Consider the following 57,671-nt stretch of genomic DNA (forward strand, 5'->3'; position numbering starts at 1 on the left):
GGCTCCATCCCATTTCTTGATGGTTTCATATTCAACGAGTTGGCTCGATAAGGATTGTTGAAGCTCTTTATTGGCTTTAGCTTGACCCTCTGCTTCGATCAATAGTTTGTCTGCATTACCTTGCGCTTCCACACGCTTGCGTTCAGCCTCTTTTTTGGCGATCTCAAGTTCAGTCGTTTTACGTTCCAATTCTTGAGAAGCTTCGACACGTTTATCGATGGCTTCCTGAGTCTTAGCGTCAGGTTGAGGAACACCTACGGTAACGTTGGATACGATAAAACCTAACTCTTTAACGTCATCAGAGAAACGTTGTTGCACGTCCACGCCTGCATCAGATGACTTTTCACCATACACATCAATGACTGTAAACTTGGAAATACCTTTACGAGCTGCGTCACGGAAACGTGTTTTGAGATATGTATCCTCAATTTCTTGAATGCTAATAGGCCCAAATGTGTTGAAAATAGAAGATACTTTACTTGGTTCTACTTGGTAGTTGTAAGCAAAATCGATTGTGATGTTTTTTCCGTCAGATGTAGCAATTTGAATATCTCTGTATTCCACCGTTTGAATTCGGATCGGATATTTGGTTACTTTATCGAACGCTCCAACCAGTTTCCACCCTTGACTCAGTGTACTATCTTTTACCCCTCCATTGGGTGAATATACGACCCCAACATAACCATTAGGAATTCGTGTGACGAAGAAGGTCACCAGTAATACTCCTACAATAATAACGAGTGCAACTGTAATTGCCCCTACTCTAAACGTCTTTGAATTTTTCATCACCATTCTCCTCTTGTTTGAATTTATTATATTTCTTCAGAATTCTACTACCTATTTTATTGAATAGCGGGATCATTAATGCCCATAGAATAAATGCTAGGATCAAGATTAAAATGATTCCCCCAATAAATGGCATATTCGTCCTCCCCTCTTTGGATGTAACCGAGTACACATTTATAAATACCAACTAATTATATCCTTCTTTATATATACTTTGTAAATTCATATTAGGTTTCAATGATATTCAGCGTCGCTTCCTGTAGACCTCTGTAGATACCAACATATTCGGAATAAGCCTGCCTTAGTCTTGCAAAAAAAAGAGCCATCAAATTATTTGATGGCATTTACCAATGTGTAACTCTATACGAACCAAAATTTATAAACCATTTTACAACAGGCTACTGTCCCTCTGAATATATAAATACATAAGTACTCTCTTCCGACTTCTCTTCTGAAAAAACAAAACCTAACCGATCAAAGCTTTTGATATCCTCCACATCTGTAATTTTCCCCTCAGCCATATATCGTACCATCTCACCTCTGGCCATCTTGGCCCGGGTTGCCTTTTCAACAAGTTTTCCATCGACCATTTGTCCGAACACACAAGTGATCATCCGGGTTTCCTCCTTCAGGAAAGGCGTGATGTTCTTGCTATACTCTTTGGAAGCCAAATTCAGAATACAATTGCTTTCAGATTGAAGCTGATCCGCCAACTTGCTGCCCCAGAATTGATAGAGCGATTTGAAACCTGGACCTTGCAGCTTACCCTGCATCTCCAACCGATACGGGGTAACGCCATCCAGAGGCCGTAAAATGCCATAAAAACCGGATAATATGCGTAAATGCTGCTGAAGATACGCTAGTTCCTCATTTTGAAAAACGCCCGGTGCCATATATTGATACTGAATGCCCTCGTAGGCATAGATGGCTGGCGTAAGATTTGCTTTTATATTCATATTTCGAATTCGCTCCACGTTCTGTTCAGCGATTGCATCGTTACACTTCCACATCGCTTTGAGTTCGTCATAGGATAACTTTTGAAGCAGACTCAATAGCTGTTCTGACTCGTGTATAAATTGTGGCATCTGCGCGATAGCCATCAAATCGGTGTCGATCTTCATCTTTTTAGCTGGTGATATTATAATTCTCATCGTGCGAATCCATCCTTAATCTACCTTTGTTTTTGTCGTTATCCATTGTACAGGATTGGATGGGTAAATCCAATGTCATGGCTTAACTAAATCCCTCATAGTACCTTTAAAAAGACTCAAAATGAACAAGTCAGCCCACAATTGGACCGGCTTGTTCATTCAAATTCAACACATTCAATTGGTGAGGAAGCAAGGCGTGCATTTCAAAACCGCTCTTAGGGAGATACACTCCCCGCGCCGCTATTTTGCTCTACTTTAGTACCCGGTAATTGAATCATTGGCGTATTTGATCCACTCACATATGGAAGGGCTCCATCCCATTTCTTGATGGTTTCATATTCAACGAGTTGACTCGATAAGGATTGTTGAAGCTCTTTATTGGCTTTAGCTTGACCCTCTGCTTCGATCAATAGTTTGTCTGCATTACCTTGTGCTTCCACGCGCTTGAGTTCTGCTTCTTTCTTGGCGATCTCCAGTTCAGTCGTTTTACGTTCCAGTTCTTGAGAAGCTTCGACACGTTTATCGATGGCTTCCTGAGTCTTAGCGTCAGGTTGAGGAACACCTACGGTAACGTTGGATACGATAAAACCTAACTCTTTAACATCATCCGAAAACCGTTGTTGCACGTCCATGCCTGCTTCAGATGACTTTTCACCATACACATCAATAACTGTAAACTTGGAAATACCTTTACGAGCTGCGTCACGGAAACGTGTTTTGAGATATGTATCCTTAATTTCTTGAATGCTAATTGGCCCAAATGTGTTGAAAATAGAAGATACTTTACTTGGTTCTACTTGGTAGTTGTAGGCAAAATCGATGGTGATGTTTTTTCCGTCAGATGTAGCAATCTGAATATCTCTGTATTCCACCGTCTGAATTCGGATTGGATATTTGGTTACTTTATCGAACGCTCCAACCAGTTTCCACCCTTGACTCAATGTGCTGTCTTTTACGCCTTCATTGGGTGAATAGACGACCCCAACATAACCATTAGGAATTCGTGTGACGAAGGTAATACGCCCACAATAATAACTAAAGCAACCGCAATTGCTCCTGCTCTAAACGTCTTTGAATTTTTCATCAACATTCTCCTCTTGTTTGAATTTATTGTATTTCTTCAGAATTCTACTACCTATTTTATTGAATAGCGGGATCATTAATGCCCATAGAATAAATGCTAGGATTAAGATTAAAATGATTCCCCCAATAAATGGCATATTCATCCTCCCCTCTTTGGATGTAACCGAGTACAAATTTATAAAAAGCAACTAATTATATCCTTCTTTATATATTCTTTGTAAATTCATATTAGGTTTCAATGATATCCACCCACTCTGTGAAGGATCAAAATTCTACACTGGAGAGATACAAATAGTGAACCTCCTCAAACATCGTAGTTATTGCTGCTGAAGGAGGAATTATTGTTACTTCTGTATTAATTTTATACTCTGCATATAACGCACTATTTGTTCGGACACATAATGCTTTGGAGTTCTTCATAGGATAAATTTTTATGCAGACACATTAGCCTGCTGAACTCTTTATGGATTAAGGGATATATACAATATCCATACGATCATAAAACTCAAAGAGAACAGGCCAGCTCGTATTGAGCTGGCCTAGATAAAATAACAGTTCGAACTAAATCATAAAACAATCAATTTATAAAAGCTGAATCAGACAATTACTGCACCAATTCCCCTAAAATATAAAAAAATACACTTTAACAATTTATCATGTAAAACTATGAGTCTCTCATTCAGTCCTTCTTAGACAAATTAAAAATAATTTCTGTAATAATGATAAAATTTTAAAATCATTTCTTAGTAACAATCACTTTTTCTGTATTCCCATCCCAATCAATCTGAACTATAAATTCCTCCTCATTCAAAAATGGAGATAATCCTTCAGCTTTCCCTCTAATTACTGTATTAAAAGGAAGCTCTCCTTTAGCATGGATATTTTCACTCATAAATTTATAATTAACTTTTTCAATTGAGGCAGCATTATCTCCTAAGTATTTAATTTCGTAATCATAACTTGCTGTAGAATCATTACTTTGTACTGTCGATGAAACACTCCAATTTTCACTCTCCCCTGTGTAAGAAAACACATTATTTGAGCAAGCCGATAAAGTTAACAGTACTAGAAGAAACAAGATACACATTATTTTTCTCACAATAAATTCCCCTTTATAGTTGAAATTTGGTAAATACTAGTTTATCATATAATATATCCGAAAAAAATACATCTTAGGAAAATGGAGGAATATTATGAATTTCAAAAAAATCATCACCCCACTTATCGCAGTCGCTCTCATCTTTTCAAGTGGAAATTCTGTTATGGCAGCACAGGAGAACCCAGACTATGACACAAGCAAATATACTATTGTAAAAAAATATGATGACACTAATTTAGACACTTTCGGCATCCAATCAGTTAACGAAACTCTTCCTAAAGTCGATTTAGAAGTTTCCGATGATTCAGAAAATTTCAACTATAAACTTTTAGAGAACACCACTCGTCCTTTGTACGACCTTCAAAACAAAGAAACAGGCGAAATTGTCACTCAATATGCTACAGATGTATCACTTCAAGCAACAAATGGTCAACTTTCTAGCAACAATACATTCAAAGAATTTAATATGAAAGTATATGGAACTGTGTATTATATCTTCACAGGGAAGAATGGTAATTACGTAACTATAGATAAAGTATCTTTTAGATGGGAAAACAATGGTCGTACACCAGGTACTAAGGATCATAGTATTTCAGTGCAACAATTTGGAGCTTCAGAAAATATTGCAAAAGTTAATCAGAATAAATCAGTAGACTTTAAATTGGTGAGCCATGGCACAGTACTTGTAAGAGAATGGAACTGGACACCAGTGTTTGCAAGCTACGACGGATCATCAGTAGCCGTAGATTTTAAGGCTGTTGCAGTTGATGCCATTGGTGGAACAACTCCAATTAACTGGGTTTTAAGAGTATACTAAACTGCTAAATAAGTATAGACCTCTTTTGAAAAGAGGTCTTTTTTACTACTTATAAAGAATGAAGAAATTCTCATTATTATTTTCAACTATTTTCTTTTAATCAAACCGTAATAATTCTTTAACAACATTCAACAACCAGCATGCTCTATATTTTTTCCAATCTTATGATGCGATTCAACTTAAAATACACTCATGTTATCATTTTCTACTTAATTAACCATCAAAATCATAAATATAGATTTGAAATCGCTTATTATGATTTTACTTTAATACATCATCTCGTAAAATCATGCTGCCCAATGGTCAGCAGCGTCGGCCTGCTCTTGCTCCACAGCGAAGTGGCAATCTTCGGATTGTAATAATACAGTGCTCCATTCGTAGGATCCACGCCATTTAATGCTTTGCGTGCTGCCTTATAAGAGGTCGCCGTCGGTTTAGTATTAAACTGTCCATCGTCCACCGCCGTGAACTGACCTTTCTGGAAAATGACCTTCGAGATCGATGACGGGAATGCATCCGAATGAACACGATTCATGACAACCGCTCCTACAGCGACCTGCCCTTCAAAAGATTCTCCGCGCGCTTCACCATGGATCAGCTTCGCCAACTGGCGCAGTGTCTCGCCTTCGGCTTTGGCCTTTTTGTTCAGTCTGTTCAGTGTCGCCGGACCTGCAACTCCGTCCGCACTTAGTCCTTGCGCTTGCTGGAACTTGCGGACAGCGCTTTTGGTGATCGAACCGTAATAACCGGTCATACCGGCGTCAAAATACCCCAGGTCGCTCAATTGCTCCTGCAATTGCAACACATGTTCACTGCGAACGCCCTGTTCCAGCTTCTGTGCTCCCGCAGAAGGCGCTGCTACGGTCAAACCGACAGCCATCGCACAAGTACCGAGAAGCATACCCACTCGTCCTGTTCTTTTGCCTGCCTTTCTCCCTCTCCGATGAGTTACTTTTCGGCTAACGGTGATAGGCTCTATGAAGTCAGCACTCAACTGCACATCAGACCCCTCAATTGTACTACCGGCTCTAATCCGTACATCCTCACTGCCCGTGTACTCCAAATTTTTCGTAAACGTCATGTTATTCATAATATTAGTGACCTCCATCTCTTTCGTAGGTTTACTTTCATCCACAACATACACACCATACATTCCGTTTATCTCACTACGTCCATTACTGTTATTATCGCGGTACGCTACATGTATGTCGTTATTTCCATGTACTCGCACCATGTCAATCACGTTGTTGTGGCTTCCATTTATGCTATTCGCACGAGTCGCTTCACCCATCTTATTATTTTCATTGAATTCATTCATCTGATCCATTTCACGCTTGGTCTGCATCTTTTCGTTACCCTCCATTTTCTGAATCCAGATCCCATTTCTCTCCCCTGAATCCTCACGGCTCTACATCCCGAGTGTCATTATAGGATATAGAAAAAATGAAGTCTATCGGACCGATGGAGCATGTAAAAATGAGTCTTGGACACAACAAAAAAAGGCATGAGCCCATGGTCGTATCAGGGTCACACCTCTTCTTGTATCAACCTTGTACCGCTTGTCTAGCCCCCGTTTCCGTAGGCAGGCAGACCCGTACAAAAGTTGCGCTTGAATATAATGACAATTACTCGGCGAGTTCTTGTCCCTTCGTTTCCCGGCCCCAGAACAGCACAGCCGCTGCGCCAATGAGGATGGTCACGAAGAAAATGGTGAAAATCAGGCTGATTGCCACTTCACGCTGAACCAGCATACCGACCATCAGTGGAGCAAGTACCCCACCGATCCGGCCTACCGATGTGGCAAGACCCACACCTGTCGAACGAACAGAAGTTGGATACAATTCCGGGCTGTAGGCGTACAGACCACCCCAGGCTCCCAGGTTAAAGAACGAGAGGCAGATCCCTGCGGCCAGGATCGTCGCTTCCGTTGTTGCCAGTCCGAACGCAATCGCACTGCATGCAGTCAACGTAAGATAGACAACAAGTACGAACTTGCGACCGTAACGTTCAATGAAGTACGCTGCGGTGAAGTAACCTGGCAACTGTGCGATCGTCATGATCAGCACGTATTGGAAGCTTTTAACCAACGTAAATCCTTTCGCCATCACAACCGATGGCAGCCATAGGAACATGCCATAATAAGAGAAAATGACGGTAAACCACAAAATCCAGAGCATCAACGTTGTACGACGATGTGGTGCTGACCAGACGGTAGTCACTTTCTCGCGGAACGTGATTTTACGAAGCTTGGCATGATTCTTATACCGCGGCGGGTCCTGAATGGCACGACGCAGATATAATGCGTAGAACGCCGGAAGTGCACCAATGGCAAAGGCAATTCTCCATCCGTACTCCGGGATGACAAAGTTGGCAATGAGCGCGGATACAATCCAGCCCCCTGCCCAGAAACTTTCCAATAATACAACGGCACGTCCACGTTCCGCTGTAGGCATCGACTCCGATACCAGTGTGGATGCCACGGGCAACTCTCCGCCAAGTCCAATACCTGCAACCAGACGCAGTGCACACAATACGGCAAATCCAGTCGCCAGTGCAGATAGACCGCTTGCAATCGTGAAGATTAACAAGGTCCACATTAGAATGGCCTTCCGTCCAAAACGGTCCGCAAGTGCCCCTGCAAGCAAAGCACCGAGTGCCATACCGATCGAGTTAATACTCGTAAGCACCCCGACTTGTCCGGGACTGAGACTCCATTCCTTGGCGAGTGCAGCCACGATAAAGGAGATCATACCCACTTCCATCGCATCAAACAGCCAGCTCATACCGGCACTGAACAGCAGCTTACGCTGCTTGGGATTCCGCAATACTTCCAGTTTGCTCATCACTTATAGCTCCCTTGATCTCTATGTAGTCACTCTGACACTAAATCATTATTATGCAGAATGCTCGAGAAATCAATGCAAAATAAGCTTTTCCTTCCGATTTCTACGATACCTCACCCCTTGAGTGAACCCGCTGTCAGACCTGCAACGAAGTAACGCTGGAGTAACAGGAACAGCACAATCATCGGAATAGCAGTGACAAGTACACCCGTGAGCATCATCGGATAGTTGGTTACATACTCCCCACGGAATTGCATCAGTGCGAGTGGTAAAGTCAGTTTGGACTTACTGCTGAGCATGAGCATCGGAATAAGCAAGTCATTCCATACCATGACGAGCAGGAACGTCGCTGTTGCCGCCAGCGAAGGTGCAGCAAGTGGCAGTGCAATCCGGGTATAGAGCCTCCATTCGTTTGCTCCATCCATACTGCCCGCTTCCAGAATCTCCGAATTGAGCATACGCATGAAGCCTGTCAGCATGAACACAGAAACAGGCATCAGCATTGCGGCGGATACGACAATCAGGCCCGTCAGACTGTCCGACCATCCAAGCGTCCGCGTGAGGGAATAGATTGGCAGCATGCTCACCTGGGAAGGAACAATTAGGCCTGCCACGAACAGCGCAAATACGATTTTGCCTACGCTGCCGCCCCAGCGGACAATGGCGTAAGCAATCATGCTGCTCAGTACTAACTCAATCGCAACCGTACCGAGCGTTACGACCAGACTGTTCCCGAAGTATTGCCACATCGGCTGATTGCGGAACATGCCAATGACGTTATCCCACGTGAACGGGTCCGGCCAGCTGAATGGACTGGTGAAGAAGTTGCTGCTTGTTTTGAACGAAGATACAAATACAAAATACAGCGGAACAAGAATCAGCAGCGCGTACACCAACAGGATCAGTCGATTGAACCATTTTAAAACCATATAAACTCCCTCCCTTCTTTTTTAAGTCTATTAGGTCAACTTCGGTGCCGTTCAGGTTCGCCGTTCGGATGGAACGGTTACGACAAATACTTCTACATCTCATTCAGTCACGGCTCACATACTCACGAACACACGTCCAATCTTCAATAGCTTACCCGGTCGGCACGAAGTGCCTTGAACTGCAACAGCGTCAAGAGCGCGAGTAACACCAGGAAGATCATCGAACCGGCAGAAGCCAGACCAAATGAATAGCTGCCAAAGGCGGTATGATAGATATATGTGGTCAAAATTTCAGTTGCGTAGTTCGGGCCTCCGTCCGTCATGGTGAAAATGAGGTCAAATGCCTTGAACGACTGAATGGTCGTATAGGCCACAACAATCGTTGCCGAAGGTGCCAGCAGTGGCCAAGTCACGGTACGGAATACCTGCCATTTGCTGCCGCCGTCCATACGAGCCGCCTCATATAATTCTGCCGGGATGCCTTGCAGACCCGCGATGAATACGATCATCATCTGTCCGGCATGTGCCCAGACTTGGACCGCAGCGATGGAATAGATGGCGATCTTGGGATCTCCAATCCAGTTACGGGCGATGCTGCTCATGCCCGCTTCATTCAGTCCATAGTTGATCAATCCAATGGATGGATCATACATGAACGCCCAGATCAATCCGACCGATACGGAGGACAGAATCGCAGGCAGGAAATATAATGCCCGAAGCACAATGCGTGTCTTGGTATTGCGTACCAGGAGCAGGGCCAGGACAAGTGAGATAAAGGTTTGTGCTATAACTACCGTTAACATGAACTCTACGTTATTACCAAAGGCTTTGCGGAATACGATGCTGCTGAGACTGTCCTTGTAATTATCCAGCCCTACAAATGCATACGACGGGGATACCCCGTCCCAATCCGTAAAGGAGTAGAACAGCCCCGTCAATGTAGGAAATACGAACAGTGCCACGTACAGCAGCAACCCGGGGATCAAAAACAGGGATAGCTGAATACGATTCTTCATCGTTTATTTCCCGATATGCTGATCAATGATCGCTTGTGCCTGCTGTGCTGCTTCTTCTGGAGAAGTGCCGCTCAGCACAGCCTGAATGGAGTTGGTTACAGCTTTTTGATTATCTCCGTTCAGGATGGTGAACCGTGGCTGGAACACGGTCTTTTTGCTTGCCCATTCTCCGGCTACCTGAAGCTCAGGCGTATCGTACTTCACATCATTCACCGTTACATTCTGTCCCGTCTGGTTGGCGTAGTCACTTGCTACATCGGGATTGCTCAAAAATTCAAGGAACTTCTTCGCTTCTTCCGGATGTTTTGATTTGCTATTCACCGCGAGCATGAAAGTAGTGGTATGCACCCCTTCATATTTCGCCTGATCGGCACTTACTGTAATTGGTGCAAGCAGTTTTTGCTCCAGATTCGGGTTTTGCTGTTTGTTCTGAGCGAGTTGATATGATCCACTTGCCAGCATGGCTGCTTTTTCTTGAATAAACAGTGCGCCTGCCGCAGGGTCTTTGGTACCCAGTGCATCCTGCTGGAAGTAACCCTTATCGTTCAGTTCCTTGATTTGAGTCAACGTTTTCACCCAGAACTCATCTGTGAGTTTAGCTTCGCCCGCTTCTACTTTGGTAAAAATGTCGTCACTTGGTGCGTTGTTCATCACCATCGTATTCATGAATTGCCCTGGGCCAATGTCCGCTCCAGCAAAGGCAATCGGAATGATGCCATTGTCTTTCAGCTTCTGGCAAAGGGCCAGGAAGCCTTCCCAATTGGTTGGTGGCGTCAAGCCGTATTTTTCAAACAGTTTCACATTATAGATGGGATCGTTATATACGAGTTGATACGGGATGGCATATTGCTTGCCATCGTGCTGTCCTGCTTCAATCAGCTTCGGATTGTAAGCCGACAGGAACGATGACCCACTCAGGTCTGTGAACAATCCCGCCTTGGTGAAGGCTTCGAATTGTGCACCCGGGAAGGAAGCAAATACATCCCCTACCGAACCGTCACTGATTTTGGATTGTACAGTGGACTGATATTGATCGGAGGGAAGCGTCTGCATCTCCACGTTGATGTTCGGATTTTCTTTTTCAAATGCGTCAATGGTCTTGTTGAGTGCTTCGGAATCCTCTCCGCGCCAGTGCATAAAGCTGATCGTTACCTTGCCTGAACCTGAGGAGCCGTTCTCTCCAGATGCCGCGTTATCCCCGCCACCGCAAGCTGACAACAGGATGGACATCACCAGCATACTGACGAGCGGCAGGATCATTTTTTTATTTTTTTTCATGAAAGACGACCTCCTGAGGGTGATTAATGTAAGTTGCACGAAAGTTTCTACACGGCGCACTCCGAGTGCAGTACCATCTTCCGATCGCTGTTATCCCCGGATTTTTTGAATCACTCTTTCAACGGTTAAAATTCGGGGATAAAGGCGAGATTATGCTTACGAAGTAGCTTTCTTTCAGAAAGCTCTTAGCTCCGCTTCTTCAGATCGGTTCTGCTCTCTTCGTTAAAGTGTAAAAAAAGGGGCAATTACTTAGATTGGTAATAACTTAGTTAGTAGTAACTTGATGCTGCTTCTGTCTTGTTTTCCATTTTTCGCGAATGATCGGCATCACGGTCCGGCCGAAAATTTCGGCCTCTTCCAGATGCGGATAACCGGACAGAATGAACGTCGTAACGCCCAGATCTCCATATTCCATCAGACGTTCTGCGACTTGTTCCGCTGTACCTACAATGAGGATTGCACCGCCAGAACGCACAACGGACAAGCCTGTCCACAGGTTGGGACCTACGACAAACTGCTGCTTCTCGGACAGTTCCCGTAACTCGTTCTGTCTGCGTTGGTTGGTTGCATCCGTCTCGGCAAAAGCGGCTTTGGCTTTCTCGATCGCTTCTGGTGGTACTTTGCTAATAATCTCCCACGCTGCTGCCCAGGCTTCTTCTTCGGTATCCCGAATGAGGACCTGAGCACGCATGCCGTAACGGAGCTGACGATCTTGCCCAGTCTCCTCTTTCACCTGCTGACGAATGACCTCAATCTCTTCAATCTGCTCCTGGATCCAGTCATGAGGCTCGCCCCACATGAGGAACGTATCCGCATGTTCCACTGCGACCTTCTTGGCAATCGGTGAACTTCCTCCCAGATAGAATGGTGGATACGGATTTTGTACCGTCTCCGGCATGCCTACCGGCCCTTTGAAATTATAATACTGGCCATTGAATTCAGGATTGGGATCACTGGATGCATCAGCTCCTGATTGTGTGCCACTTCCGGCAAACTCCGTCAGATTCAGTCCCGTCGATTGCGTCCATGAACGCTTCATCACTTCCATATACTCACTCGCGCGAACATACCGTTCATCATGCGCATGTGCGAGTGGATCTCCCAGTTCCTCCAGATCCCGAACCGAACTGCCTGTCACTACATTGATCATGGCGCGACCACTAGATAGCTGATCCAATGCCGCTCCCATGCGTGCAGTGAGTACGGGTGTAACCAAACCCGGGCGAATGGCGACAAGGGGACGCAATGTCTTCGTGTGACTCATTACTGCCGATCCAACCACCCATGCGTCCAGACAGGCTCCCCCTGTCGGAATCAGTACAAATTCGAATCCTGCTTTCTCCGCCGTCTGTGCCACATCGATCAGATAATCCAGACTCGGCTCCCGCTCTGGGGCAACCCCCACATACTTCCCATCTCCTGCTGTAGGCAAAAACCATCCAAACTTCATATCTTCCTGTTCGCTCACAAAAGTCAATCCCTTCTATGATAAATTGCTCTAAAAATGTTTCACTCAAGCACTTCGGGTACAGAAAACCTTTCGAGCACTCTTGTCCCCAGATTTCTTCTTATTCCCCTTTCATGGGGAAATCCGGTGACAAAGGCGCCCGCTTCGCTTCTTCAGGTCCTTTCTGTCCCCTCCGTTGTCGTGTCATTCTTTAAATTGATTTATTAGGCATATTCAAAATCAAATGCCGATTAATTAACTTGGTTTAATAGGTATGGACATCATATCAATTGATTTGTCTGTGATCAATGTCATTTCGCGGCAATTTTATTTTGTCATTTTGTGGTCTTTTCTCAGATTTAGGTCTTGCTGATCTTGAATATGTACAAAACCCACCTGTATAATAGGTTATAAGCGAAACTTTTAGAAAGTACAAACGATACTTATATACTAAAGAGGTGTTCCTGATGACCGAGATTGAACGCATGAAGGAGGACCACCACGAATTTTTGGATATTATATTCTTCACTCCATCTGAATTTGAGAAAGCCGGGGGCGCCTGGCCGATTCGCATCGGCCGTAATATAGCCAAGACCAACTATCATATTGGGCCTCGCACCACACCTTATCATTATTTGTTATTTGTGCTGGAGGGAGAAGGTACATTTATACAGAACGGACAGCGTCATTCCCTTCGTGCCAGGGATGCCTTCTGTCTGTTTCCCCATGTTACGCATGAGTACTGGACAGACCCGGAGCATACGTTACAGAAAATATTTATTGCATTTGACGGTGCATACGCAACCGAACTGTTGTCTCGTATTGGACTTACTCCGGACTCACCGTATCGTTCAGGTGTACTGACGCCGGAGACTGCAAGCGCCATGCGCTCGTTCATGGAGGATGTTCGTAAACCACAGGATGGAGCGAGCGATTTGGGGCGACTCACCCGGTTTCTAAGCCTCTTTGACCGGATAGCCCGTTCACCGGCCACCAAAGGGTTGCAACCGGATTCAGCCACACCTTGGCTCCAGAAAGGCAAGGAATACATGGATATTCATTTTGCAGGTGGCATCTCCGTGGAAGGTGTGTCCGCTCATGCGGGTGTGGATCGAACCCATTTTGCCAAACAGTTCCGCAAAGCCTATGGTCTGTCTCCCGTACAATACATCCAGCAATTAAAAATGAATCAAGCCAAACGTCTACTCGTGCAGACGCCGCTAAGTTTAACTGAAGTGGCTCATTCCGTGGGTTACCCGGACTTGTTCTCCTTCTCCAAAGCGTTCAAAAAGCAGGTGGGACTGCCACCCAATCGCTATCGGACCACAGAAAACACGAAACAGTAAGGGAGCGACCTTCCGCTCCCCAACCTATAAAATTAAGCCACGTGTACCACGCCTTGTATGCGCTTGTGTACAATGTCCCCTTTACCGAACAACTTGCACAAAAGGACTTCGAAGAAGCTTTCCATAAAATCGAAACAGCCTTGTTAGATGAGAATTACAGTGGATTTTGCAGCACTCTTGTACATCATAGTGCTGCAAAACCCATTGCTTAATCCATCACCAAAAAAGGCAAGCCCCATCTACCTGGGACTTGCCTTCTTTCTATACTATAGTTTGATTCAAGTATCATGCAGGAATCAGGGACTTTTCACTGACGTAACGCTATTCCTTTTTCTCATCCTTACGCGCAAGTGGAATACCATTCTCCTTCGCATACCATGCTTCATAATGATGCACAGCCACACCTGCAAAAGAGGAATGGGAAGAACCGAGATCGAACACCTTGGCCATTTCTTCATTCATGTTGCTAACGGGTTTACGGAAAAAGGTCAGGTGATCCCCTTCGTGTGTATCCGCAAGTTCTGCGCCAATCCAGACTTTTTTGCCGAGATCATCCGCTTCGTCCAGTTCTTCCTTGGACAGATCATACATCTGCTGCCCGCTATCCCGATAAGCCATAATCGCCACTGCATCGAAGTGGGAGATAACCCAGCGACTGAATGTACCCTCACCTTCCGCCGACTGACGGGCATCAAGCCAGAACGGAATGGCAGCGCTCATGTACAATCCCGCGGCCTCTCCCGCTTTCGTCCAAGCCTTCATGTTGTCGCTCCACTCCGCAATGACGCTGCTCTCTTCGTCCTCCCAGCGTTTCAGCTGATACGGCTCCACATCGAGTTGAATACCTTGGAAACGTTCATTTTTGGCAGAAGCTGCATTGTAGGCTCTCACTCGCTCGATAAAAGCAAGTCCTTCATCCCGCTTCTGCTCATAGGCCCAGTCTGCATGACCGTTCAGTCCATGCACTTCAATCTCAGCCTGCCCTGCAGCCGCAATGAACTTGCGGTATGTTGCATCAGGCACCTCATCCTGGATTTGCAGGAAGATGGTATCCACGCCCTGTTCTTTCGAGAAAGCAATAATCTCAGGTGTCTGTTCTGCAATAATAGACGCGTCCCACAGCCAGGTCGCTTTGTGTTCCTCGGTGGAGAACCATTTAAACATCCAAGACAGAAGCAGCAGGCACAACACCACAGCCAGAATGGCCCATTTCGCCATCCCCACCAGCTTGCCCCGTTGCCTCATATATTCCCTCAGACGAGCAACGCTTCACTTGGTTCAAACACAGGATGCTGAACCGAGTGACCAATTTTGTAGATGTGCGGATGTGTGTACGAACGGAATGCATTACGTGTATCCAGAATCGGCACACCCATCTCGGCAATATCGAAGTAAGGCAAATCGCTGTGGTTGGTGATCAACACGATGCAATCGTATTTCTTGAACTGTTCCAGATTGAACGCTTCGCTGTGTACCGTCTCCCCATGCTTGTCCTTAAAGGAATCCGCGTGTGGATCATAGTAGCTTACGTTGGCTCCACTTTCCTTGAACAGTTCATATACTTCCAGTCCTGGTGATTCACGCAGGTCGGCAATATTCGGTTTGTATGACATACCGAGCAGCAGGATATTGGATTTACGTACAGATTTCGCGTATTCGTTCAGAATCATTGACGTTTTGTTCAACACATAATATGGCATGTTGTCATTGGTCGATTGCGCCAGTTCTATAAATTTGCTATAGAAACGGAAACCTTTGGCTTTCCACGACAGGTACATCGGATCAAGCGGGATGCAGTGTCCACCGATCCCTGGCCCTGGATAAAATGGCATGAAACCAAATGGTTTCGTTGCTGCTGCATCAATTACTTCCCAGATATCGATGCCCATGCGGTCGCACATCATCGCCATTTCATTCACAAAGGCAATGTTTACACTGCGGAATGTGTTCTCCAGCAGTTTGGACATTTCAGCCACTTTTGGCGAAGATACCGGTACTACGGTCTCTACATACTTGCCATACAGTGCGGTTCCAAGTTTCAGGCAAGCTTCGGTTGTGCCCCCGATCACTTTCGGTGTATTGAATGTTGTAAAACGTCCGTTGGACGGGTCTACACGCTCAGGCGAGAAGCACAGGAAGTAGTCTTTGCCTGCTTCATGTCCAATTTTATCCAACTCATCCTGGATCAGTTCCTCGGTGGTACCTGGATACGTGGTGCTCTCCAACGTAATCAGCATGCCTGGTTTCATATGCAGTTTGATCTGATCTACAACCGTCTCGATGTAAGATGTGTCCGGGTCCTGATTCTCACTGAGCGGTGTCGGTACACAGATGCTGAGTGCGTCAATGACGCGCAGCATGCTGTAATCTGTCGTTGGCTGGAAGCGACCGCTTTGCATTACTTTTTTCAACTCATCGGACGAAATATCGTGAATATAGGAATCCCCTTGATAGATACTCTCTACTTTGGACGCATCCAGATCAATTCCGATTACCGTGAAACCTTGATTGACCATTTCCACGGCAAGTGGAAGTCCTACGTAACCGAGCCCGACAACGCCGAGTACAGCTTCTTTATTTTCAATCGCATTCAGTAATGTGTGGAATTGTTGATTCTCCATGATATTCCCTCCGGGTAGTGTATTTGATGGTGCTTCAAATCCATGTAAATAGATGGTTGTCTGTCTGTTGCTCTTTTTTATCTTCTAATGCAGGCAGCGTCTGATTCGGGCATCCAGCTCTACGGGCGAGAACGGTTTGGTCATGTAATCATCGACCCCGCTGCGGAAGCATTGACTGATCGTTTGCTCAACACGTTGCTCGGTCAACACGACAATTTTGGGCGGTTGCTCCATCTCCAGCTTCTGAATATGATGAATGAACGGCAGACCGTCGATGCCATACAGATTCAGTTCGGTGAGCACCAAGTCCGGTGTGACTTTCTCGATCAAGTCCAGTGCAGCCAGTCCATCTACAGCCTCATAGGTTTCGTATCCCTGCATTTTCAAACGCAACTGCAGGAATTCCCGTACCGTAGGATCGTTGTCCACAATCAAAATGCGTTCCGGCTCGTCCGCTGTATTGTCCAGCGTGTAGATATGAATCTCCGACGAATCTACGAGCTTCGAGGATTCAGCCATATGCTGAATGGTTGCTTTCGAAGGACGCTCACCCTCTGCAAAACTGGCCAGTGTGATCTGTGGATCGGCACCAGGTACGGTCTCTTGAAGCTCATGCTTGATCCGAAGTCCTTTATAGTGAACCTCATCCAGTGACAACCCCGGCAGCAGGACGGCAATCGCCTGTGTCGCCCCATCCTTCCACACCTGGAAGGCAGACTCGCTCGTCTGTTCCAGATGTGTCCTGACCTGCTGCTCAGGTTGAGCGTGTCCTGCACAATGGATGAACATTAAGCCGCATGTTTCGGCACCCGTTTCCTTTAATCCCTGTTCTACACTTCGGTACACATTAACGGCAGCCTCACGCTGCAATGTCGCCGTATTTGGCATGTTCTTTTCCACCCTTCTCCTCGATTATCTATACATGTTCAAAATGTTATTTACACTGACACTCCAATGACAGAACAACCTTTTGATCGCTGTTATCCCCAGATTTTTTGATTCCTTTTAACAAGGGGAAATCCGGGGATAGCGTATGCTTTCGATGCAGCTTTCTTTCAGAAAGCTTTTAGGCGCACGCTTCGCTTCATCAGGTTATTTCTGTCCTCTCCGTTATCGTGTAAAAATATAGTTGAACATCTATATTGCTGTTACTGTATTACCATGATCTCTGTAATTAAGCGGCTTCGCTTGTTTTCTTCTCATCCTCGGACCAGCTTTGACGTGTCATGGTCCCCCATGAGTTGTTGTTTTGCAGAAACTGCACATGTCCCTGCAATCTCCACAGTACGCCCAGCTGATGATAACCCACGAATTTCAGCGCAGAGTAGACCAGCATTTTGACCAGATCGGAGAGTTTGTTGTACCGCTTGAAAGCAATCTCCTCCAGGACAAGTGCGCCTACACTCAGCAGATAACCACTCACGAAGTTCAATAGTCCGAACAGAAGCAGGATTGGCCACTGGGTCATATCCAGAAGGACGTATCCAGCGAGAGCTAGCAGTCCGGTAATTCGGAAATACGGGTTCAGTGCTTCAAAAATGACGTTATACGGCATCGTTACCATACCCATCACTTTGTATTTGGGATTGAACAGCATGCCTCGATTCTCCAGCATGTTCTTCAGATTCCCGCGGCCCCAGCGCTTGCGCTGACTGGACAGAATCCGGTAGGAATCGGGAGCCTGTGTCCAGCACACCGCCTCAGGGCAAAAGGCAACGCGGTACTTCAATTTATTTTCCAGCATATAACGGTGAAGCTTGATAATGATGTTCATGTCTTCCCCGGGATAACCATCCCGGTATCCGCCAACGGCAATTACAGCATCCTTACGGAACATGCCGAAAGCACCAGAGACAATAATCAGACCGTTCATATGACTCCAGCCAATCCGTCCGCCCAGGAAGGCTTTGAGATATTCAATCGACTGGAACATGGGCCAGATTTTGCGCGGCAGCGATACATCTTGCACTGCCCCGTTTTCGATTTTGCAGCCATTGGCGATTCGTACATCTCCCCCAATGGCCACTGTCTCTTCCGGATTCTCCATATACATGCGTGCCATGCGGATCAGGGCATCCTTCTCCAGCAACGAATCGGCATCGATGGAAGAGATCAGCGGATAATGAGACAAGTTGATTCCTGCATTGAGGGAATCTGCCTTCCCGCCATTTTCCTTGTCAATGACATACAGATCAGGGAACTCCGGATTATGGTAAATCCCGCGAATTTTCTGACAGGCGATCTTGCCCCGAATCTTCGTATTGGGTACCGGCTTCAGGCGGTATTCATCCAGCAAAATCTTCAGTGTGGCATCACTGGAACCGTCATTAACGACGATTACTTCATACGTTGGATAATTCAGCGTCATCAGACAGTTCACATTTTCAATAATCGTCAGTTCCTCGTTGTATGCCGGTACCAGCAGAGAAACCGAAGGTACCAGTTCCGATCCTGACAACGTATTATATTTGGAATAATGCGACCGGCGGAAGATCGTCCAGATGTTACGGAACGATAAGGCCAGGATGGAAAAATAGAGCGTATTGACGAAAACAACATAGTAGATTGCGACCATGCCGTAGATTAATAATAGATCCCTAAGCAGTGTAATCCCCTCCTACCGTAGCGACACCTGTGCGTTTCTTGCTGGTTCTGTTCTCTCGTACAGGCCCAAAATAACGATCGTACAGCAGTCTTTTTTTGTTATGAGCAATCATCTGCTCTACAGCTCTGTCATCGGTTCTCGTGTGCTGCATTGTACTCTCGATCTGCTGCATCGCAATCTCGCGTTCAGCACCTGTTCCTTGTAACGCAGCCTGACACAGCGCTTCAAATCCCGGTTCGCCAAGCTTACTCAGACTCTCCGCACTGTTATAACGAACTCTCCAGTCTTCATCCCGCAGCGCTTTGCGCAGCAGTGGAATGCTACCCGATGCATGCTTCGAACCGAGTGCTTGCACCACTTCGGCACGAACTTCCGGGTCAGTGTCCTGAATCAGCTTCAGAATCGTCTCATCCCGCAGTGCCGGACTTGCGCTAAGATACAGCTTCACCGCCTCGGCACGTACATCCTGATGTTCGGCTCCTACAAGTCTGTCCAGTGCAGGCATGACTTCAGGCACAGCCTGTCCCCACATCGCAACGAGTCCGACTTTGACAAAATCCGGATTCCGATCTTCCAGCAATTCGATTAGAATTCTGCTGGTATCCAGACTGGTTTCAAGCAGAATATCTGCTGCAAGATGGTGAATGGACTTGCCTTTGTTCAACAGCAACGCCAGCATGTCTTTTAGTTCCCCTTGCCGGGTTGTACATCTTGCGATGGAGCGACCAATCATAATGGCCATCGGCCCCGGCTTCTCATCCTTCAGCAATTCCATCAAGCCGGGAACAGCTTCTGGACAACGCATGCCACCCAAGCGATAAGCCGCATCAATCTGGCGACCGTAACGCAGACGGCCTAATTCCTTCAGATCATGCTCTACAAATCCTGCTTCACGGCATAGTGCAATTAACTTGTCCCGATATTCACCCTTGAACTGGTCGATCCATTCAATCAGCCTGTCCTGAATAACTCTGCGTTCTAGCGGAGCCAGCTTGCCTGGTGGCAATCTCAGCGGGCTATTCTCGGTTAAGGCCGTTTGCAGATAAGTGAAGTAGTCGCGCTGTTTTAATTCATAGAACGCCGTCTTGCGTCGTTTGCCGTTGTGGGACATTTTCATGGCAAACAATACGATGACGCCTACAACAACAAGTGCGATACAGATGTACAAAAACAGATAGGCCAAAGCCAAACTTGGAAACATGTGAAAAGGTCCTCCTTTATACTCATTTATTCGATCTGAAAACTAGGAATTTTCTCGTAGCTCTTCTTCATTTTTTCGTAGCTAAGCTTCAGCCGTTCACTATACTGCACCTGCTCCCAAGGCTGCCAGCTATATACCGGCAAAGTCTTCAGATCCAGGGTTGTCTGTTCACCCCCAGGCCAAGATACTTTCTTCGTGGCGCGGTCCGTTAACCATGGAATGAGAGTGACACCTTCCACAGCAACTGTGGAGAACTCACGTCCATTCTTGAGCGGTCCATAGTCAATCGCTTGCAGTGAACTCGGATCACCGAACCCAAGTAACATCCAGGGAATTCGCATCTCCACCTGATTGCCGTTATACTGCCATGCCGTTAACGAATCCGTGTCGGACTGACCGGGAGCTGTCGTTCCCCGTTTCAAAGTTCCGACCTTTTCATTCATGAATGGATGAGCAGATCGGGTATCCGGCGGTGTCATCCTCAGGCTGACTGCCAGATTCCATGGTTGGAACGGATCTGCGGTGTCTGACTGCTGATCTGGCAGCATGTCGTATCCTTCCTTGCCGTACAGGCGCTGATTGAAGTCATAATCCTTGGCAATCTCCACCTGAGATTCTTCATCCTGCCCCAGTGTAATCACCGTCTCAAGACCATCACTGAGCGTTCGGCCCGGGAGTAACTTGTCAGGCTGACTGCCTCCAGCAAGTGTATCAGTCCCGATTCGCAGCACCGTCTGATCCGGGTCAAAAGGTTTATCCAAGGTCAGCCCAATATACAGATAAGCTTCATCATGGGTCATCTTCATTTCTTGGATGCCGTCCACTTGGCCCTGCCAGGTCGTAACTTCTTCATCCTTCAGATCATCCCAGTCATCCAGTGATCCGTCGATGGTCAACTGTTCCTGTTTACCCGGGTCCATGGCAAGCAGACCAAACATCTTCTCGTTTGTCAGCACGTTCAGCCAATATGCACGTCGATCAGCAGGAATTTCCAGTGGCATCGTGTTCCATGTTTTTTTGAACCATTCATCCTGCCACATGAACACAATGGCTCCCGAATATCCCTCATCATAGATATCCTGCGTCAGTGACGCGTCAATATCTCCCTGCTCTACTTCGTTATGTCCACCCTGATTCCGGCCTCCCATACCCAGATGGGAAATACCAAGAGAAGAAGGTACGCCATACTCTGTAACCATTACAGGCATATCGGAAAACTCGGCTTTGAGTTTGCGCAGATAACTTTTGTACGTGTTGTACTCGCCATTCTCATCCTTGATGGTTTGGAGCGTTTTATCAATATGGAACAGATCCGGGTAATACGGGTACACATGGTAGGCTGCAAAATAACCTCCCTGCCACCCCTCCGGCTGAATATGCCGGGCATCCACACTGACGAGATCCTCTTCATACAGCGGCTCGCCGGGATGATCCAGCACATCGGTCGTTACCCAGTTGGTGAAGGTCATCGGATGCTCCCATCCATACTGCTTCTCCAGTACCGCCGTATGATCCAGCAGCTCTGCGAGCCAGTTCTCAAACGGTGATGCTTCTGGCGTAGCCGAGAAATGAACTCCCTTGTACTGCGGCACGTCCGCATGTTTCTCGTTTGTATTGTCTACCATCGCCGGGTCCCATTCCGTACCCACATGCCAGGCCATCAGATATTTCCCTGCATTTGTCTTGTATTTGCCGCTGGACTCTCCCTGCTTGGCCGGAATGTCCGCATCGCCATAGACAGCAGATACGGCTTTTTCAATCTCCTGCTTGAACGTCTGCTCAATATGGGCGGCGTAGGCATCCTGTTTCTCAATCAACTCTTCCTCAGGTGACCATATGCCCTGTATAAAATATAACGGTTGCTCCCGTCCACGGTTATATTCGACCAATGCGGTATAGAAAATCGGTTCGTGAACCGTGTATACCCGAATAACATTGGCTCCCAGATCCTCGATCTGTTGGAACCACCGCAAATAATCCTCTTTGGTCAGCGGAAATTCTCCCGGGTAATGCCCCGGTGATGTTGCGCCCAGATTGACACCTTTGACGAACATCTCCCTCCACGTTCCATCCGGCCCGTATTCCATGAACCGGTCTCCATCGGTCTTGAATTTCATTTCCGTGCCGTTCTCCGCTGTGTACGTAACAAGCTTAGGTTGCATATAGTGCCATCCGGCAAATATCCCGCCGGTCACCACCACTGCGCCTGTCAACACCGTTAATAACCAGCGTCTTCGTCTTTGTCTGCTCATGTCGTTAGATTGCTCACCTCTCTAATATCATCCTGCTTCAACATCGAATGGTCCAACATGAAGTTTACGAATCATTCCGCTTCGGATGTCCGCTTGGTAGAGATGTCAGCGGTGTAGTTCTCACTATAGCGCTAAGACTCTGCATTTGTAACTAGGCTGATGGAAGCAAACATGAAATGGAACATTCTGCCCATGATTCGTAAAAAGCGCCATCAACGGGTACCCGAAAGCCTTCAGGGTACATCTGATTCCCGAACACTAATACCTGCTTGAATCGCATGGTTTGGATACCGTGCTGATCTTGCAATTCTGGAACCTTTATTGTTATGTGCAACGCGGGTACAGGCAACGTTTGCCGTTAGAACGCATACCCCATTAAACGCGAGTTATATTTTAAAGTTGCGGACGTTTTTACAGTATTAACCATAAAGATTACAAAATTGATACTATAGTCTGATAACGCATCAGCGATATTCCGCGTCACATCAAGGTTTTCTGAAAAGTGCAGAAAACCAAAAAAGGACATCAGTCCCCCTCTATAGGACTGTACCCATTTATAACCCTTTTACAAAAAGCGAAATGAACGCCCGGTCATCACCCTCAAGTCACGGATCTCTCACATTAAATGTAAAAAAGCACATCTTATTTCCTAATTTCTGACTCTAATATGGTCTTAGGGCAATTGTGTCCAATTTGCAAAATAATTCCGGTTGCCGCATTTTAAATTGTCAGATATGCTTATAAAACAAGAACACTTGTTCCAAACTGTAAATTAAATGTTAAATAACGATATTCAAATGAAGATAATCCATGGTGAACAGAGTACCGCATCACGAATAAGGAGAGAAGTCTTATGTCCCGCCAAGACAGACGTGTCATCATGCTGGCTGACTGCCAGTCATTCTACGCCAGTGTGGAGAAGTCTGCACATCCCGAATACAAGGACCTCCCCCTCGTAGTCGCGGGAGACCCGGCCCGTCGCTCGGGTATCATTCTCGCAGCCTGTCCACTCGCCAAGTCCTATGGAATTACGACAGCAGAACGACTAGGCGAAGCACTCGCCAAATGTCCGGATGTCGTGGTTGTCCGCCCTCGGATGGCTGAGTACATTCGGGTGTCCCTTCATATTACACGCATCCTTCAGTCTTACACCGATCTGGTAGAGCCCTATAGTATTGATGAACAGTTTCTCGATGTAACCGGAAGTCTGGAACTGTTCGGCAGCCCCGAGACGATTGCTCGCAGCATACAATCCAGGGTGATGGAGGAGACGGGTGTATACATTCGGATCGGCATCAGTGATACCAAGGTCGTTAGCAAGATGGCCTGTGACTTGTATGCCAAAAAAGTCCCAGGAGGCATCTGCACGCTGCCCCGCAAAGACCTGCCAACAACCATCTGGAAGAAGCCTGTACGAGACATGTTCATGGTCGGTTCCCGCATGGCGCAGCATCTCTACAAGATGGGGGTCCATACGATCGGTGATCTGGCCCAGACCCCACTGTCCCGACTCAGAGAACGTTGGGGTGTGAATGGCGAGGTACTATGGCGTATCGCTCGCGGTATGGATGATTCCCCGGTCAAACCCGGGACATATGCTAATCAGCAGCAGGGAATTGGACATCAGATGACGCTGCCCCGGGACTATGACTCGTGGGAAGATATCAAAGTGGTCCTGCTTGAACTGGCCGAACTCGTCAGTCGACGTTCCCGGGACAAATCACTTATGGGCCATGTGGTCTCAGTTGCATGTCGCGGACAGGATTATGATCGACCAACCGGATTCTCCCGTCAGATGAAGGTCAATGAACCCACCAACATTACGGACGAAGTATACGATGCGGCAGCAGCGCTGTTCCTGCGCCATTGGGACGGACTACCCATCCGCCGCATCAGCGTGTCACTGACCGGACTTGTACCCGATTCTGAAGTTCAGCTGTCCTGGTTCGATGACCGTGAACGCAAAAGAGAGCTGGAACGTGCGACAGATGATATCAAGCGCAGGTACGGAGATACTGCCATTATGCGGGCATCCTCCCTCTGCTCGTCCGCGCAAGCCCATGAACGTTCTCATAAAATTGGAGGTCATTATAAATGAGTAAAAAATTGCAGCAAAACGGTATCTTCGAGTCCTCACGCATGATGCTCCCCGAACACCGGGAAGCCTACATTCTTCATCAGGAACAACTTGCTCCTCGTACCCGCCCATCTCTGGATGCTCAGGCCGCGGAAGAAATGTCCCGTCTGCTCAGCAACTCGATGATGCTTGGAGATAGAGTCACCATTACGTTGTTTCACGAACATGACGATATCCGGTACACCGGCCAAGTGCTTCGGCTGGACCGTCCTGCCCGGACCCTCAGACTACGGATGGAAGACGGGTCCCGGGATATTCAGATGAACCTTATTACAAATGTGGCCCAAGCCAATGACTGAGGGCGTTTATACCTACCCCAGTGTTGTGGATTCTCCATGATAGGTGCACCTTAGTCGTTACATTCAGGACTGTCTTCCTACACATCCTGATGAATACCAAAAGCAGCCGACGAAACATACCCAGGCCATTCACTTCGTTCAAAAGAAGTAAAATATCGGATACGTGATTCATCGGCTACATATAAGGGTAGGGCTTTTTTTAGAAAACTTTTAGAAAAAGCTCCAGTCGAATTCCTTGGACAGACGCTCCAGCAGATGCACGCCTGCAAGGCTGTTACCTTTGCGATTCAGCGCGGGTCCAATCACTCCAATACCGAACTGTCCCGGTACCAGAGTCAATATCCCACCGGAAACCCCACTTTTGGCGGGCAAGCCAACTTCAATGGCGAATTCACCTGACGCATTATACATCCCACAGGTCGTCATGAAGGTTTTCGCAATCTGTACATACCGACGAGGGATGAGTTCTTCACCCGTAATCGGATCGGTTCCATCATAAGCCAGAACCAGTGCCATGCGTGCCAAGTCCGCACAGGTCACTTCAATGGAACAATGACGGAAATACACGGCAAGTACATCTTCCACGTCATCCTTGATCACACCATTATGCTTCAAGAAATATGCCAGTGAACGATTCAGGTGCCCACTCTCCGACTCGGACTTGAATACATCCTCGTTATAACCCAACTGATCATTATGCGCGAGCCTACGGAAGAACTCCAGGATGCGCCGTGATTTCTCCTCTTTGCAATCTCCTCCAATGAGGGAGGACACCGTAATCGCGCCGGCATTGATCAACGGATTGAACGGAATTCCGGGTTCAACCAGTTCAAGCTTGATCATCGAGTCGTAATCATCGCCTGTAGGTTCTTTTCCTACATTAAAGAAGACTGCTTCTTCTCCATGATCCATTAAGGCCAGAATTAAGGTGAAGACTTTGGAGATACTTTGCATCGTAAATGGCACACCGCAATCCCCTGCCGACACATGATTGCCTTCGGCGTCCATGATATGTATACCCAGCTCATCCTGAGAAGCTTTGACAAGCTCCGGGATATAAGAAGCGACTTTACCTTGCCCTGTGTGCAACCGACTGGTCTCCAGCCACTCCGGCAGTAAATCATTCAGACGCTCCATGGTTGTATTGCTCATATGTCATCTCCTCCACATCTCTATATGTACCTCTTGCATGAAATGTGCATGGTGAGCGCCCATATCATTAATGAGCAATGCGCTCCATCCATCCCATGCAAGATGCCTCATATGTCTGATTACCCGCAGAACAGTTACTTTACCGCTTCATTTGAAGATCTAACTCCAAAATCTCACCAGGAAGACCATCATAATCGCCTGTCCAGGTGGATACAAAGTTCTGTCTGGTTAAAATCTGGCGGGAAGCGACGTTAGACGGATCGATAACAGCATAGAGCGATCCAATCCCTGCGGCCTGTGCCTGGATAATCAACCGTGACGCAATGGATGTGCCTTGGCCTTGGCCCCAATGTTCGGGCAGAATCATATAACCTATTTCAGCCCGATTCGGGTCTTTCTGATCTGGAATCAGTTTGGCATAGGCTACTCCCGCACCTTCTTCACTGAATACTCGGTAATGTCCACATGTGGAACGTTCATTAAACTCCAGCATGGATTCGAATTGCGTTCTCGCCTCTTGCTCCGGTATTGCCCGTTCTGTAATCTGTTTCATCACTTCCGTATTGGAAACCAATGCGTAATAATCGTCAAAATCAGGTTGTGTGTATTTAATGAATTTCATGATATGCCTCCTCTGGGGTACATAACTTGGTCTTGGTGTTGTTGAATTCACCTAGAGTATAACAGAAGCGAATGATGGAATGCACACAAGGCACCCCACTTGCAGGCAGCCAGATGGTCCAAAAGGCCAACAGTCTGACCAGCAATTTGGCAACAATAGATACCAAAAAGCGGCCTCATCTGGAGACCGCTTTGTTTACTTTGTTTTTAATTTGCTTTTTAAGATGAAGAAATATTCTCTGTTCGGTGCTTCCAAAGCGTGCTATTAGCTTGCCCGTGATGAAGGCTTAAGGTTCATCTGTTTTTCACGTTGACGTTCACGACGACCTTGACCTGGAGGGGTAATGATCAGTGCGAGCAACAGGGAGACTGCACAGAGTACGGCAATCACGATGAAGGTTAGATGGAACCCGCCCAGCAGGGCGCTGATGAATGATCCTGCCAAAGCACCAAATCCAAAGCCCTGATAGATCACGCCATAGTTTTTGCTCTGATTTTTCAGTCCGAAGTAATCAGCCACAATCGCCGGGAATACCGTAATGTTACCGCCGAAGCAGAATGCAACGGCCGCCACACAGGCGAAGAAGATCCCGAAGGTCAATGGAACCAGACTAAGTGTCATGACAGCTACAGCTGTCACCAGCAGCGCACCAGCGATGACTTTCATTCGTCCTACTTTGTCCGACAGCGCACCGAGAATAATACGTCCTGCCGTGTTAAAGATCGCAACCATGGCCACTGCGTTGGCAGCTGTAGCTACATCTAGACCTGCAAGCTGTACACCGATGTCTTTGACAATACCGATCAGATACAGACCGCTCATACACGCTGTGAAGAAAATAACGAACAACATGTACGCTTCTTTTGTACGCAGCATCTCTTTCACCGTGTAGTCCTGACGCGCCACCACTTGTTTCGGGCCATTCTTGCTTGCCGGAGCCTGTTCACGAACAACCGCTTCACGGATCAGGAATGATCCGGCAACCACCAGAACCAGAACAATAATGCCCCAGTACATAAATGCCTGAGCAGGACCAACGGCCCCGATCAATGCCGAATTCACATATTTGAACAATAAACTACCGGTACCAAAAGCTCCGACTGAGATCCCCGAGATCAGACCTTTACGTTCCGGGAACCACTTGATCAGATTGGACAACGACGTAATATACGCCGTACCATCTGCAAAACCAACGACAAATCCAGCCAAAATGTACAGTAGAGTTAATGAAGATACTTGGGAACTCAGAATAAGACCCAGCCCAAGCACAACCCCGGCCACACGGATCAGGCGCTGAAGACCCCAACGTTCCTGCAACCGTCCTGCAAACAATGTGGCAAATGCCAAAGCAAAACTGGTAATTGAAAAAGTTATCGCGACCGAGCTGACGTCCCATCCGAAACGATCAGACAGCGGTTGATTGAATAAACTCCACGTATAGATGGTTCCAAGACCCATTTGTACAATGATAGTCCCCAAAACAATAAGCCAGCGGTTCATTTTTGTAGGTGTAATTGTTGATGTAGGTGCTGATGAAGCGGATGAAATAGCTGCTTTCATCGTGATCTCCCCTTTGCCGATGTCATATACATGAATGCGTTCACAAGGTAATCATACATGAAAGGGGATTCATTACACCGTTTTGAGCATGAGTTGCATCAGATGCGGAATGAAATGCTTCTAGATGCGCATGAGTTGCCTGAACTCTTTGACCTTCCCGCGACTCACGGGCACTTCAGCTTCCAGATCGCGCAGGCGAAGCAGGTACGTATTGTTGAACCAAGGTACGATTTCACGGATTTGCGACAGATTTACAACGTACGAACGGTGGCAGCGAAAGAACGTATCCTGTGGCAGACGGCTATGAAAATCCGATATGCTCACTGGCATGGTGAACTCCCCATTTTTGGTATATACCTTCGTCACTTTCTCTTGCGCTTCCGCATAGTAGATATCTGCCGTATCCGTAACAATAATATTGTCATTCCGCAGCAGATTAATTCTTCTGTTGGTATGGGAATTCGTATCTCGTACCAGTTCACCGTGCGCAGCAGATCCGTCCTCCATAGGGGCTGGTTCATCCTCAACATATTGCTCCACTGGCGCATGATCACGTTTGAATGCTATCTCCAGCTTATGGAGCATCGCAGCGATTCTCTTCTCGTCATAAGGCTTCAAAATATAATCAAATGCCTCCAACTCAAAGGCTTCTGCTGCATGTTCCTTGTATGCCGTAGTAAAAACAATATAGGGTTTTGTTGCAAATTTCCCAATATGATGGGCCAGCATCATGCCGTCCAGCGAGGGAATATTGATATCGAGGAAAATGACATCCACTTCTTGTTCCTGCAAAAATTTCAGTACATCCAGCCCGTCTTCAAGGCGATCCACCACCTCAATCTGGCTATGTTCCTGGATTAAGTAATTCAATTCCTCGCTTGCCAGAATCTCGTCTTCCACAATAAGAGCTCTCATCGATCCATCATCACCTTGTTACGACATCTCCTTTGGGCACATCAAATAAAATATCGGTTCCTTGTTCCAGCCTGGTAATGGTTACACCTTGTCCGTAAATAAGCTTGACCCGGCGATGCACATTATACAGCCCGATCTGGTTACCAGGCATACGGTCATGGTAGACCCGTTCAATAATATCTGCACTGATCCCTGCCCCTGTATCGCTGACACTAATGCGAACAAACTCCGGATAATCCTGTACCCGAATTCGAACAGTACCCGGTCCTTTCACCTTGAGAATGCCATGAATAATGGCATTTTCGACGAGCGGCTGGATGACAAGACTCGGAATATGCACCGCGACCTCATCAATCTCATAGATTACATTCAGTCGGCTGCCAAAGCGGGCTTTCTCAATCTCTACATAATTACGGACCTGCTCCAGTTCCTTATGAATATCAATTAACTCATCCGACAGTTCCAGATTGTACCGCATGTACCCGGATAGATTCACAATCAGCTCCCTAGCACGATCCGGTTTGGTTCGGATGGATGAAGCAATCGCATTTAGCGCATTAAACAGAAAATGAGGGTGAATGGTTGTCTGTAATGCACGCAGCTCCGCTTTGTTGGCAGCAGCCTTGATCTCCTCTACCCGCGATACCTCCATCTGGGTCGAGATAATCTGCGACAGACCTACAGCCATCGTTTGCAAAGGATACGTAATTTTATAGGCTTTGCGATAATAGATTTTGAGCGCACCTGTAATTTCTCCTCGTTCTTTAAGCGGAATGATTAACAGCGAGTGGATATCCGGTGTTTTCTCATCAATGACATCATTACTGATTGTAATCTCCCCGCTGGAGATCGTCTTCTTGGTCATCTCACTTATAATTTCATTGCCAATATGATATCGTTCCTCACCAAATCCTACATATGCCAGTACATTCCGGGTATCCGTAATCGCAACGGCATCTGCCTGAATATCCTCCTGAATAATACGGCAGATTTTGCGCAGAGAATCCTCGTCAATGGAACGGAAGTACGGCAAGGTTTTGTTAGCAATCTCTAGGGCGAGCTTCGCCTGACGAGCTGCAATCATTTCCTTTTCCCCTTCAACACTCTGCACCAGGAGCACAATCAGCCCTATGTTGACTTCACCCAGAATCATAGGCAGCGCAATCTTCGAAACAATATCTGCACCCAATGGATCGGGATAGGAAAATAGCAGGATCAGTAACATCGTGAGCGCTTCACAGATCATACCTGCTCCAATACCGATGATCCATCGCTTAGGCTTGGGCGTGTACTTATGTATATATCCAGATACCAGACCCGCCAGGATACTCGTGATTAGACAAGGTATAGCTGTGACACCATCCATATCGATCAAATACCGATGTACACCTGACACAATCCCCGTAATAATACCCACAGGCGCCCCGAACAAAATACCACCCGATAGCACCGCTATAATGCGGACATTCACCAGTGAACCTTCCACATTAATGCCCGTATACGTTCCGAAGATGGCAAAAGCACAGAATAACAAGGTAACCGCAATAGACTCCTGCCACCTTAATTTCCCCTTTTGCAGAATCTGCCTGAATCTGGGCACCCTCGACAGAAAGAATAAAAATATAATCAACAGCGCCGCCCGTTCAAATAAACCAAGCAGCATCGTAAACATCTCCAATCGTACTTCCTCCACATCTGTCTGAAAATAAAAGGCATGTCTCATTGTAATGCCAATCCGCCACAACATCTATAAATTAACTCTGATTCACACAACTAACTTGTATGCAACAGTTTACCGCTCCCCCTGGAGGAAAGCAAAGTACATCCTGTGACAATCAAAAAAGGGAATATGTGAAGATCAATCATCACCTCATATTTCCATAAAATCAACAAATACAGAAATTCCTATGATATAATTAATGACTTGTCATGTTATTCCAATTGGTCAAAAATTAATTACAGAAAGGTGTTAATGCATGCTTGCCATTATACTCCTAGGTCCACTTCTGCTTTTTAGTCTAATATGGCTTATCCTATATGGTGTCTCCAGACGATCCAACGATCCTGATCGCTCAACAAGACTTGTCCTGCAAATGATTTTATTTATTTCAATCCTGGTCTTACTTGTGCAAGACTACATCCTGAAAGAATTGCCTTCCAATAGCATTATCATTGTAGTTCTAATCATAACTTTAATCATCTCCAGCTCTTTTCCTGATCAAAGTAAGAGGGCAACAGATAAAATTACATAATCATTCCATTTAATGCCCAACTAAGACCTCCATCATCCCAACTGCTCTCCACCACAAAAAAAGGGTGTTCCATCATGTTATACATGACTGTGGAACCCCCCTTCCTAAACTACCAAACAATCATTCATGTAATTTGGTTTTATAAAATGAACTCCAGCTACATAGTAACGGAGAGTGCAGAACCAATCTGAAGAAGCGAAGCGTGCGCCTTTATCCCCGGATTTTACCCTTTAGAAAAGGGGATCAAAAAATCCGGGGATAACAGCGATCGGAAGATGGTACTGCACTCGTAGTGGCCACGTGTAACACCCTGTAGTTCATTTTACCCCACCCAACATTACATCGAATCCCTACCTAAACATCCCCCACAGCTTAATCAAATGAAACGTATTGTTCGGATCAATCTTCTGCGCGAGTACAAACGCAACAAACTGCTCCTCCTGCGCCGCAGAGAAATTCTCGTTCATAATGACTGCTGAAGACTTGACCAGCCTTCTGACTTTGGCCTTATCTTGCAGATCAGACTTGGTCACGCCATCAATCAACTTTTTGATACGTTCTTTGACAGCGGGGTTTTTCATCTTTAGTTTGATCCGCTCCACCAGTTGCGGACTAATTCCATATTGTTGATAACCCAAAACGTATAGCACCTCCCAAAGAATGAACTCACTTCTTATTCATATGTCGGGAGGGCTTGTACACTTGTCTATTTTTACAAAGGTAATATGAAAAACCAGCTATCAAAGCAAGCTTTAGTCAATCAGATCACCCTTAAATACTTGCTGTTGCTGTAGGAAATCACGCAAAGGTGCGTAGTCCACAGATGTCCAGAAATTTACTTCCGCAATCAACTGGGATACATCATCTCGGGCTTGTTCCAGCACAGCAAAATCGGCAACCATATCAGCAAGACGGAACTCGGGCAATCCGCTCTGTTTGGTACCAAAGAAATCACCCGGACCCCGGAGATCGAGGTCCCGACGAGATACCTCGAATCCATCCTCCGTTTCCGTCATGACCTTCATACGTTCCTGTCCGACCTCTGTCTTGGGATCAGCAATGAGTACACAATAGGATGCATGGGCCCCACGACCAACCCGACCCCGAAGCTGATGAAGCTGGGACAGACCGAAACGGTCCGCATCCATAATGACCATTAACGTGGCATTCGGCACATCGACCCCGACCTCCACAACGGTGGTGGAGACCAGCAGCTGAATATCATTGCTATAGAAGTCACGCATCATCTCTTCTTTCTCCGCAGCCGTCATCCGTCCATGCAGCAGACCTACACGATATTTCGGAAAGTTCTGCTGCATCTGCACATGCAGATCAATCGCATTCTGCACATCCAGCTTCTCCGACTCTTCAATGAGCGGACAGATCAGATAGGCTTGACGCCCTTGATCCACTTCTCTGGAGATAAACCCGAGCACCCGCTCCATCATATCGTGCTTGACCCAATACGTAGAGATCGGAATCCGTCCTTTCGGACGTTCTGAGATCGTGGATACCTCAATATCCCCAAAAGCCGTAATCGCAAGTGTCCGTGGAATTGGCGTAGCCGTCATCGTTAACACATCTGGATTATATCCTTTGCGTCGTAAAACGCTGCGCTGATTCACCCCGAAGCGATGCTGCTCGTCCGTCACCACAAGACCCAGATCACGGAAGAAGACATCTTCCTGAATCAGGGCGTGTGTCCCGACCACGATATCCATCATGCCCATTTGCAACGACGCGATCAGATCTTTACGTTTACGCCCATTTACACTGCCTGTTAACAGACCTACAGTTACTCCAAACGGTTCAAACAGCTTTTGCAGTGAACGCATATGCTGCTCCGCCAGAATCTCTGTAGGCACCATCAGAGCCCCTTGGAAACCGGATCGAACAGTCGTGTATAGCGCAATTGCCGCAATAACCGTTTTACCCGATCCTACATCACCCTGCAATAACCGATTCATTGCATAAGGCGAACGCATATCATGCAGAATTTCAAGCTCCACCTTTTTCTGAGCATCTGTCAGTTCAAATGGTAAACTGCGTACAAACTCACGAATCGTTGTATTGTCCGTGGTATGTACCACACCATCCATCCGATTCCGGTTGAGCGCACGATACGCCTGCATTTTCAGCTGGAACAGAAACAGTTCTTCATACACCATCCGCTGTCTGGCCTGTTGGCCTTCCCGGTTGTCCTGTGGACGATGAATTCCCGCAATCGCCTGCTTTCGCGGCATGAAGCTGTATTTCCTCATCAAGGACTGGGGAAGAATCTCGGGAATCATATCTCCGAATTGGATTAATCCCTGATTGATCGTTTTGCGCATCCATTGTTGCGTCAGCTTGCCGGTTACTGAATATACAGGTTGCAGTGTACCTGAACGCCCATCGCCTTTATCGGGAAACTCCGAGTCGGTAACTGTCATCTGCATGCGTTTTTGTTCCCACTTCCCCGTAATCACAATCTCACGATTGGGCGTAAGCTGTTCTTTGAGAAAATGGCGATTGAACCAGGTCGCTGTAATCATCCACTCTTCCGTCATGATCTTACAGGTGAGACGGGACTTTTTACCGTATCGTTGTAATACAGGAATGCCCATCACCTGTCCCTGGACCGTAATCTTGTCCCCATCCTTCACTTCACTAAGCGAACGCAGACGATAGTCCTCATAACGGAACGGATAATATTCAAGCAGGTCTTTAACAGTAGAGATGCCAAAGGCGTGAAGCTCTCCCTCTTTGAGAGCACTCACGCCGTTAATTTGCTTAACAGATATTTCTTCCAATTTCATGTCTAATCCCTCATTCCGGAACAGGCCACATAAAGATCGCAATGACACCAGGTCCAACATGACTGCCAATTACGGCTCCAATATTGGTATAGATCACTTCATTCACTGTAAAATGACCACGCAGCTGCTCTGCACAAGCGATCGCTGATCCCGGGTCAGCGGTATGACCTACCGCGAGGTTAACCCGTTTGCCTGCAAGATCCTTCTGGAACAGCTCAATAATGCGTGCCATTGCCTTTTTATGACCTCTGACTTTCTCAACTGCGTAGATAACGCCTTCTTCATCAATAGACAGGATCGGCTTAATGTTAAGCAACGTTCCCAAGATGGCTGAAGCTTTGCCAATCCGACCGCCTTTTTGCAGATACTCAAGGGTATCCACGAGAAAGAACAATTTACGAGATTTTTGCATCTCTTCAATGGCAGCAGCGATTTCGACTGCTGACTTCCCCTGTTCGGCAAGTTCAGCAGCCTGTACCACCATTAGACCGTATCCATACGATGCTGACTTCGAATCCAGCACGGTGATGTCACCCTCACGCTCCAGCAAAGACTTGCCAAGCATGGCCGATTGGTAGGTACCACTCATGCCGGATGACAGGTGGATGGATACAATCGGGCGTTCCGGGTTCTCATCCAGAAGTGATTGATATACATTCATGAAATCAGTTGGAGAAGGCTGTGAAGTTGTAGGCAACACAGAAACCTTCTTCAATTTTTCGTAGAACTGTTCCGAAGTCAGATCAACGCCATCTGCATAAGTCTCTTCACCGAACAGAACGCGCAACGGAACAATATGAATCCCGTATTTGCGAATGAGTTCTTCGGGAATATCCGCCGTACTGTCTGTTACTATCGCAACCTTGTGGCTCATGACTCTCCTCCTCTTCGCCAGAGTGCTATTGGTACCTGTTCAAAAACTCAATAAGAGACGTTTTGAACAACCTTTATTAGGACTCTACGGAGAACAAATAATAATACACAGGCTGTCCTCCACGATGTACCTCTACCTCAGCATCAGGATACTCTACTTCAAGCCATGCAGCGAGGGCAGCAGTAACCTCAGGGTCAGCTTCGTCCCCTTCAAGGATCGTCACCACTTCATCTCCGCTCTCCATCATCTGCTTGAGCAGACCTTCACATGCTTGAAGCATGACTTCATCCGTCGCTACAATTTTGGAGTTATGAATACCAATATAGTGTCCCGCCTTGATATCCAATTCATCATATTGCGTATCACGAACCGCATGAGTTACTTGACCGGACTGTACCCGGCTGATGGCCTCCAACATTTGGTCACGGTTCGTTTCCGCAGACTCATCTTCCTGGAATGCAAAAGCAGCAGCCATTCCCTGTGGAATGGTCTTGCTCGGAATAACCGTAATTCGGCGCTCATCTTCAAGCAGTTCACGTGCCTGCTCCGCAGCCAGTACAATATTCGAGTTATTCGGGAGTATGAATACCTGTTCCGCAGCAATGGAGCGAACGGCTTTTACAAAATCTTCCGTGCTCGGATTCATCGTCTGTCCACCGGACAGAACAACATCGACGCCAAGACTTTGGAAAATCTCTGCAATACCGTCACCGGAGGATACCGCAATAAAACCATACGGTGCCATCTCATCTGCAGGAAGCACAGCTTCTTCCATACTGCGTGCTGCCTCAGGTGGAATCTCTGCAAACAATTCAGGTGATGGAGCAATATCCATGCCTGCTGTCAGGAGATCCCGATGCTGTTCACGCATATTGAGAATATGAATCTGTGTAATCTCACCATAATGCAGTGCCAGATTCAACACATCGCCTGGAGTTTTGGAATGGACATGAACTTTGATAACTTCATCATCGGCAATGATAATGATCGAATCCCCGTTAACTGACAACGCTTTCCGGAATGCCTCATCATCAAATGCCACTCCTGCGTTCTCTCCAAGTTCACGATTAATGAAGAATTCCATATCATACAGGAATTCAATATCCTCCGTTTCCAATCTCGCCTGCGCAGACAATGGCATCTCCGGCGCAATCACCTGCTGTTGTGCAGGCTTCTTGATATCCACTTCTGCCGGTGCAGCCGGTTTCAAAGCAGATGCTGCCACGGATGGGGTTACTTCTTTGTTCAGCGAAGTACGATTCACACCGTCACTTTGCAGCAATACTTCCATAAAGCCCTCGTAGATATATACAAGCCCCTGACCACCTGAATCCACAACACCCACCTGTTTCAGTACAGGAAGCAATTCCGGAGTCATGGCCAGTGCTTCTTTTGCTTTTAACAAAACTTCATTCATTAATTCAGTAATATCATTCGTCCGTCTTGCGTAGTAGTTGGCATGTTTCGCCGCTTCCTTGGCTACGGTAAGAATGGTCCCTTCAACGGGTTTTACGACTGCTTTGTAAGCTGCGTCAACACCGTTCTGCAGGGCTGCTGCAAATTGGAGCGTATTCAGTTCCTCATAGGGAGCAGCTGAACGACTAAAACCACGGAACAATTGCGACAGAATAACTCCTGAATTCCCCCGTGCGCCCATAAGCAGGCCTTTCGATAGAATACCGGCAGCTTCGCCGATGGAGGCAGAACTTTTTCTTTTAATCTCTGCGACTCCTGCACTCATTGTCAAATTCATGTTCGTTCCCGTGTCACCATCCGGCACAGGGAAAACATTCAGGGAATTGACGTGCTCTGCATGCTGTCCAAGTTGTTCCGCTCCGGCAAGTACCATAGCGGTGAAATCTGTTCCATTTAAAGAACGTATACTCAAGTGAGAATTCCCCTTCCTAGCTTGATACACGAACACCTTGCACCAAGATGTGTCTGGTCTGTTCATGCGCTAACGCGGACTGCGTTATTCTTCGTCCATACCTTGTCCGGCACAGGCATACAATACAACATGTCAGCCGGATTAACGGTCTGGGCGGCCGGGCTACCAATATCCTGCACTCTCTGCACCCCTAACTTCGGGGCATACGGATATGCACCGGTATCAAGAGCCGGCATGAATGCCGCGTGGAGACTGGTGCCAATGATGGAATGCCGCAGCTCACAGCGTTGCCAAAAAGCAGACCACCGACCTCTAGGTACGGTGTATTCTCCGACTTCCTCGCGGCAACAGCCTGTTCACCACTGTATTATGGACTACTCAACATTGTACTATATTAGACAAGAGAAATAAATAAAGTTTTTGGATCAGTTGACGAAGCTTTTTTGATTATGATATTATATTCAAGTATTGTTTTATGCAGGTTAAGTAATGGAAATGATCCGGTCATGCCGGCTTAAACAACACCATTAGCTACTGAAGCCTGATCTTTATGATCAGGAAGAACAATTTAGTCCTTATGGAATGACTTTTCGTTTCTGAAGGCAACTGGTTATTTTAGGATAGGAGGTGTAATCTATGTCTCGCAAATGTTATGTGACAGGTAAGAAACCGGGCACCGGTAACCACGTATCCCACGCTAACAACCGTAACCGTCGTACTTGGGGCGTAAACGTTCAGAAGGTCCGCATTCTCGTTGACGGCAAACCAAAACGTGTATACGTAAGCACCCGTGCACTGAAAGCCGGTAAAGTGACTCGCGTATAATCACGCAAAGCTACTATAAATCGGGTAAGCAAAAAGCACCTTGTTCCTTGCAGGTGCTTTTTTGGTATTCAAAAAAGGGATTCTTGAATACACTCATGAACATGTGAATGGCCGCCGCATGGCGCTTCGCAGGTACGAATTCCAGATTAGCCTGAGCCAAAGCGGCGGTATTCCCTGTTACCTTATCAATCAGATCAGTTCTTTTGAAACGTATTAAGAATCGCCTTTACAAACCCTCCCAAAAACTTCGGCAGTTTGAATGTGTAAAATTTCATAATTCACCCTCCCCATCATGCTCATGCGTCCGCCGTATCCTATGCTTCAGGCCTTCTTTACCTCAAACACGACAAAAAAGGCTACATGAGAAACCTGCTCATGTAACCATATTTATGCGGAACCATCGATCCCTATTCCACAATGACAAGCCCGAAGATCAGGTCATTTACGTTTGGGTAGGAATATATTGATAGGCAGCGATCATGAAAACACTCATTAGATAATACAGTATGCCGAAGATAACAAAAGTAACCCGATGTCCCGTACGATCAAATTTGCGGAAATACATAATAACAACACCCACCCCGATCAATGACGTAATGGCATTATACGGGGACTGAATAACCGCAAACAGAGCAAGCACAAGTCCCGTTACGAGACTCGCAGCCATCGTCCACAGCGTCTCCTTAAGAGTCATCAATTAGCCTCCGTAGCTACGGCGAATTTCAGTAATCGCTGCAGCACGATCTTCACGTCCAAATACGGCACTACCGGCAACGAGTACATCTGCTCCAGCTTCCACCACAAGCGGGGCTGTGTCGGCAGCAATTCCGCCATCCACTTCGATATGTACATCATGACGTCCCTTTTCATTCAACCAGGTACGAATTTGCTTGATTTTGTTCATGGTACCTGAGATGAAAGCCTGTCCGCCAAATCCAGGATTGACCGTCATAACAAGAACCATGTCCACATCATCCAGTACTTCAAGAATAGCAGACGCTGGCGTTCCCGGATTAAGGGCAACTCCTGCTTTCACTCCCTGCTCCTTGATCAGATGAATAACGCGGTGCAGATGCACACAAGCCTCAGCATGCACGGTAATGACTGCTGCACCGGCTTTGGCAAATTCCTCAACATAACGTTCCGGATTCTCAATCATCAAGTGCACATCGAGCGGCAAGCTTGTATGCGGTGCGATCGCCTTTACAATCGCAGGTCCAAGCGTAATATTAGGGACAAAGTGACCGTCCATAACGTCAACATGGATCCAGTCTCCTCCTGCAGCTTGGGCTTCGGCAACTTCCGCACCAAGGCGGGCAAAATCAGCTGATAATATCGATGGGGCAATTTTAATCATGTTAATACCTCCGCTTCTTATCTTTCATTTCGGTAAGGAACTGCACATAGTGCTGATATCGGCTTTCGGAGATTAGACCTTCCTCCTTGGCCGCGAGCACACGACAACCTGGTTCATGGGTATGGGTACACCCCCGGAACTTGCACTGATCTGCAAACTGGGCGAATTCCCGGAAACACGTGGAGAGTTCCTCCACACCAATCTCCAGAAAGTCCAGTTGGCTGAACCCTGGCGTATCCGCCACAAATCCACCATTATCCAAGGGGATAAGTTCTACGTGCCTGGTGGTGTGTTTCCCTCGTCCAAGACGCATGCTGATCGCACTCGTCTCCAGCGTTAGGCCGGGCATCAATGCATTTAACATGGACGACTTGCCTACACCGGATTGACCAGAGAATACGCTAATCTTGCCAGCGAGGCGATCTCTGAGCAGTTCACTGCCTTCACCGGTACGTGAACTTGTGGAAATCACTTCGTAACCAACCTGTTCATACAATGCTTTCACTTCAGCAACAGTGTCTTTGGCTGGATCAGCCAAATCCTGTTTGGTCAGCACAATCAGAGCATCCAGACCAGCCTGCTCGATGTGAACAAGGAACTTGTCCAACAAATTCAGGTTCATATCCGGTTCTTTCACCGAGAATAACAGAACAGCCAAACTTACATTGGCCACTGGAGGACGGATGAGTTCCGTCTCACGCTTCCGGATTTCATCCACCGTTCCTTCACCGTTCTCCGTCAACATGTAGCTGACGCGGTCACCTACAAGCGGTGATGTTCCCCGTTTTCTGAAGATACCTCTGGCTCGACATTGAACGGCGGAACCTTCAACCGAAGGAACCCCGTTGTCTTCCACTGGCATGACATAATAGTAACCGCTTAGCGCTTTAACGATGATACCTTCTGGCATAGCTCCGTCGCCCTCCTTTTGATGGTGGTACATTTAATCCAGACGCCAGCATAAGCCGCCCTTATGGACGGCTTGATGCGTTAATGACTTCCTTTTTCTTCTTCTCTTTTTCCTTGCCGGGCTCCTTACCCTTATTCATGGCAGAAGTGTCTTCATCTACGCTGTCACCTTCACCGTCTGCCGGTGTGGACTCAGGCTCACCTTCCTGATTGGGGTCACCACTGCCCTCATCAACACTGCCTTGGCCTGGATCAGGCTCATTTTCTGGCGGCGTCTGCGTGTTTGGTTCCGGGTCAATGGAAGGTACGTTTACTGTTCCGTTTTTGGCTTCACTGTAGGAGACGAGATACGTATCCAGGAACTGTCCATCACGATATACAGACACAGCCCCATTTTCATTTGGAGCGAGCACAAGCGGAATGGTCAAGGTCTGGGTTGAGTTCACGGTGCGTGTTCCCCATTCCTGATTCTTGCCGCGTGCGTCTTCATACGTGATACGAATTTTACTGTTTTTACCATCTTCTTTGGGTGATACATTGATATTAAACGGATATTTCAGCGCTTCAGGCGGATACCCTGTACTGATAAAGATTGTAATCTTATCGCCAGGATTAACCTCTGTGCCCGCTTCCACAGGCCACTGCTGCGTCACTTTCCCCTGATCCACCGTATAACTTGATTCTTCCTGCACCTGAGCAAGCACAAGTCCAGCAGATTTCAGTTTTTCTTCGGCTTCACTGCGGGTTAAATTTTTCAAATCAGGCATTTTGACCGTTTCAGTGCCTTTACTTACGGTTAGCTCAATCTGAACGGCCTCTGGATCGAATTCCTCATTGACGCCAGGGGTCTGGGAAATAACAGAACCTGAAAGCACATCATTAGAGAATTCATCTTTCCGCTGAATCTGATCTTCCTTAATGCCAAGCGCAGTCAGCTTCTTGACAGCCTCATCATAAGTTTCCTGTTTGACATCAATCATCTTCACCAGTTCTTTTTCTGCACCAACACTGAGTTGGACCTCAGAACCTTCTTTGACGACATCGCCTTCTTTTCTGCTCTGGTCAAACACAATACCGGGTTCGACACCCTCCTGATAGAGACGGATGACCTCATCACTGACCACGAGTCCTTTCTCCTCAAGCATTTCGCGAGCTTTTTCTTCTGTCTGGGTGATCACGTTAGGCACGGTAACTTCAGGTACAACCAGCATACCTTTGACATACCATACAACGCCCACCATGGCGATTAGAATAAGAACGGTTAATGAAATGAGTAATGCTGGTTTTTTCCAGTTCTTAGCTTTCGCTTTACCCTTGCCAGTTTCTTCGTCAGACTCCATCACTGGCACCGCACCCGTCGACGTAACTCCGCGCGGTTCAGGCTTGATCGCTGGCATAACGCGGGTCTGGTCTATATCATCCTCATCCGGAAAATCAATCTTCGTTTCATTACGTCTCTCCGGCATCAGGCAAGTTTCCAGATCAGTCTGCATTTCCTTGGCCGACTGATAACGTTCCTGCGGATTTTTACGCATGGATTTCAAGATGACATTTTCCACACTTTGCGGAATCAATGGATTGAATTTGCGTGGTTCATCGAACTCTTCCTGCAAATGCTTCAATGCCACACTGATTGGACTTTCACCCAGAAACGGAAGTTGCCCAGTAAGCATTTGGTAAAGTACGATCCCAAGAGAATATAAGTCCGATTTTTCACCAGTAACGATGCCTTTGGCATGTTCCGGTGAGAAGTAATGTACAGAACCAACTACTGAACCCGTCTGCGTAATCGTTGTAGATGTAACTGCACGGGCAATCCCAAAGTCCGTTACCTTCACGCGGCCATTCCGGCCAATTAATATATTATGCGGTTTGATATCCCGATGAATGATTTGATTATGATGTGCATGATCAAGAGCATCTGCAATCTGTGATGCAATGCGGACCGATTCGTCCACTTGCAGAGGCGCACGCTCTTTAATAATTTCATTCAGGTTTTTGCCTTCCACATACTCCATGACAATATAATGAACGTCATCTTCCTGCCCCACGTCATAAATGCTAACTACATTCGGATGAGACAGTGATGCTGCCGATTGTGCTTCTCTGCGGAAACGGCGAATAAACTCTTCGTCATGCACAAACTGTTGTCTTAGAACTTTAATCGCTACATTCCGGTTCAACAGAAGATCCTGGGCTTTGTACACAAGAGCCATGCCGCCACCGCCGACACGCTCAATCACTTCATAGCGTCCGCCTAGCTGGTGCCCAATCATGACTCACACCCCGTTTCCGTATCCACGGAACCATCCTTCTGCAACTCGAACAAGGCAACCGTGATGTTGTCGTCTCCCCCAGCAAGTAAAGCCAACTGAAGCAGTCGGTCTGCACGATCTTCGAGTGCCAATTCCAGATTGCCGGCAACCTGAATAATCTGCTCATTGCTGACCAGGTTACTGAGACCATCACTGCACAGGAGAAGAACTTCGCCTTCCTCCAGCTTGACGGTATCCAGGTCTACCTTCACCTCGGCATCTGTTCCGAGTGCACGAGTTAACACGTTGCGACGTGGATGATGGGACACATCCTCTTTGCTAATCTGACCGTTTTTGAACAATTCATTCACCAGTGTATGGTCCTCGGTTAGCTGGATCACAGCTTTGTTCGCAATTTTGTAGGCTCTGCTATCCCCGATGTGTCCAATAACACCTTCCGTATCGTTCAATAATGCCGCAACCACGGTTGTTCCCATGTTGTGATACTTGTCATCTGTGGATGCCGTGCGGAAGATAACTTCGTTGGCATGCAAAATAGCATCGCTTAGAGCTGCAGACAGAGACGCATGTGACAGACCTGGTTCCAGTGTTCCCAAATCTTGTACCAACGTCTCCACTGCCAAGCGGCTTGCCGTATCCCCTGCAAGATGTCCACCCATGCCATCGGCAACAATACCCAGAATATATCCTGTATCCAGATTACGAATCCAGGCTGAATCTTCATTCACCGAACGCACTCGTCCGATATGGCTCACATGAACTGTTTTGATCAAAACGTTCTCACCTCAACTCCATATGCTTTGCACGAAGCTGACCGCAAGCGGCAGCAATATCATGTCCCTGTTCACGACGAATGGTTACATTAACACCCTGTTCCGAGAGAATCTTCTGAAAATTGAAAATGTCGCTTCTCGATGTTCTTACGTACTTGCGTTCAGGTACATGGTTAACCGGAATAAGATTCACGTGGCATAACATGTTCTTAAGCACACTTGCCAGTTCCGCTGCATGCTCTGGCTGATCGTTTACGCCACCAATCAGTGCATACTCAAACGTAATTCTCCGACCTGTTTTGGCCAGATAATAACGAAGGGACTCCATTACGTCTTCAAAAGGAAAACGACGGTTAACCGGCATCAATTTCGAACGAAGTGCATCATTCGGTGCATGAATCGAAATGGCGAGGTTAATCTGTGTATCTTCATCTGCAAACTTGTAGATGTTCGGAACAATTCCGCTCGTTGATACCGTGATGTGACGCTGACCAATGTTCAATCCTTTTTCATGAATCATGATGCGCAGGAAAGTCATCGTTGCTTCATAGTTTTCGAAAGGTTCACCCGAACCCATGATTACAATGCTGCTGACACGTTCGCCGCGTTCATCCAGAATTTTCTGAGCCTGTACAACCTGGGCAACAATCTCTCCAGCCGTAAGGTTACGCTTGAGTCCACCCAATGTAGATGCACAGAACGTACAACCAATACGACATCCAACCTGCGTGGTTACACAGATGCTGTTCCCGTAGTTATGCTTCATAATTACAGTCTCGATGGCATGATCATCATGAAGACCAAAGAGGAATTTAACCGTTCCATCCTTGGATTCAAACTTTGTAATTTCCTTAAGCGTTACGAATTCAAATTGCTCTGTCAGCTTCTCACGCAATGGCTTGGACAGATTCGTCATTTCACTGAAATCATTCACGCGTTTTACATAAATCCAGTCAAAGATTTGACCACCGCGAAACGCCGGCTCCCCATTCTCCACAGCCCATTGCTGCAATTGTTCCAGAGAATAATCATATATAAAAGGTTTCATTTTGTTGTCAACACCTATTCCTTCTTTTCTTTTCGTTTGGCTTCCTTCTTTTCGTTCCATTCGTCCTATTCTATCACAAAGACCACGTTACATCCATGTATACCCTTGATATCTGTACTTCATGCATTATAACACCTGAATGCCGCCATCGCACCCTGTCATCCCTTTTCTCTAACCATTATGCTGAAGTCCCATCACAAAGAAATCCGCCGAAGTTCCCCTCGGCGGCCGTGCTTCCGTGCTCTATTAAACTGTTATTCCACTGTTTTTGTCAACCGTGCGATGAAAAATCCGTCGCTGTGAGCGTATTGTGGCAAAATCTGAACGCCTCCGTTCACAACCTTCAATTTCGCTGTCTCCGATTCAGTCCAGACAGATACTTCTGCTGGACGATATTCCGGATGTCGATTCAAGAAGTCTGCGACCATATCCTCATTCTCAGCAGGCTCAATTGTACATGTGCTGTACACCAAAATACCACCTGGTTTTAACAACGGCGCAACACGATCAAGCAGTTCACGTTGCAAGCTTGCGATATCTTTGATGTCTTCTACGGATTTGGTCCATTTTACATCGGGCTTCCGTCGAATAACACCCAGGCCGGAACATGGCGCATCCAGCAAAATGCGGTCAAACGATGCTTCCGGATACCGCTCGTTCAGATCAAGAGCATCTCCAGTTACAGCATCGATGCAGCTCAGACCGAGACGCTCCGCCTGATCCAGGATCAACTGGCGCTTATGAGCATGTACATCGTTCGCGAGAATACGACCGCGATCGTGCATTTTCTCCGCCATGTGAGCTGTTTTACCACCCGGAGCTGCGCAGCAATCCAATACAAGTTGGTCTTCTTCTGGTGCAACTGCTTCAGCAACCAGCATGGAACTTTCGTCCTGTACAGAGAACAAGCCGTCCCGATACCAGGACGTTAGTGCCATATTCCCACCACTGCGTACAAGAATTCCATCCGAACTCAACTGAGAAGCTTCAACGACTGCACCTGCGCTTGCCATCTCATGCATCAGTTTCTCCCGTGTGGTCATTGTTGTGTTGACTCGGACACTCACTGCTGGAGGCTCATTATTCGCACGGCAGATGGCTTCCGCTGTCTCCGCGCCATAATAGGCGATCCAGCGTTCAACCATCCATAACGGGTGGGAATGTTCCAGTGAAATACGTTCGGCAACCGGCAGATTCTCTGGAATACGAAGTTCATCCCGATTGCGAATCATATTGCGCAGTACACCATTCACCATTCCCGAGATTCCCTGATGGCCCAGTTTCTTCGCCAGATTAACCGCTTCGCTCACCACGGCATGCTCCGGAATACGATCCAGATATATCATCTGATATACGCTGATCCGCAGCAGACTGCGAACCCAAGGTTGCAGTTTGGATACTCCTTTGGCAACGTACCGTTCCAGATAATAATCAAGTGTATTCAATCTAGCGATTGTTCCATACACCAATTCGGTAGCTAGTCCAGCATCCGCAGGGCTCAGTTCAGCCTCTTTCAGACGACGATTCAACTCCAGATTACTGTATGCTCCATCTTGCTCAACAGCACTCAGAACCTTGACTGCCAATGCACGAGCAGATGTTTTGGGTTTCTGGGGGCGAGATGCACCACTTGTAGCCTTATGACCTTTTCCCGACGAACGACCTGGTGTGTTACCACTCATCGCAGCACCGTTCCAGATTTCAATGTACCGCCACGGGCAAAGTCAGCCGCCTTCATCACTTTTTTACCTGCAGGCTGCACCTCAGTCAACCACAGAGATCCATTACCTGTACGAACTTCAATCCCTGTCTTGTTCAATTGCAGCACTGTTCCTGGCTCTGCTTGTCCAGCATCCGAAGAGGTTTCCAGATCCACCTGATCGGGGTTAGCCGCAGCCCATACTTTGAAGACCTGATCATCCCACATCGTAAATGCACCCGAAAACGGCACAAGGCCGCGGATCTGATTGAACAATTCACGTGAAGTACGACTCCAGTCCATCTTCTCGTCATCCCGAGTCAGATTGCGAGCATACGAAGCCTCGGCATCATCCTGAGGGACTGCCGTTGTCTCGCCTGCAATCAATCGTGGCATTTCTGCCTGAAGCAGTTTGGAACCAGCCTCACTTAATTTATCAAACATCGATCCTGATGTATCTTCGTCTGTAATTGGCAGTTCCACACGCGAGATCATATCTCCGGTATCCAGGCCTTCAGCCATATACATCAATGTGACTCCTGTCACGGATTCCCCGTTAATAATGGAACGTTGGATTGGAGCTCCTCCCCGATATTTCGGCAAAAGAGAGCCATGCACGTTCACACAACCGCGAACAGGCATATCCAGCACGGATTTGGGCAGAATCTGACCAAAAGCCGCAGTCACGATCAGGTCCGGCTTCCATTCAGCCAAGCGGGCTACCGCTTCCGGATCACGCAGTTTAACGGGTTGAAATACAGGCAGACCGTGGCGTTCTGCCGCGGCCTTAACCGGTGTTGGCGTAAGTACTTTTTTGCGTCCCTGTGGTTTATCAGGCTGAGTCACCACACCCACCACATTGTACCCCTCTGCAATCAGCATATCGAGAGAAGGAACTGCAAATTCAGGTGTTCCCATAAAAACAATATTCAAATCGATCACTCCTTAATTACGACGCGGTCCCGTTTGATCGGCTGCAATTTCGTACACTTTCTCGGCGACATCCGTAAAGAGTACGCCATCCAGATGATCAATCTCATGCTGGAATGCACGGGACAGCAAGCCACTACCCGTAATAATCAACTCTTTGCCTTCACGATCCAGACCTTTAACCGTAACGGTCTCAAAACGGCGAACATCGCCATTAATTCCAGGGATACTCAGACATCCTTCCGGTCCGAACTGTTCTCCCTCACTTGCAATGATCTCCGGGTTAATCATCTTGATCAGTCCTTGCTCATCACCTGCGTCGATAACAATCAGACGTTTCAAAATACCAACTTGCGGCGCAGCTAGACCTACACCCTCCGCATCGTACATGGTATCCGCCATATCATCCAGCAATTTTTGTACATTTGGTGTAATTTTGGTTACTTCTTTGGCTCTCTTGTGGAGCACCTCATCTGGTTCTTGCACGATAATGCGAATCGACATGTTGTAAGCACCTTCCTAATCCTCATCATAATTTCAGGACGATATTCTGTATTTTTGGGGTATTCATTTTAATCTATGTTTATACCGCTTGTTTACATCCGCATTGCTGCAAAATGCTTACATTAACATTTGCGGGTCTACATCCAGACTAATAAGCAATTTTTGCGCCTGAACATCATCGTCCATGCGTCGGGCTGTTGCCAGAGCGAGTCCTATGGCGTCTACATCCCCCCGCCATTTTATCATACATTGGAATCTGTATCTATTCTTGATCCGGGGAATCGGGGACGCTACCGGCCCTAATACATCAAAGGCCTCATTACTGAATCGATCCAGACTGCCGAGCCATCCGGCCGCATTAGCCTTCTCTTTTAGTATCCGCGTGTAGTTCTCGGCAAGACGAATCAACACCGGAAGTTGCTCATGCGAAAAGGTCACCAGAATCAGGCGACAGTATGGCGGATATTGCAAATTACGACGATGCAGCAGTTCCTCACGTACAAACGATACATAGTCATGCTTACTCGCATGGCCAATAGAGTAGTGCTCCGGCGTATAGGACTGAACAAACACCTCACCAGGCAATTGGTGCCGACCAGCTCGGCCAGCTACCTGTGTTAATAACTGAAACGTTTTTTCGGCAGCACGAAAATCAGGCAAATTCAATGCTGAATCCGCTGTTATCACGCCAACCAGAGTCACATCAGGGAAATCGAGCCCCTTCGCAACCATCTGGGTGCCAAGCAATACGTCAGCCTTTTTCTCACGAAACTGTTTCAGTAGCTTCTCGTGAGCCCCTTTTTCCGTTGTTGTATCTACATCCATCCGTATGACCCGAATACCCGGAAAGAGCTTCGCAAGCTCTTCCTCGACCCGTTGTGTACCTGTACCAAAGTATCGAATATGCTCACTTCCACAATCCGGGCACACTTCCGGAGCGGCTTCCGCATACCCACAGTAATGACAACGGAGATTATTGGAGCGCTGATGGTACGTCAGTGAAATATCACATTCGGGACAACCTGCTACATATCCACAACTGCGGCACATGACAAAGGTCGAATATCCCCGGCGATTCAGCAGAAGCACCGTCTGTTCACCACGCTCCAAGCGCTCCTCCAGCCCTTTGTGCAAAGCCCTGCTGAACATGGAGCGGTTACCATCCTTCAACTCCTCGCGCATGTCAACAATTCGCACCTCGGGCAGCTTGTTACCCAGTGCACGTGTTGGCATCTCCAGCAAGAGTGGTGCAAAATCATCGTTACTCTGCGAGCGTGCCGCATAGTAACTTTCCAGCGAAGGTGTTGCTGAACCCAGAACAACCACGGCCTGATGCTGCTGTGCTCTTTTAACCGCTACATCCCGGGCATGATATTTCGGCGTTTCCTCCTGTTTGTAGGAAGTCTCGTGCTCCTCATCCATAATGATCAACCCAAGCCGACTGAATGGAGCAAATACGGCTGAACGCGCCCCAATCGCAACCTTCACCTGGCCCTCACGAATTTTGCGCCATTCATCATAACGTTCACCGCCGGACAGACGACTGTGCATGACCGCAACCTGGTCGCCGAATCGCCCTTTAAAACGTTCCACCATCTGTGGTGTCAATGCAATCTCGGGGACCAGTACGATGGCCTGCCGATCCTGCTCGATGCATTGTTGAATGGTTTGAAGGTAGACTTCCGTCTTGCCGCTGCCTGTGACACCATGTAGCAAAAATACCCCGTGGCGTTGTTCCTGCAATCGGCCATTGATATTGTTGTAGACATGCTTTTGCTCATCGGTCAGAACCAGCGGCTCCGTTGCTTGGAACTTCCTGCCCTGATAAGGGTCACGAAAGACCTCTACGTCCTCGGTGACGATTAATCCCTTTTCCTCAAGTCCCTTCATCGTCGCCGCCGATACCTGCAGTGTGGATAACACTTCTTTCATCGGCATGGGCAGCAGCTCTTTCATTTCCAGCAAAAAAGCCAGAATCTCCTTCTGCCGCTGTGCTTTCGCCGGGAATGAAGCAAGTGCTTCCTGAGCAGCAGCAATATCTACAGCCAGATCAACGGATTTCATTGTTTTTTTATTCAGCTTGTCCTTGATCGCCTGACTCTCAAGCAGCACACCACCAAGTAATAGTTTCTTAATTAGTGCAGCATGATTGGGATATTTTCGACTCAATTGTTGCAACGGTACCTGACCCCGACTTTTGACAAAACGGATGATATCCTGCTGCACTTTCTCGTTCGTAGACTCTTCTCCCCAAACAAATAACACCTCATCATCCGGTTGTGCACCCGCCATCTGTCCATCAAGTGCATCTCCCAGCGAGATGTATCGCTCTGCTTTTCCTTTCAATGCGGTCGGTACCATGACCTGCAAAGACAGAATCCGGTTACTGGCATAACGCCCACTCATCCATTCAGCCAACTCCACCAAATCCTTTGACAATGGGGGGACAATGTCCAGTAACTCCTGAATCTGCTTGAGCTTGAATGTTTCCTCTCCGGTACGCGGCACAAGATCAATCACGAATCCCTGCACCGTCCGATGTCCAAAAGGTACACCCACCCGGCTGCCAATCTCGATCCATTCCCTCATCGATTCAGGTACCAGGTAATCAAACGGCCGGTCTGTATCCTTCACGGGAACATCGACAATGACCTTGGCAATCTCCATATCCTAATTCCTCCCGGCAATGCGCTCCGCCGCAATCCGGAGCAACCGATGAGCCACATCGTCCTTGGCCATCACTGGTAGCTCCTCCACCAAACCTTCCCGGTCATAGATATGTACCGCGTTGGTGTCTGTTCCAAATCCTGCACCCGTGTGGGTTACGTCATTGGCTACGATCAGATCACAGTTTTTCCGTTCCAATTTCTCACGTGCATACATCTCAACGGACTGAGTCTCCGCAGCAAAACCAATCAAAAACTGATGGGTTTTCTGTTTGCCCAGCGTTTCAAGAATATCTATATTTTTAACAAGTTCGAGCGACAACGTGTCGCCTTTCTTCTTGATCTTCTCGGTGTAAACTTCCTTAAGGCGATAATCGGCAACAGCCGCCGCCTTAACCACGATATCAGCATCGTCCCACTCGCGTGTTACGGCTTCATACATATCCTGTGCTGACTGCACAGGGATCAACTCTACGTTCTCTGGCGGCTTGGCTTGTGTATTGCCCATGACCAATTTCACGTTGGCCCCCAGATCACGCGCAGCTGCAGCGATGGCAAATCCCATCTTGCCAGACGAATCATTCGTAATGTATCGTACGGGGTCAATTCGCTCAATCGTACCTCCAGCCGTAACAACTACCTTCTTGCCTTGTAATAGTGAAGCTTGTTCTTTCCTTGTACGGTCTGCGGACTCGCGCTGTTCAAAGAAACGTTCCACCACATTCACAATGCTCTCCGGCTCTTCCAGACGGCCCTTGCCTACATATCCACACGCAAGCAGACCTTCACCCGGTTCAATCATCATGGCGCCCCGTTCAACAAGCAGGTTCATATTATGCTTTACCGCTGGATGATCATACATATGTACATTCATCGCTGGAGCAATCATGACAGGAGCTGTCGTGGCAAGCAGCGTTGTTGAGAGCATATCATCGGCCATGCCATGTGCCATCTTGGCAATCACATTGGCGGTAGCCGGGGCAACCAGAACAAGATCAGCCAGATCAGCCAGATGAATATGAGATACGACTGCTGGCTCACGCTCATCAAATGTATCGGTATATACGGTGTTTCGGGTTAACGTTTGCAGCGTTAATTCGGTAATAAACTGTGTAGCGGAAGCTGTCATAATGACATGAACATCCGCACCCTTTTGCACCAGTCTGCTGCATAATGTTGCTGCTTTGTATGCGGCTATGCCGCCTGTCACACCAAGCACGATTTTTTTACCGTTCAACATGTTTATTTCCCCCGATATTTATACGACATCTAAACAATGAGTTCATTGAAATATGCTTATTCGTAAAAAAATAACAACCTCGCGGTTGTCAATTAATCCGGCTTACGCCGTATGCAGTTGAAGAGCAGCCGCAGGCGGCTTACTCTTCTTCTTCGTCCTGTCCTTTGATGACAACGAGCAGGTCTCCATAGATTTCTTCCAGTGCAACGCCAACTTGTTTATGGGATCTCGCACCTCTTAAATCCGTTTTTTCACCTTCACGTAGCTGTCTAGCCCGGCGGGAAGCAGCAACAACAAGGGAATACTTGCTGTCGACTTTGTTCATCATTTCATCAATAGAAGGATACAGCATATTAACAAACACCTCTTCGCATTAGTATAATCGCAAGTTGCCGCCTGACAGAACGGATGTGGCATGTCTTCTCATCCAGGCATTCCCCGAAGGGAGTGCTTCAGTACATGATATGACAACTGCCCCACTTATATCGCATTCTGCAGCGGCAAAAGGGATTATTTATTGATCTTACAATGTTCGGCGATTATGATGCTTTCTATTCTCTTGCACGCCAAATCAATTTCATCATTAACAACAGCGTAATCATACTGCTCCAGCAGACTGATCTCATCGACCGCCACGGACATCCGGTGATCAATGGTCGCTTGGCTCTCGGTACCACGGCCCTGAATGCGATCTTTCAGCTCGTCCAATGAAGGAGGAAGCAGGAAAACAAAGATTCCTTCCGGGAATTTCTCTTTCACTTTTAACGCGCCTTGAACCTCAATCTCCAGAATGATGTCACGGCCTTCGTTAATCGTTTTCTCTACAAAATCACGCGGTGTTCCGTAATAATTACCGACATACTCCGCATGTTCCAACAATTGATCTTCAGCAATCATGTTCTGGAACTCTTCATGACTTCTGAAGAAATAGTTCACACCATGTTCTTCACCCAGACGAGGCTGACGGGTTGTCGCCGATACGGAATAGATCAATTCCGGCACCCGTTTGCGCAAAGCGCTGCATACCGTACCCTTCCCGACCCCAGATGGGCCGGACAACACTACCAGTAATCCTTTAGACATATTACACTCCATTTTATTCGTCGTTATCATCATCTTTCGAAGAAAGACGATGGGCGACCGTCTCAGGCTGAACTGCAGACAAAATGACATGATCGCTATCCGTAATAATTACGGCACGAGTACGTCTTCCGTACGTTGCATCAATCAGCATGTGACGATCTCTTGCCTCTTGTATAATTCTCTTGATCGGCGCCGATTCCGGACTCACGATGGATATAATCCGGTTCGCCGATACGATGTTACCGAATCCAATGTTAATGAGTTTGATTGCCATAATCAGGTTCTTCCCCCTATACATGCGACTCTTTTGCCGAAATTTGGCTGTTCATTCGATATTCGCAGCTTGCTCACGAATCTTCTCCAGTTCTGCCTTCATTTCGACAACACGATTCACCAGAGCCAAATGGTTGGCTTTTGATCCAATCGTATTGACTTCCCGATTCATCTCTTGAATTAGAAAGTCCAACTTACGACCTACGGGCTCATCACTTTTCAGCAGTTCCCTGCTCTGTCCAAAGTGACTCTGTAGACGCGTAAGCTCCTCTTCTATGTTAGAACGATCGGCAAACATTGCAATTTCCATACCCAATTTATGCTCATCAAAAGGGAAAGAGCCTTCTTCCTGCATTTCCGTAAGCCTCTGTCTTAGCTTGTTGCGATAATCACTTACCACAGTCGGTGCAAGATCAAGCATCTCGGTATGCAGTGACTCCAGACGGGTAATACGCCGTTCCAGATCACTGGCCAGATGAAGACCCTCGCGAGCGCGCATCTGTTCAAGGCTGGACAGTGCCTCTTTCAATCCTTCCTGCAAAACTCGCTCCCATTCGTCCTTCTGCTCTTCGGGAATGGAACTTGTCCCATCCGAATGAACCATAACGTCCGGCAGCCCAAGCATATCCACAATACTTGGTTTGCCCTGCATTCCATATTGGGTCTCCAGTTGCTCTGCAGCCTGCAGATAGGCCCTGACCGTCTGTTCATTCAGAACAGCGGGAAGAGCCTGGTCTTCCTCTTTTTCTTTCATTACATAAACATCAATCCGCCCACGTTTCAAACGACTCTGTACGATTTTCCTCAAACCGTCTTCATAATACGTCCACTCTCTTGGCAGACGCATCATCACTTCGCAATAACGATGATTAACAGATTTGATCTCTAATTGTACCTTATAGCCGCCAAAATGAAAGGCGGATTGACCGTATCCGGTCATACTGAATGACATCGGCATCACATCCGTTTTACTATTGTAATTGATTATTAGGGTTGAAACAAGTAGGACATTGATGCTCCGACTTCTCCCATACGTATTGAGTCAGTTCGGCCGTCATGCCGTAGAACATAAACGGTGTCATAAGATAGATGCCTTTGAAATGCGCTGTTGCTACGTCCAGCAGTTCCTTGGCAATTTTTACCCCCATCGCACGGCCCTCTTCGCCTTCCAGACCTGCCATACGGGAACGCACTTCATCCGAAAGCTGAATTCCGGGAACTTCGTTGTGCAGATATTCTGCATTCCGTCCACTTGCCAGTGGCATTACACCTACAAAAATAGGCACATCCAGGTGTTTGGTCGCTTCGTGCATTGCCACAATCAACTCCGGATCATAGACAGGCTGAGTCATGATGTAATCTGCACCAGAGGCAATTTTCTTCTCCAGACGTTGTACAGCTTTATCCAAATATTTCACATTGGGATTAAATGCGGCTCCGATAACAAAGCCAGCTTTCTGCTTCAACGGTTTACCCGAGAAGGCCACACCGTCGTTCAACTGTTTGATCATGCGTATGATTTCAAAAGAGGTCAGATCGTATACCGAGCTTGAACCCGGCAGATCGCCAAATCTTGCAGGATCACCTGTCACAGCCAGTACGTGATTAATGCCCAGAGCATCAAACCCCATCATGTGGGACTGCGTTCCAATCAGATTCCGGTCACGGCAGGCAATATGCACCAATGGACGGAGACCCGTGCGATCCTGAACGAGGTGACCCAGCGCCATGTTGCTCATTCGTGTAACCGCTAATGAATTATCGGCCAGTGTCAGAGCGTCTGCTCCTGCTGCTTTTAGGGTCTCGGCACCTTTCATGAACTTGGCAATGTCCAAATCACGCGGCGGATCAAGTTCAACAATGACCGTGTGACGCTGCTTGACCAGATCAACAATCGTAGGCTGGCCTCCACGTCCGGAGCGCTCATCCACATGCTCATGCAGTACAATACGCGGTTTGGATTCTGATGGATCAGGCTCCAAAATAGGCGAAGGTACGTAATCTGCGAGCGCCTCTTTCATGGCGGTAATATGATCGGGCGTTGTACCACAGCATCCGCCAATAATTCGGGCACCGAGTTCCGCAAATTGCACTGCAGTCTGACCAAAGTACTCCGGAGTCGCACCATAACGGAACTGACCATCCACATAATCTGCTGCACCCGCGTTCGGATAAACAGACATTGGAATACCAATACGTCCGGAGACGGTTTCCATGGCACGCATAATTCCATTTGGACCTGAGCGACAGTTAAAACCAATCACGTCCGCACCCTGCTCCCGCATGATCCGGAATGCTTCGGGCATTGTGTATCCGTCCAGTGTGTGTCCTACATCCTCTACCGCGAACTGCCCAATCACGGGTAGATCACTTAGCTTGCGCGCTTGCAAAAGGGCAATATCCATTTCCTCGATATCATAGAAGGTCTCAAGCAGAATACCATCCACGCCTTCATCAAGCAGTGCAAAGATCTGTTGTTGATAAAAGCGTTTCAGTTCACTTGTGGAGACGTTTGTCCGTTTGCCTCCGCGAATAGAGCCTACTGCACCAAGAACATAACCGTTAGCTCCAGCCACCTCTTTGGCAATACGAACGCCGGTCCGGTTCACATCCTCCACCTTGGACTCCAAGCCGAACTTGGACAACTTGTCATAGTTGGCAGAGTACGTATTCGTTTCAAATATCTCTGTACCTGCGTCCCGATAACGGCGATGTACTTCTGCCACTACTTCAGGTGAAATCAAGTTTAACTCTTCATATGAAATCCCTACCGGGAATCCCATTTGGTACAGATAGGTTCCCATGGCCCCATCTCCAATGAGAACTCGTTCCTGCATAACTTTGCGCAAATCCGCCTTCATCCCTTTTCCCCCCGCCTAGCTGTGATCATTTTCATACTAATGTAACACAAAAAACGCTAAAAAACGAAGAAAAACACAGGTTTTTGTTGAATATCCAGCTCATATGGACTTTCTTTCCACATAACACCCAATATGTCTCTGTACAGGAGACACGCACTGTCCTTTAACAAAAAAAGAGGCCCGCAGGCCTCTTGGGTTACACCGTTTTCTTATTATGAAGTGATTCCCTTGAAAACAACTTCAGCCGGTCCAGTCATGTACACATGATTGTCAGCTTCATTCCACTCAATGTGGAGATCCCCACCCTTGAGGCTAATGACTGCTGTACGATCTGTATGTCCATTCAGGACAGAGGATACCAGTGTTGCACAAGCCCCGGTTCCACAAGCAAGTGTTGGACCTGCTCCACGTTCCCATACACGCATGTCCACATATCCACGGTCACGAACTGTTGCGAATTCCACATTGATTTTTTTCGGGAACATGGGATGTACTTCAAGAAGCGGGCCCCACGTCGTGAGATCAAAATTAACAGCATCATCAACATAGATAACGGCATGCGGGTTACCCATGGATACGGCAGTGAATTTGAACGCATGTCCGTTCGCTTCAATGTAGTGATCAACCACCGGATTGGCATCCACTGTTGTAGGCACTTGAAGACCGTTCAGGATCGGCTCACCCATATCCACACGAACCGTTTCCACTTTACCATCACGAATGTTGAGACTCACAGGCTGTACCCCTGCACCAATCGTTTCAATGGTAATTTGCTCCTGGTTAACATGACCATGATCGTATACATATTTGGATACACAGCGAATGGCATTACCGCACTGTTCTGCTTCCGATCCGTCCGAGTTCATGATGCGCATCTGAAAGTCCGCCTTTTCCGAAGGCAGTATATAGACCAGGCCGTCCGCACCGATGCCGAAGAAACGGTTGCACCATTTCACAGCCAATTCTGCAGCATCTGCCGGAAGCTCCTTTTCACCAAATACAACGATAAAATCGTTACCAAGTCCATGCATTTTCGTAAATTCCATCATCTTGCCCACTCCTTTTGGCAGTCTGCTGCCAAAGCTATATTCTTGCTCTTCTACAGGATTACCATAGAAATTCATATTCAACGTTTACACAAAAAAGCTATCCTGCAAAATGCCAAAGCTGCCGCTTCGAATCATTTTGAGGATAGCATAACGAAATGGGTAAGGAAAAGGTATTGATTTTATGCTGAAAACTTTGTACTTTTCGGTACGAAGCGTCCAGAACCACCCATACGGCGGCGGTTACGACGACCACCCCACACGCTGCCCGCGCCCATAAGGAACGTTGGAATGCCAGCAGCAACGATACAAATTGCCCATTCACGCAAACCTAGCGGTACGGTTTTAAAGATCGGCTGCAGCGGTTCAACGTACATGACAACCAGCATCAGTACAACCGATGAAATCACGGCAAGAACGAGATATTTGTTTTGCAGTGGATTTCGATGGAAGATGGAGCGCGAACTGCGGCAATCAAAGACATGAATGAGCTGCGCCAATACGAGTGTAGCGAAAGCCACAGACTGTGCTTTAATCAATTGACCCGGGTTATCCGGCGCAGCCTGAAGGGTAAGCCAGAACGCTCCGAGTGTACATAGTCCAATCAATACACCCCGGCTGACAATTTTCCAACCCAGTCTGCGGGCAAAAATGTTTTCTTTGGCACCACGGGGTTTGTGTTCCATCAGATCTTTTTCCGGCTGATCTACCCCGAGCGCCATTGCAGGCAAACCATCCGTCACCAGGTTAACCCATAGAATCTGAATAGGTACAAGCGGCAGTGGCAAGCCCATCATCATCGCAAAGAACATGGTTAGAATCTCACCCACGTTAGATGCCAGCAAATAACGGATAAACTTACGAATGTTCTCATAAATATTACGACCTTCTTCTATGGCCGCCACAATCGTCGAGAAGTTATCATCACTCAGAATAAGCGCCGAAGCTTCCTTCGTGACATCCGTTCCTGTAATGCCCATCGCGATCCCAATGTCAGCCGCTTTAATCGCAGGAGCGTCGTTCACCCCATCCCCCGTCATGGCAACGACATGTCCTTTGCGCTGCAATGATTTCACGATGCGAAGCTTATGTTCAGGAGACACTCTTGAGAACACATAGATGCCCTCTACCTGTTTATCCAGCTGCTCATCCGTCATGCCTGCCAGCTGCTGACCACTTAGAGAAGCGCCACCGCGTGGAAGAATCCCGA

49 protein-coding genes and 1 pseudogene (2 of these 50 cut by a window edge) are annotated in these 57,671 nt (G+C 47.3%); 5 read left to right on the forward strand and 45 right to left on the reverse strand.

Features of this window, described 5'->3' with window-relative positions:
• The 4 genes and pseudogenes from MKX40_RS20490 to MKX40_RS20505 all read right to left on the reverse strand — a co-directional run.
• On the reverse strand, window positions 1-786 hold the 5' portion of the coding sequence (locus tag MKX40_RS20490; RefSeq protein WP_339235611.1) for an SPFH domain-containing protein. It extends 93 nt beyond the left edge of the window; 786 of the gene's 879 nt are visible here — the first part of the coding sequence; its start codon is at window positions 784-786; the stop codon falls past the left edge of the window.
• Window positions 787-1,184: 398 nt separating this feature from the next.
• On the reverse strand, window positions 1,185-1,937 hold the full coding sequence (gene yaaA, locus MKX40_RS20495) for a peroxide stress protein YaaA (RefSeq protein ID WP_339235613.1): 753 nt from the start codon (window positions 1,935-1,937) through the stop codon (window positions 1,185-1,187).
• 215 nt (window positions 1,938-2,152) lie between these two features.
• A pseudogene (locus MKX40_RS20500) lies at window positions 2,153-3,021 on the reverse strand (SPFH domain-containing protein).
• Between the two features lie 735 nt (window positions 3,022-3,756).
• Window positions 3,757-4,119, reverse strand: a complete 363-nt coding sequence (locus tag MKX40_RS20505; protein ID WP_339235615.1) for a hypothetical protein — start codon at window positions 4,117-4,119, stop codon at window positions 3,757-3,759.
• A gap of 94 nt (window positions 4,120-4,213) precedes the next feature.
• Here MKX40_RS20505 and MKX40_RS20510 point away from each other — a divergent pair, with 94 nt between their 5' ends.
• Window positions 4,214-4,936: a hypothetical protein gene (locus tag MKX40_RS20510; RefSeq protein WP_339235617.1), complete on the forward strand. Its 723-nt coding sequence runs from the start codon at window positions 4,214-4,216 to the stop codon at window positions 4,934-4,936.
• Between the two features lie 274 nt (window positions 4,937-5,210).
• Here the strand turns inward: MKX40_RS20510 and MKX40_RS20515 are convergent, their stop codons facing one another.
• The 6 genes from MKX40_RS20515 to MKX40_RS20540 form a co-directional block, all read right to left on the reverse strand.
• Entirely contained in the window at window positions 5,211-6,281 is a 1,071-nt protein-coding gene (locus tag MKX40_RS20515) for a cell wall hydrolase (protein ID WP_339235619.1), read from the reverse strand.
• A 280-nt stretch (window positions 6,282-6,561) separates the two neighbouring features.
• A complete protein-coding gene (locus MKX40_RS20520; RefSeq protein WP_339235621.1) occupies window positions 6,562-7,779 on the reverse strand; it encodes an MFS transporter in 1,218 nt (405 codons plus the stop codon).
• A 113-nt stretch (window positions 7,780-7,892) separates the two neighbouring features.
• Window positions 7,893-8,708 (reverse strand): carbohydrate ABC transporter permease, encoded by an 816-nt coding sequence (locus tag MKX40_RS20525; protein ID WP_339235623.1) that lies wholly within the window; start codon window positions 8,706-8,708, stop codon window positions 7,893-7,895.
• A 143-nt stretch (window positions 8,709-8,851) separates the two neighbouring features.
• Complete coding sequence (locus MKX40_RS20530; RefSeq protein WP_339235625.1) at window positions 8,852-9,724, reverse strand: sugar ABC transporter permease; 873 nt, start codon at window positions 9,722-9,724, stop codon at window positions 8,852-8,854.
• A 3-nt stretch (window positions 9,725-9,727) separates the two neighbouring features.
• Window positions 9,728-11,002, reverse strand: a complete 1,275-nt coding sequence (locus MKX40_RS20535) for an extracellular solute-binding protein (RefSeq protein WP_339235627.1) — start codon at window positions 11,000-11,002, stop codon at window positions 9,728-9,730.
• A gap of 265 nt (window positions 11,003-11,267) precedes the next feature.
• Entirely contained in the window at window positions 11,268-12,470 is a 1,203-nt protein-coding gene (locus tag MKX40_RS20540; RefSeq protein WP_339235629.1) for an LLM class flavin-dependent oxidoreductase, read from the reverse strand.
• A gap of 446 nt (window positions 12,471-12,916) precedes the next feature.
• On the opposite strand from MKX40_RS20540, the gene MKX40_RS20545 reads away from it, so the two are divergent.
• On the forward strand, window positions 12,917-13,795 hold the full coding sequence (locus tag MKX40_RS20545) for an AraC family transcriptional regulator (RefSeq protein ID WP_339235631.1): 879 nt from the start codon (window positions 12,917-12,919) through the stop codon (window positions 13,793-13,795).
• A gap of 321 nt (window positions 13,796-14,116) precedes the next feature.
• Here MKX40_RS20545 and MKX40_RS20550 read toward each other — a convergent pair whose 3' ends face one another.
• The 6 genes from MKX40_RS20550 to MKX40_RS20575 form a co-directional block, all read right to left on the reverse strand.
• Window positions 14,117-15,040, reverse strand: a complete 924-nt coding sequence (locus MKX40_RS20550) for a hypothetical protein (RefSeq protein ID WP_339235633.1) — start codon at window positions 15,038-15,040, stop codon at window positions 14,117-14,119.
• Between the two features lie 8 nt (window positions 15,041-15,048).
• Window positions 15,049-16,416, reverse strand: a complete 1,368-nt coding sequence (locus tag MKX40_RS20555; protein ID WP_339235636.1) for a nucleotide sugar dehydrogenase — start codon at window positions 16,414-16,416, stop codon at window positions 15,049-15,051.
• Window positions 16,417-16,500: 84 nt separating this feature from the next.
• Window positions 16,501-17,304, reverse strand: coding sequence for a response regulator (locus tag MKX40_RS20560; RefSeq protein WP_339235638.1), 804 nt, complete (start codon window positions 17,302-17,304; stop codon window positions 16,501-16,503).
• A gap of 286 nt (window positions 17,305-17,590) precedes the next feature.
• Entirely contained in the window at window positions 17,591-18,991 is a 1,401-nt protein-coding gene (locus MKX40_RS20565) for a glycosyltransferase (protein WP_339235640.1), read from the reverse strand.
• Window positions 18,992-19,013: 22 nt separating this feature from the next.
• Entirely contained in the window at window positions 19,014-20,222 is a 1,209-nt protein-coding gene (locus tag MKX40_RS20570; RefSeq protein ID WP_339235642.1) for a HEAT repeat domain-containing protein, read from the reverse strand.
• A 26-nt stretch (window positions 20,223-20,248) separates the two neighbouring features.
• Window positions 20,249-22,474, reverse strand: coding sequence for a hypothetical protein (locus MKX40_RS20575; protein WP_339235645.1), 2,226 nt, complete (start codon window positions 22,472-22,474; stop codon window positions 20,249-20,251).
• An 853-nt stretch (window positions 22,475-23,327) separates the two neighbouring features.
• Here MKX40_RS20575 and MKX40_RS20580 point away from each other — a divergent pair.
• Window positions 23,328-24,572 (forward strand): DNA polymerase IV, encoded by a 1,245-nt coding sequence (locus MKX40_RS20580; protein WP_339235648.1) that lies wholly within the window; start codon window positions 23,328-23,330, stop codon window positions 24,570-24,572.
• Complete coding sequence (locus tag MKX40_RS20585) at window positions 24,569-24,910, forward strand: YolD-like family protein (protein WP_339235650.1); 342 nt, start codon at window positions 24,569-24,571, stop codon at window positions 24,908-24,910. The genes MKX40_RS20580 and MKX40_RS20585 overlap by 4 nt, the downstream gene beginning before the upstream one ends.
• A gap of 210 nt (window positions 24,911-25,120) precedes the next feature.
• Here MKX40_RS20585 and glsA read toward each other — a convergent pair whose 3' ends face one another.
• The 10 genes from glsA to MKX40_RS20635 form a co-directional block, all read right to left on the reverse strand.
• Window positions 25,121-26,062, reverse strand: coding sequence for a glutaminase A (gene glsA / locus MKX40_RS20590; RefSeq protein WP_339235652.1), 942 nt, complete (start codon window positions 26,060-26,062; stop codon window positions 25,121-25,123).
• A gap of 139 nt (window positions 26,063-26,201) precedes the next feature.
• Complete coding sequence (locus MKX40_RS20595) at window positions 26,202-26,684, reverse strand: GNAT family N-acetyltransferase (RefSeq protein WP_339235654.1); 483 nt, start codon at window positions 26,682-26,684, stop codon at window positions 26,202-26,204.
• Window positions 26,671-26,850: a hypothetical protein gene (locus MKX40_RS20600; protein ID WP_339235656.1), complete on the reverse strand. Its 180-nt coding sequence runs from the start codon at window positions 26,848-26,850 to the stop codon at window positions 26,671-26,673. Before MKX40_RS20600 ends, MKX40_RS20595 begins: the two co-directional genes overlap by 14 nt.
• Window positions 26,851-26,948: 98 nt before the next feature.
• On the reverse strand, window positions 26,949-28,184 hold the full coding sequence (locus MKX40_RS20605) for an OFA family MFS transporter (RefSeq protein ID WP_339243137.1): 1,236 nt from the start codon (window positions 28,182-28,184) through the stop codon (window positions 26,949-26,951).
• A gap of 180 nt (window positions 28,185-28,364) precedes the next feature.
• Window positions 28,365-29,159: a LytTR family DNA-binding domain-containing protein gene (locus MKX40_RS20610; protein WP_339235658.1), complete on the reverse strand. Its 795-nt coding sequence runs from the start codon at window positions 29,157-29,159 to the stop codon at window positions 28,365-28,367.
• A 10-nt stretch (window positions 29,160-29,169) separates the two neighbouring features.
• Window positions 29,170-30,822: a sensor histidine kinase gene (locus MKX40_RS20615; RefSeq protein ID WP_339243138.1), complete on the reverse strand. Its 1,653-nt coding sequence runs from the start codon at window positions 30,820-30,822 to the stop codon at window positions 29,170-29,172.
• A 939-nt stretch (window positions 30,823-31,761) separates the two neighbouring features.
• Complete coding sequence (locus tag MKX40_RS20620) at window positions 31,762-32,049, reverse strand: stage VI sporulation protein F (protein ID WP_278299015.1); 288 nt, start codon at window positions 32,047-32,049, stop codon at window positions 31,762-31,764.
• 114 nt (window positions 32,050-32,163) lie between these two features.
• The gene (gene recG, locus MKX40_RS20625) at window positions 32,164-34,209 is read right to left on the reverse strand and encodes an ATP-dependent DNA helicase RecG (RefSeq protein ID WP_339235664.1); all 2,046 of its coding nucleotides are present in this window, start codon (window positions 34,207-34,209) and stop codon (window positions 32,164-32,166) included.
• A 10-nt stretch (window positions 34,210-34,219) separates the two neighbouring features.
• Window positions 34,220-35,083: a DegV family protein gene (locus tag MKX40_RS20630; RefSeq protein WP_339235667.1), complete on the reverse strand. Its 864-nt coding sequence runs from the start codon at window positions 35,081-35,083 to the stop codon at window positions 34,220-34,222.
• A gap of 76 nt (window positions 35,084-35,159) precedes the next feature.
• Window positions 35,160-36,971, reverse strand: coding sequence for a DAK2 domain-containing protein (locus MKX40_RS20635; protein ID WP_339235670.1), 1,812 nt, complete (start codon window positions 36,969-36,971; stop codon window positions 35,160-35,162).
• Window positions 36,972-37,607: 636 nt separating this feature from the next.
• On the opposite strand from MKX40_RS20635, the gene rpmB reads away from it, so the two are divergent.
• The gene (rpmB, locus tag MKX40_RS20640) at window positions 37,608-37,796 is read left to right on the forward strand and encodes a 50S ribosomal protein L28 (RefSeq protein WP_017687459.1); all 189 of its coding nucleotides are present in this window, start codon (window positions 37,608-37,610) and stop codon (window positions 37,794-37,796) included.
• Window positions 37,797-37,990: 194 nt separating this feature from the next.
• Here rpmB and spoVM read toward each other — a convergent pair whose 3' ends face one another.
• From spoVM to MKX40_RS20735, 19 genes are all read right to left on the reverse strand, one after another.
• Window positions 37,991-38,071, reverse strand: a complete 81-nt coding sequence (gene spoVM, locus MKX40_RS20645; RefSeq protein ID WP_019424875.1) for a stage V sporulation protein SpoVM — start codon at window positions 38,069-38,071, stop codon at window positions 37,991-37,993.
• Window positions 38,072-38,238: 167 nt separating this feature from the next.
• Window positions 38,239-38,490: a hypothetical protein gene (locus MKX40_RS20650; RefSeq protein ID WP_105410212.1), complete on the reverse strand. Its 252-nt coding sequence runs from the start codon at window positions 38,488-38,490 to the stop codon at window positions 38,239-38,241.
• A gap of 3 nt (window positions 38,491-38,493) precedes the next feature.
• On the reverse strand, window positions 38,494-39,153 hold the full coding sequence (gene rpe / locus MKX40_RS20655; RefSeq protein WP_017687456.1) for a ribulose-phosphate 3-epimerase: 660 nt from the start codon (window positions 39,151-39,153) through the stop codon (window positions 38,494-38,496).
• 1 nt (window position 39,154) lies between these two features.
• Entirely contained in the window at window positions 39,155-40,063 is a 909-nt protein-coding gene (gene rsgA / locus MKX40_RS20660) for a ribosome small subunit-dependent GTPase A (protein ID WP_339235672.1), read from the reverse strand.
• A gap of 61 nt (window positions 40,064-40,124) precedes the next feature.
• Window positions 40,125-42,338, reverse strand: a complete 2,214-nt coding sequence (gene pknB, locus MKX40_RS20665; RefSeq protein ID WP_339235674.1) for a Stk1 family PASTA domain-containing Ser/Thr kinase — start codon at window positions 42,336-42,338, stop codon at window positions 40,125-40,127.
• Window positions 42,335-43,111: a Stp1/IreP family PP2C-type Ser/Thr phosphatase gene (locus tag MKX40_RS20670; protein ID WP_339235676.1), complete on the reverse strand. Its 777-nt coding sequence runs from the start codon at window positions 43,109-43,111 to the stop codon at window positions 42,335-42,337. The genes pknB and MKX40_RS20670 overlap by 4 nt, the downstream gene beginning before the upstream one ends.
• 7 nt (window positions 43,112-43,118) lie before the next feature.
• Complete coding sequence (gene rlmN, locus MKX40_RS20675) at window positions 43,119-44,159, reverse strand: 23S rRNA (adenine(2503)-C(2))-methyltransferase RlmN (RefSeq protein WP_036614609.1); 1,041 nt, start codon at window positions 44,157-44,159, stop codon at window positions 43,119-43,121.
• Window positions 44,160-44,413: 254 nt separating this feature from the next.
• Window positions 44,414-45,841, reverse strand: a complete 1,428-nt coding sequence (gene rsmB, locus MKX40_RS20680; protein ID WP_339235678.1) for a 16S rRNA (cytosine(967)-C(5))-methyltransferase RsmB — start codon at window positions 45,839-45,841, stop codon at window positions 44,414-44,416.
• A complete protein-coding gene (fmt, locus tag MKX40_RS20685; RefSeq protein WP_339235680.1) occupies window positions 45,838-46,791 on the reverse strand; it encodes a methionyl-tRNA formyltransferase in 954 nt (317 codons plus the stop codon). The genes rsmB and fmt overlap by 4 nt, the downstream gene beginning before the upstream one ends.
• Before the next feature lie 12 nt (window positions 46,792-46,803).
• Window positions 46,804-47,292: a peptide deformylase gene (gene def / locus MKX40_RS20690; protein WP_017687449.1), complete on the reverse strand. Its 489-nt coding sequence runs from the start codon at window positions 47,290-47,292 to the stop codon at window positions 46,804-46,806.
• A 117-nt stretch (window positions 47,293-47,409) separates the two neighbouring features.
• The gene (gene priA / locus MKX40_RS20695) at window positions 47,410-49,959 is read right to left on the reverse strand and encodes a primosomal protein N' (protein WP_339235682.1); all 2,550 of its coding nucleotides are present in this window, start codon (window positions 49,957-49,959) and stop codon (window positions 47,410-47,412) included.
• A gap of 3 nt (window positions 49,960-49,962) precedes the next feature.
• Complete coding sequence (gene coaBC, locus MKX40_RS20700; RefSeq protein ID WP_339235684.1) at window positions 49,963-51,198, reverse strand: bifunctional phosphopantothenoylcysteine decarboxylase/phosphopantothenate--cysteine ligase CoaBC; 1,236 nt, start codon at window positions 51,196-51,198, stop codon at window positions 49,963-49,965.
• A 139-nt stretch (window positions 51,199-51,337) separates the two neighbouring features.
• Window positions 51,338-51,550: a DNA-directed RNA polymerase subunit omega gene (rpoZ, locus tag MKX40_RS20705; RefSeq protein ID WP_036614619.1), complete on the reverse strand. Its 213-nt coding sequence runs from the start codon at window positions 51,548-51,550 to the stop codon at window positions 51,338-51,340.
• A 158-nt stretch (window positions 51,551-51,708) separates the two neighbouring features.
• Window positions 51,709-52,281, reverse strand: coding sequence for a guanylate kinase (gmk, locus tag MKX40_RS20710; protein ID WP_017687445.1), 573 nt, complete (start codon window positions 52,279-52,281; stop codon window positions 51,709-51,711).
• A 13-nt stretch (window positions 52,282-52,294) separates the two neighbouring features.
• The gene (locus MKX40_RS20715; RefSeq protein WP_006209218.1) at window positions 52,295-52,555 is read right to left on the reverse strand and encodes a DUF370 domain-containing protein; all 261 of its coding nucleotides are present in this window, start codon (window positions 52,553-52,555) and stop codon (window positions 52,295-52,297) included.
• A 51-nt stretch (window positions 52,556-52,606) separates the two neighbouring features.
• Entirely contained in the window at window positions 52,607-53,506 is a 900-nt protein-coding gene (locus MKX40_RS20720; protein ID WP_076211386.1) for a YicC/YloC family endoribonuclease, read from the reverse strand.
• A gap of 19 nt (window positions 53,507-53,525) precedes the next feature.
• On the reverse strand, window positions 53,526-55,415 hold the full coding sequence (locus tag MKX40_RS20725; protein ID WP_339235687.1) for a bifunctional homocysteine S-methyltransferase/methylenetetrahydrofolate reductase: 1,890 nt from the start codon (window positions 55,413-55,415) through the stop codon (window positions 53,526-53,528).
• Between the two features lie 212 nt (window positions 55,416-55,627).
• Window positions 55,628-56,461 carry a diaminopimelate epimerase gene (dapF, locus tag MKX40_RS20730; protein ID WP_036614947.1) on the reverse strand — a complete coding sequence of 278 codons (834 nt, stop codon included), beginning with the start codon at window positions 56,459-56,461 and terminating at the stop codon, window positions 55,628-55,630.
• 182 nt (window positions 56,462-56,643) lie between these two features.
• Window positions 56,644-57,671 carry the 3' portion of a cation-translocating P-type ATPase gene (locus MKX40_RS20735; protein ID WP_339235689.1) on the reverse strand. 1,831 nt of this gene lie beyond the right edge of the window, so the window shows 1,028 of its 2,859 coding nt (coding positions 1,832-2,859); the start codon falls outside the window, past its right edge; it ends in the stop codon at window positions 56,644-56,646.

Source organism: Paenibacillus sp. FSL R5-0517, assembly GCF_037974355.1.
Classification (GTDB): domain Bacteria; phylum Bacillota; class Bacilli; order Paenibacillales; family Paenibacillaceae; genus Paenibacillus.

Bases quoted from the DNA above. Each gene is read 5' to 3' on its own strand.
- yaaA (WP_339235613.1), bottom strand. From the start codon at position 1,937: ATGAGAATTATAATATCACCAGCTAAAAAGATGAAGATCGACACCGAT.
- MKX40_RS20510 (WP_339235617.1), top strand. From the start codon at position 4,214: ATGAATTTCAAAAAAATCATCACCCCACTTATCGCAGTCGCTCTCATC.
- MKX40_RS20515 (WP_339235619.1), bottom strand. From the start codon at position 6,281: ATGCAGACCAAGCGTGAAATGGATCAGATGAATGAATTCAATGAAAAT.
- MKX40_RS20520 (WP_339235621.1), bottom strand. From the start codon at position 7,779: ATGAGCAAACTGGAAGTATTGCGGAATCCCAAGCAGCGTAAGCTGCTG.
- MKX40_RS20525 (WP_339235623.1), bottom strand. From the start codon at position 8,708: ATGGTTTTAAAATGGTTCAATCGACTGATCCTGTTGGTGTACGCGCTG.
- MKX40_RS20530 (WP_339235625.1), bottom strand. From the start codon at position 9,724: ATGAAGAATCGTATTCAGCTATCCCTGTTTTTGATCCCCGGGTTGCTG.
- MKX40_RS20535 (WP_339235627.1), bottom strand. From the start codon at position 11,002: ATGAAAAAAAATAAAAAAATGATCCTGCCGCTCGTCAGTATGCTGGTG.
- MKX40_RS20545 (WP_339235631.1), top strand. From the start codon at position 12,917: ATGACCGAGATTGAACGCATGAAGGAGGACCACCACGAATTTTTGGAT.
- MKX40_RS20550 (WP_339235633.1), bottom strand. From the start codon at position 15,040: ATGAGGCAACGGGGCAAGCTGGTGGGGATGGCGAAATGGGCCATTCTG.
- MKX40_RS20555 (WP_339235636.1), bottom strand. From the start codon at position 16,416: ATGGAGAATCAACAATTCCACACATTACTGAATGCGATTGAAAATAAA.
- MKX40_RS20560 (WP_339235638.1), bottom strand. From the start codon at position 17,304: ATGCCAAATACGGCGACATTGCAGCGTGAGGCTGCCGTTAATGTGTAC.
- MKX40_RS20565 (WP_339235640.1), bottom strand. From the start codon at position 18,991: ATGGTCGCAATCTACTATGTTGTTTTCGTCAATACGCTCTATTTTTCC.
- MKX40_RS20570 (WP_339235642.1), bottom strand. From the start codon at position 20,222: ATGTTTCCAAGTTTGGCTTTGGCCTATCTGTTTTTGTACATCTGTATC.
- MKX40_RS20575 (WP_339235645.1), bottom strand. From the start codon at position 22,474: ATGAGCAGACAAAGACGAAGACGCTGGTTATTAACGGTGTTGACAGGC.
- MKX40_RS20580 (WP_339235648.1), top strand. From the start codon at position 23,328: ATGTCCCGCCAAGACAGACGTGTCATCATGCTGGCTGACTGCCAGTCA.
- MKX40_RS20585 (WP_339235650.1), top strand. From the start codon at position 24,569: ATGAGTAAAAAATTGCAGCAAAACGGTATCTTCGAGTCCTCACGCATG.
- glsA (WP_339235652.1), bottom strand. From the start codon at position 26,062: ATGAGCAATACAACCATGGAGCGTCTGAATGATTTACTGCCGGAGTGG.
- MKX40_RS20595 (WP_339235654.1), bottom strand. From the start codon at position 26,684: ATGAAATTCATTAAATACACACAACCTGATTTTGACGATTATTACGCA.
- MKX40_RS20605 (WP_339243137.1), bottom strand. From the start codon at position 28,184: ATGAACCGCTGGCTTATTGTTTTGGGGACTATCATTGTACAAATGGGT.
- MKX40_RS20610 (WP_339235658.1), bottom strand. From the start codon at position 29,159: ATGAGAGCTCTTATTGTGGAAGACGAGATTCTGGCAAGCGAGGAATTG.
- MKX40_RS20615 (WP_339243138.1), bottom strand. From the start codon at position 30,822: ATGCTGCTTGGTTTATTTGAACGGGCGGCGCTGTTGATTATATTTTTA.
- recG (WP_339235664.1), bottom strand. From the start codon at position 34,209: ATGAAATTGGAAGAAATATCTGTTAAGCAAATTAACGGCGTGAGTGCT.
- MKX40_RS20630 (WP_339235667.1), bottom strand. From the start codon at position 35,083: ATGAGCCACAAGGTTGCGATAGTAACAGACAGTACGGCGGATATTCCC.
- rpmB (WP_017687459.1), top strand. From the start codon at position 37,608: ATGTCTCGCAAATGTTATGTGACAGGTAAGAAACCGGGCACCGGTAAC.
- spoVM (WP_019424875.1), bottom strand. From the start codon at position 38,071: ATGAAATTTTACACATTCAAACTGCCGAAGTTTTTGGGAGGGTTTGTA.
- MKX40_RS20650 (WP_105410212.1), bottom strand. From the start codon at position 38,490: ATGACTCTTAAGGAGACGCTGTGGACGATGGCTGCGAGTCTCGTAACG.
- rpe (WP_017687456.1), bottom strand. From the start codon at position 39,153: ATGATTAAAATTGCCCCATCGATATTATCAGCTGATTTTGCCCGCCTT.
- rsgA (WP_339235672.1), bottom strand. From the start codon at position 40,063: ATGCCAGAAGGTATCATCGTTAAAGCGCTAAGCGGTTACTATTATGTC.
- pknB (WP_339235674.1), bottom strand. From the start codon at position 42,338: ATGATTGGGCACCAGCTAGGCGGACGCTATGAAGTGATTGAGCGTGTC.
- rlmN (WP_036614609.1), bottom strand. From the start codon at position 44,159: ATGAAACCTTTTATATATGATTATTCTCTGGAACAATTGCAGCAATGG.
- rsmB (WP_339235678.1), bottom strand. From the start codon at position 45,841: ATGAGTGGTAACACACCAGGTCGTTCGTCGGGAAAAGGTCATAAGGCT.
- def (WP_017687449.1), bottom strand. From the start codon at position 47,292: ATGTCGATTCGCATTATCGTGCAAGAACCAGATGAGGTGCTCCACAAG.
- priA (WP_339235682.1), bottom strand. From the start codon at position 49,959: ATGGAGATTGCCAAGGTCATTGTCGATGTTCCCGTGAAGGATACAGAC.
- coaBC (WP_339235684.1), bottom strand. From the start codon at position 51,198: ATGTTGAACGGTAAAAAAATCGTGCTTGGTGTGACAGGCGGCATAGCC.
- rpoZ (WP_036614619.1), bottom strand. From the start codon at position 51,550: ATGCTGTATCCTTCTATTGATGAAATGATGAACAAAGTCGACAGCAAG.
- gmk (WP_017687445.1), bottom strand. From the start codon at position 52,281: ATGTCTAAAGGATTACTGGTAGTGTTGTCCGGCCCATCTGGGGTCGGG.
- MKX40_RS20715 (WP_006209218.1), bottom strand. From the start codon at position 52,555: ATGGCAATCAAACTCATTAACATTGGATTCGGTAACATCGTATCGGCG.
- MKX40_RS20720 (WP_076211386.1), bottom strand. From the start codon at position 53,506: ATGTCATTCAGTATGACCGGATACGGTCAATCCGCCTTTCATTTTGGC.
- MKX40_RS20725 (WP_339235687.1), bottom strand. From the start codon at position 55,415: ATGAAGGCGGATTTGCGCAAAGTTATGCAGGAACGAGTTCTCATTGGA.
- dapF (WP_036614947.1), bottom strand. From the start codon at position 56,461: ATGGAATTTACGAAAATGCATGGACTTGGTAACGATTTTATCGTTGTA.